The organism is Paenibacillus sp. FSL H8-0283 (genome assembly GCF_045040675.1).
Lineage (GTDB): Bacteria > Bacillota > Bacilli > Paenibacillales > Paenibacillaceae > Paenibacillus > Paenibacillus amylolyticus.
The window spans coordinates 2,995,527-3,053,197 of sequence record NZ_CP150295.1 but is presented as its reverse complement, the minus strand read 5'-3'; the positions used below and the strand labels follow the sequence as shown (position 1 = coordinate 3,053,197).

The 57,671-nt window shown below is 45.8% G+C and carries 36 protein-coding genes and 1 riboswitch (2 of these 37 cut by a window edge); of the genes, 7 read left to right on the top strand and 29 right to left on the bottom strand.

The window, feature by feature from the left end; genetic code table 11:
* The 4 genes from MHI52_RS13830 to MHI52_RS13815 all read right to left on the bottom strand — a co-directional run.
* A protein-coding gene (locus MHI52_RS13830; RefSeq protein ID WP_405159218.1) for a beta-glucoside-specific PTS transporter subunit IIABC crosses the window boundary here: on the bottom strand, positions 1 to 287 show its start. It extends 1,603 nt beyond the left edge of the window; only the first 287 of its 1,890 coding nucleotides appear in the window; it begins with the start codon at positions 285 to 287; its stop codon lies off the left edge, out of view.
* A gap of 211 nt (positions 288 to 498) precedes the next feature.
* Positions 499 to 1,329, bottom strand: coding sequence for a BglG family transcription antiterminator LicT (licT, locus tag MHI52_RS13825; RefSeq protein ID WP_076249483.1), 831 nt, complete (start codon positions 1,327 to 1,329; stop codon positions 499 to 501).
* Positions 1,330 to 1,753: 424 nt separating this feature from the next.
* Positions 1,754 to 3,196: a 6-phospho-beta-glucosidase gene (locus MHI52_RS13820; RefSeq protein WP_036670717.1), complete on the bottom strand. Its 1,443-nt coding sequence runs from the start codon at positions 3,194 to 3,196 to the stop codon at positions 1,754 to 1,756.
* Positions 3,197 to 3,436: 240 nt separating this feature from the next.
* Entirely contained in the window at positions 3,437 to 4,267 is an 831-nt protein-coding gene (locus tag MHI52_RS13815) for an amidohydrolase family protein (RefSeq protein WP_405159217.1), read from the bottom strand.
* Positions 4,268 to 4,589: 322 nt separating this feature from the next.
* Here MHI52_RS13815 and MHI52_RS13810 point away from each other — a divergent pair, with 322 nt between their 5' ends.
* Both MHI52_RS13810 and MHI52_RS13805 read left to right on the top strand, forming a co-directional pair.
* A complete protein-coding gene (locus MHI52_RS13810; RefSeq protein WP_405159216.1) occupies positions 4,590 to 6,317 on the top strand; it encodes a cellulase family glycosylhydrolase in 1,728 nt (575 codons plus the stop codon).
* A gap of 131 nt (positions 6,318 to 6,448) precedes the next feature.
* Positions 6,449 to 7,348, top strand: a complete 900-nt coding sequence (locus MHI52_RS13805) for a manganese catalase family protein (RefSeq protein ID WP_339187735.1) — start codon at positions 6,449 to 6,451, stop codon at positions 7,346 to 7,348.
* Positions 7,349 to 7,533: 185 nt separating this feature from the next.
* Here MHI52_RS13805 and MHI52_RS13800 read toward each other — a convergent pair whose 3' ends face one another.
* The 20 genes from MHI52_RS13800 to MHI52_RS13705 form a co-directional block, all read right to left on the bottom strand.
* Positions 7,534 to 9,516, bottom strand: a complete 1,983-nt coding sequence (locus tag MHI52_RS13800; protein WP_405159215.1) for a sucrose-specific PTS transporter subunit IIBC — start codon at positions 9,514 to 9,516, stop codon at positions 7,534 to 7,536.
* A gap of 26 nt (positions 9,517 to 9,542) precedes the next feature.
* The gene (locus MHI52_RS13795; RefSeq protein WP_405159214.1) at positions 9,543 to 11,018 is read right to left on the bottom strand and encodes a glycoside hydrolase family 32 protein; all 1,476 of its coding nucleotides are present in this window, start codon (positions 11,016 to 11,018) and stop codon (positions 9,543 to 9,545) included.
* 147 nt (positions 11,019 to 11,165) lie between these two features.
* Positions 11,166 to 12,149 (bottom strand): LacI family DNA-binding transcriptional regulator, encoded by a 984-nt coding sequence (locus MHI52_RS13790; RefSeq protein WP_339286661.1) that lies wholly within the window; start codon positions 12,147 to 12,149, stop codon positions 11,166 to 11,168.
* Between the two features lie 244 nt (positions 12,150 to 12,393).
* Positions 12,394 to 14,067 carry a ribonuclease J gene (locus tag MHI52_RS13785; protein WP_405159213.1) on the bottom strand — a complete coding sequence of 558 codons (1,674 nt, stop codon included), beginning with the start codon at positions 14,065 to 14,067 and terminating at the stop codon, positions 12,394 to 12,396.
* Between the two features lie 157 nt (positions 14,068 to 14,224).
* The gene (rhaA, locus tag MHI52_RS13780; protein ID WP_405159212.1) at positions 14,225 to 15,496 is read right to left on the bottom strand and encodes an L-rhamnose isomerase; all 1,272 of its coding nucleotides are present in this window, start codon (positions 15,494 to 15,496) and stop codon (positions 14,225 to 14,227) included.
* Positions 15,497 to 15,514: 18 nt separating this feature from the next.
* Entirely contained in the window at positions 15,515 to 17,584 is a 2,070-nt protein-coding gene (locus tag MHI52_RS13775) for a bifunctional aldolase/short-chain dehydrogenase (protein WP_127545697.1), read from the bottom strand.
* 179 nt (positions 17,585 to 17,763) lie between these two features.
* The gene (locus MHI52_RS13770; RefSeq protein ID WP_405159386.1) at positions 17,764 to 18,696 is read right to left on the bottom strand and encodes a glycoside hydrolase family 5 protein; all 933 of its coding nucleotides are present in this window, start codon (positions 18,694 to 18,696) and stop codon (positions 17,764 to 17,766) included.
* 417 nt (positions 18,697 to 19,113) lie between these two features.
* A complete protein-coding gene (locus tag MHI52_RS13765; RefSeq protein WP_127545691.1) occupies positions 19,114 to 21,453 on the bottom strand; it encodes a beta-galactosidase in 2,340 nt (779 codons plus the stop codon).
* A 51-nt stretch (positions 21,454 to 21,504) separates the two neighbouring features.
* Positions 21,505 to 24,843: a DUF5107 domain-containing protein gene (locus tag MHI52_RS13760; RefSeq protein WP_127545687.1), complete on the bottom strand. Its 3,339-nt coding sequence runs from the start codon at positions 24,841 to 24,843 to the stop codon at positions 21,505 to 21,507.
* Positions 24,844 to 25,016: 173 nt separating this feature from the next.
* Positions 25,017 to 25,727 (bottom strand): trehalose operon repressor, encoded by a 711-nt coding sequence (gene treR / locus MHI52_RS13755; RefSeq protein WP_076249494.1) that lies wholly within the window; start codon positions 25,725 to 25,727, stop codon positions 25,017 to 25,019.
* Positions 25,728 to 25,854: 127 nt separating this feature from the next.
* Positions 25,855 to 33,357, bottom strand: a complete 7,503-nt coding sequence (locus MHI52_RS13750) for a fibronectin type III domain-containing protein (protein ID WP_405159211.1) — start codon at positions 33,355 to 33,357, stop codon at positions 25,855 to 25,857.
* A 155-nt stretch (positions 33,358 to 33,512) separates the two neighbouring features.
* A complete protein-coding gene (locus tag MHI52_RS13745; RefSeq protein WP_076249496.1) occupies positions 33,513 to 34,535 on the bottom strand; it encodes an SDR family oxidoreductase in 1,023 nt (340 codons plus the stop codon).
* A gap of 96 nt (positions 34,536 to 34,631) precedes the next feature.
* Positions 34,632 to 35,057: a cupredoxin domain-containing protein gene (locus MHI52_RS13740; protein WP_017688751.1), complete on the bottom strand. Its 426-nt coding sequence runs from the start codon at positions 35,055 to 35,057 to the stop codon at positions 34,632 to 34,634.
* 205 nt (positions 35,058 to 35,262) lie between these two features.
* Positions 35,263 to 36,216, bottom strand: coding sequence for a DMT family transporter (locus MHI52_RS13735; RefSeq protein WP_017688752.1), 954 nt, complete (start codon positions 36,214 to 36,216; stop codon positions 35,263 to 35,265).
* Between the two features lie 106 nt (positions 36,217 to 36,322).
* Positions 36,323 to 36,433: riboswitch (purine riboswitch) on the bottom strand.
* Positions 36,434 to 36,580: 147 nt separating this feature from the next.
* Complete coding sequence (locus tag MHI52_RS13730; RefSeq protein ID WP_405159210.1) at positions 36,581 to 38,800, bottom strand: DEAD/DEAH box helicase; 2,220 nt, start codon at positions 38,798 to 38,800, stop codon at positions 36,581 to 36,583.
* Positions 38,797 to 40,140, bottom strand: coding sequence for an ATP-binding protein (locus MHI52_RS13725; RefSeq protein WP_405159209.1), 1,344 nt, complete (start codon positions 40,138 to 40,140; stop codon positions 38,797 to 38,799). The genes MHI52_RS13730 and MHI52_RS13725 overlap by 4 nt, the downstream gene beginning before the upstream one ends.
* A 6-nt stretch (positions 40,141 to 40,146) precedes the next feature.
* On the bottom strand, positions 40,147 to 41,724 hold the full coding sequence (locus tag MHI52_RS13720) for a TerB N-terminal domain-containing protein (protein WP_405159208.1): 1,578 nt from the start codon (positions 41,722 to 41,724) through the stop codon (positions 40,147 to 40,149).
* Positions 41,725 to 41,962: 238 nt separating this feature from the next.
* Positions 41,963 to 42,553, bottom strand: coding sequence for a biliverdin-producing heme oxygenase (locus tag MHI52_RS13715; RefSeq protein WP_405159207.1), 591 nt, complete (start codon positions 42,551 to 42,553; stop codon positions 41,963 to 41,965).
* A 306-nt stretch (positions 42,554 to 42,859) separates the two neighbouring features.
* Positions 42,860 to 45,982: an MMPL family transporter gene (locus tag MHI52_RS13710; protein WP_405159206.1), complete on the bottom strand. Its 3,123-nt coding sequence runs from the start codon at positions 45,980 to 45,982 to the stop codon at positions 42,860 to 42,862.
* 78 nt (positions 45,983 to 46,060) lie between these two features.
* Positions 46,061 to 46,633, bottom strand: coding sequence for a TetR/AcrR family transcriptional regulator (locus MHI52_RS13705; protein WP_017688759.1), 573 nt, complete (start codon positions 46,631 to 46,633; stop codon positions 46,061 to 46,063).
* A gap of 159 nt (positions 46,634 to 46,792) precedes the next feature.
* Between MHI52_RS13705 and MHI52_RS13700 the strand changes: the two genes are divergently transcribed.
* The 4 genes from MHI52_RS13700 (at position 46,793) to MHI52_RS13685 (ending at position 49,783) form a co-directional block, all read left to right on the top strand.
* The gene (locus MHI52_RS13700) at positions 46,793 to 47,590 is read left to right on the top strand and encodes a Nif3-like dinuclear metal center hexameric protein (RefSeq protein WP_405159205.1); all 798 of its coding nucleotides are present in this window, start codon (positions 46,793 to 46,795) and stop codon (positions 47,588 to 47,590) included.
* 521 nt (positions 47,591 to 48,111) lie between these two features.
* Positions 48,112 to 48,537 (top strand): DMT family transporter, encoded by a 426-nt coding sequence (locus tag MHI52_RS13695; protein WP_105409482.1) that lies wholly within the window; start codon positions 48,112 to 48,114, stop codon positions 48,535 to 48,537.
* Between the two features lie 44 nt (positions 48,538 to 48,581).
* Positions 48,582 to 49,280, top strand: a complete 699-nt coding sequence (locus MHI52_RS13690; protein ID WP_405159204.1) for a Crp/Fnr family transcriptional regulator — start codon at positions 48,582 to 48,584, stop codon at positions 49,278 to 49,280.
* Between the two features lie 14 nt (positions 49,281 to 49,294).
* A complete protein-coding gene (locus tag MHI52_RS13685) occupies positions 49,295 to 49,783 on the top strand; it encodes a DMT family transporter (RefSeq protein WP_282321615.1) in 489 nt (162 codons plus the stop codon).
* An 86-nt stretch (positions 49,784 to 49,869) separates the two neighbouring features.
* Here the strand turns inward: MHI52_RS13685 and MHI52_RS13680 are convergent, their stop codons facing one another.
* The 4 genes from MHI52_RS13680 to MHI52_RS13665 all read right to left on the bottom strand — a co-directional run bounded on the left by MHI52_RS13680 (position 49,870) and on the right by MHI52_RS13665 (position 55,083).
* A complete protein-coding gene (locus tag MHI52_RS13680; protein ID WP_100528999.1) occupies positions 49,870 to 50,586 on the bottom strand; it encodes a YebC/PmpR family DNA-binding transcriptional regulator in 717 nt (238 codons plus the stop codon).
* 278 nt (positions 50,587 to 50,864) lie between these two features.
* The gene (cysI, locus tag MHI52_RS13675) at positions 50,865 to 52,586 is read right to left on the bottom strand and encodes an assimilatory sulfite reductase (NADPH) hemoprotein subunit (RefSeq protein WP_100528917.1); all 1,722 of its coding nucleotides are present in this window, start codon (positions 52,584 to 52,586) and stop codon (positions 50,865 to 50,867) included.
* Between the two features lie 53 nt (positions 52,587 to 52,639).
* Positions 52,640 to 54,475 (bottom strand): assimilatory sulfite reductase (NADPH) flavoprotein subunit, encoded by a 1,836-nt coding sequence (locus MHI52_RS13670; protein ID WP_405159203.1) that lies wholly within the window; start codon positions 54,473 to 54,475, stop codon positions 52,640 to 52,642.
* Positions 54,476 to 54,693: 218 nt separating this feature from the next.
* Positions 54,694 to 55,083, bottom strand: coding sequence for a helix-turn-helix domain-containing protein (locus tag MHI52_RS13665; protein ID WP_280523071.1), 390 nt, complete (start codon positions 55,081 to 55,083; stop codon positions 54,694 to 54,696).
* 177 nt (positions 55,084 to 55,260) lie between these two features.
* Between MHI52_RS13665 and MHI52_RS13660 the strand changes: the two genes are divergently transcribed.
* Positions 55,261 to 55,821, top strand: coding sequence for an NAD(P)H oxidoreductase (locus MHI52_RS13660; RefSeq protein WP_036608534.1), 561 nt, complete (start codon positions 55,261 to 55,263; stop codon positions 55,819 to 55,821).
* Between the two features lie 169 nt (positions 55,822 to 55,990).
* Here MHI52_RS13660 and MHI52_RS13655 read toward each other — a convergent pair whose 3' ends face one another.
* Positions 55,991 to 57,671, bottom strand: the 3' end of a protein-coding gene (locus MHI52_RS13655; RefSeq protein WP_405159202.1) for an S-layer homology domain-containing protein. 3,521 nt of this gene lie beyond the right edge of the window; the window shows 1,681 of its 5,202 coding nt (coding positions 3,522-5,202); its start codon lies beyond the right edge, outside the window; its stop codon occupies positions 55,991 to 55,993.

The following is a 57,671-nucleotide window of genomic DNA, read 5'->3' as shown; positions in this document are numbered from 1 at the left end:
GCTGCTTTGCGAGGTTTTTCTTTATCAGTCGAATCGTCCAGAATGTTACTGATCTGTCCAATGGCACTATAGACTTCAGGCACCTTGTTACCAACAACCACCTGGAACTGTCCTCCGTTTTCTTTGACTGCGATGATGCCTTCTGTTTTCTCAAGTTTGGCTTTGTCTGCCTTGGCATCGTCCTTCAATACAAACCGTAATCGTGTTGCACAATGAACCAGCGATTCCACATTTTTCTCACCGCCAACCAGTTCTACAATCTCTTTGGCCAGTTTCTCTTGACTCATGATCTGCACCCCCACTTTTTCTCAAACAGGCCCTTTACCGATTTTTTTGCACGCAAAAAACCTAAGCCTTGAGCAAGGGGACACAATGGTCCTGACCTTCTCATGACTTAGGTTTTGCCTGCATAACCAGTAACAATCCCAGTTAAATCGTATTCAATTCCTGTTAATCACATATTATTATAATAAAACCATTTTTGTCAACATTTAAATATTATCGATTAACCACTCGTTCGATATGAACCGTCAGATACAATTTTTCTTCATTGGTCAACTCATGGTTGTATTCCTTTTTGACAAACAACTCAATTTTCTCCGTACACGCTGCGGCATCTGGATGTTTCTCCTTAATCATGTCATAGAAATGATCATAGTTGTTGTCGTAATGCGTACCACTGAGCACACGCTGGGAGAAGAACTTCAGATGTGTGATAAAGCGAAAATAACTGAGAGAGTCCTCATCAAATTCCATTTTGAAATGATATTTCGCTATATTAATAATCTGCTGGATAAACTTCGTAATGTTCATCGTTGTAATAACTTCTTCGTTCATCTCTGCGTTAACAATATGAAGAGCAATAAAAGCGGCTTCATCGGGTGGAAGCTCAATATTCATTCGGGTGTTGATCTGTTCCAGCGTCCTCAGGCCGAGTTCGAATTCGGACTTGTACAACTGTTTGATCTCCCACATTAATGCGTTCTTGATCTCCACGCCTTCCCGATAACGTTCGATGGCGAAGTTAATATGATCTGTAAGAGATACATAGATGTTCTCATTCAGCTTTCGGCCCAGATTCTCACATGCATACGTGATAATCTCTTCCACAATTTCAATCAGTTCCATCGGAACTTCCCGCAGCAGCATTTTGAAATTATCGGAAGTTTGTTTGTTTTTCAATGCAAATACTTTCTGGATGCGGGTCTCGTCTACTTTATCCCCCGGCTTTTTCTTAAAGGCAATCCCACGTCCCATCACCACAAGCTCTGCTCCATCCGCCTGATAGATGCTAATGACGTTATTGTTGATAACCTTTGCTATTTTCACTTCAATCCCCCCGTCACGTTCCACTCTCTTGGCAGTTATACATCGTCTTTTGGGCATACAAAAAAAACCTGAAGCATCACAAAATAAACAAGACATGGTGGTCTGCTTTTTTTGGTGCTTAGGTTTTGCCTACTTCGAGTAGTAACAATCCCAGAAACGATATAATTGCGTCAAGTATAGCGCGAACCTGACTATATGTCAACGCTTTCAATGTGGGGACAAACGGAAGTCCCATGGTTATATAAATTGAACTAGATAATATTTACACTAGCTACTCCGATGACAGAACAACCTTCCGATCGCTGTTATCCCCAGCTTTTTTCTGTCCTCTCCGTTTTGTGTAAATGTTTAGTTCAATTTATATAGATGAAACTTCCGATGTTTTATTGCCGTAAAAGACCATTTTAATTCAGAAAAATATAAATTACGCGTCACCCAGGTTTGTTCCGTTGGATTCGATCACATTTTTGTACCACTCAAAACTCTTCTTCTTCAGTCGTGTCAGCTCACCTTGACCTTCATTATTACGATCCACGTAAATGTAGCCATAACGTTTTCTCATCTCACCTGAGGAGGCACTTACAATATCAATAGGTCCCCAGCTGGTGTAACCGATGATGTTCACTCCATCCTGAATGGCCTCACCCATTTCAGCTACATGTCGTTTCAAGTAGTCAATCCGGTACGCATCATCCACTTCACCTTCCGGTGTAACCTCGTCATTGGCACCAAATCCATTCTCAACAACAAACAGCGGCTTCTGATAACGATCATGTAGTTGATTGGCGGTTATACGGAATCCTTTGGGATCAATCGTCCAGCCCCACTCGGACTTCGCCAGATATGGATTGGCTACCGAGCCAAATACATTACCACTGGTCATATTTTTGATAACTTCCGGATCGGTACTGGTTGTACGACTTGAATAATAACTGAATCCGATATAATCTACGGTATGATTCTTCAAGATTTCCGCATCACCCGGCTGCATAACAATGTTCAACTCGTGATCTTTGAAGAAACGTTTGGCATAACCCGGATATTCACCACGTGACTGCACATCGATGAAGAAATAGGACTCTCTATCTTTTTCCATGCCCTGGAACACATCCTCCGGATTACAAGTATACGGATAGAAGCTTCCTGCGGCGAGCATACACCCAATCATGGCACCAGGAATAATCTCATGACATGCCTTGACTGCCAGTGCACTTGCAACCAGTTGGTGGTGAGCAGCCTGATATTGAATTTCCTTGATGTTATCCCCTTCATTAAACGCCAGCCCCGCCCCAAGGAACGGAAGATGTAACAGCATGTTGATCTCATTAAATGTCATCCAGTATTTCACCTTGTCTTTGTACCGAGTGAATACCGTTGTAGCGTAAGTCTCGAAAAGAGTTACCAGTTCACGACTTCTCCAGCTGCCATACTTCTCGATCAGATGCACAGGCACATCAAAGTGAGCTAATGTAACTACAGGTTCAATGCCGTTTTTCAACAATTCATCAAACAGGTTATCGTAAAATTGTAATCCGGCTTCATTTGGCTGTGCATCTTCTCCTGTCGGGAAAATCCGTGCCCAGGCAATGGAGACACGCAGTGCTTTGAATCCCATTTCTGCAAATAGAGCAATGTCTTCAGGGTAACGGTGATAAAAATCGATCGCTTCATGTGAAGGATAGAACTCGGTAGCAAGCGGCGTAAAAGCTGGAACATTGCCTTTCATAATACTTCTGCGGTTCTCTCCTGTTGGCAGCAAGTCAACGATACTCAGCCCTTTGCCATCTTCCAGATACGCGCCCTCCGCCTGATTGGCAGCAATGGCTCCACCCCACAGAAAGTCTTTGGGAAATTTAAAATTCGTCATCATCATTCTCCTTCCAAATATGTAATTCAGCTACCCGCTCAAATCCTGAAAAATATTAAAAAGACAAAATAGAAAAAACCCGAACCAGCCTGGGTACACGATTACGTGTAAACAAGCCAGCTCAGGTTATGCCCATATCGGTAACATTCCCAGATCATGATTATGCGGATTGGATAAAACTTTAGCAAGAATCAGAACAGTTGTCAACTTCTTGAAACCGGTTTAGCTTCGGATTGCCCACTACGATATTTGATAGAACGCAGCACATGTGCCGCCAAGAATCATCTGTTGATCTAGTATAGGTAAGGCATTAATGTGAGAATTAATGAGACCGTATACTTCAGAATACGTAGCTGAAACGTTGCTCACAGGCCAGTCGGACCCGAACATTAACCGTTCCGCACCAAAGGCTTCAATGGCGATATTCAGATAGGCTGTAAAATCCTTTGGAGTCCAATTTGCCCAGTCTGCTTCCGTCACCATTCCTGAAAGTTTACAGTACGCATTAGGTTGTGCGGCCAATGACTCAAGTGCTTCTTTCCACGGTGAGATTATACCTGATTTTATGTCGGGTTTGGCTAGATGATCAAGTACAAATCGCTGTTCAGGAAACGCCTTAACCAGTTCCACAGCATAAGGCAGTTGCTCCTTGGATACCAACAGATCATAGGCCAAATTATACTCTTTAAGCAATGAAATTCCGCGCTGAAAGTCTTCTCTCAATACATACTTCAGATCAGGTTCATCCTGTATGACATGACGTACGCCCTTCAGATATGGATTGGACGTGAACAATTCAAGCTGATTCCGAACTTCATCCGAACAAAGGTCCACCCATCCGACAACACCTTTGATACATTCATGCCGATCTGCCAACTGCAGAAGCCACTTGGTTTCTGTCAGTGATTGTCTGGCTTGTACCGCAATACATCCATCCAGTCCTGATTGGACCAATAAAGGTTCAAGATTTTCCGGAAGAAAAGATTGACGAATGGTTTTCATCTCTTCGCCAATCCATCCGTACTCGGCGACATTGTATTCCCAGAAATGTTGATGTGCATCCAGCTTCATATTAGATCCCTCCCAGGGTATTTAAATCTAATTATCATTCAAAAGCAACCATATGATTTTCATTTCCAATGAAATAAACGCTTACTACACAATCTATTCATATGACAAAATCACTGATTTTCACATGGTTTTTATTCCAATTGTGCAGGTATTGTCCAATATTAAATCATGATATAGTAAATTACGAAAACGCTTTCAGTACATAAATCGGTGGTGATTCTAGTATTAAAGAAGTGAATTTTTGTTTGCGTTGAGCTCTATTTCCACCCTGCTTAACCGCTATTCACGTTTAACCATTCTCTATTCGAAGGAGACTATATTAATGAAAAAAAACCGCAAATCAGTCCTTTCTCTTACGCTTGTGACTGCCATGATTCTATCTCTATTCTCCTCGGCTATGGCTTCAGCTGCAACTGACAACAGCGAACAGGCCAATGCATCACCCGCTCCAAGCAAAATGCAGACCTATGTAAACGCCATGGAGCCTGGCTGGAATCTGGGTAACTCTCTGGACGCCGTTGGTGAAGATGAAACTGCCTGGGGCAACCCACGCATTACGAAGGAACTAATTCAGTCGATCGCAGATGAGGGCTACAACAGTATCCGTATTCCTGTAACCTGGGAAGCCCATATCGGTGACGCACCCGACTACACAATTGATTCCGCTTACATGAATCGGGTTCAAGAAGTAGTAAACTGGGCCCTTGATGCGGATCTCTACGTCATGATCAATCTTCACCATGATTCCTGGCGCTGGATCAGTTACATGGAGAAAGACCATGACAACGTGCTTGCACGTTATAACGCTGCTTGGACTCAGATTGCGGACAAATTCAAAGATGCATCCGATAAACTCATGTTCGAAAGTGTTAACGAACCACGTTTCTCCGAAGGCGGCACAACAGATGCAGCGATTGGATATCGCATGCTGGACGAATTGAATACTTCTTTTCACAAGATCGTAAGAACTTCGGGTGGAAACAACGAGACACGTCCTCTTGTACTTCCAACGATGCATACCTCTTCCGCTCAACCTGATCTGGATGAACTGAATAAGACCATTCAAAAATTGAATGACAGCAATATTATTGCAACCGTTCACTACTACGGGTTCTGGCCATTCAGTGTGAACATCGCAGGTTACACCAAGTATAACGAGGAAGTACAGAAGGACGTTACCGACACTTTTGATCGGGTATACAATGCTTTTACAGCGAAAGGCATTCCGGTTATCGTTGGTGAGTATGGCTTGCTTGGTTTTGATCAACACACAGGTGTCATTGAGCAAGGCGAAAAACTGAAATTCTTCGAATTTGTTGGACAATATCTGCGTCAAAAACAGATGACAACGATGTTGTGGGATAACGGACAACACTTCGGTCGCACAAGTTTTACTTGGTCTGATCAGGAATTGTTTGATACCATGAAAGCCAGCTGGACAGGTCGCTCATCCACAGCCGAAACGGATCTCGTATATCTTAAACAAAATGAAGCCATTCAAGATAAGAAGGTAAAACTCAATCTGAATGGGAACAAATTCAATTCGTTGAAAAATGGCACTACCCCTCTTGTAAGAGGTAAAGACTATACGATCAAAAAAGATGTGCTTACGTTAAAATCCAATCTGTTAACCAAATTGACAACCTCTGGTGATTTGGGCGTAAATGCCACACTCACGGCTGGATTCAATGAAGGTGCTGACTGGAACTTCAATATCATTAAATATGACACACCTAAGTTGAACGATGCAACTGGTACAACCAGTGCATTTGCCATTCCGACTACGTTTAACGGGAACCAACTGGCAACGATGGAAGCAACATATGCAAACGGAGAAAACGCCGGTCCACAGAACTGGACTTCGTTCAAAGAATTCTCCTACACATTTAGCCCAGATTACGAACGTAATGTGATTGAGCTGAAACCTAACTTCTTCAATGAAACCAATGATGGCGAAGTTACGCTTAAGTTCCATTTCTGGAACGGAGATGTGCTGACGTACAAAATCACGAAAAATGGAACCAGCGTTGTTGGTGTAACTTCCAAATAAGAACTCATCTAACGTTCTGTACAGAGCTTTAAGCTCTGGCAGAACGTTTTGTTTTTGTTTCACAATTGATTGAATAACGTACAAGTGGCCCTTCATACCTTTACACTAACTAGGATTGAGGGGGAAATGTCATGTTTAAACGTGTAGACCGTCTTGCCATCGAACTACCCATATCCAATAATCCGGACCCTAATGGAGCTAGTGCAGTTCAGGAGTTGCTTGGTGGAAAGTTCGGGGAAATGTCAACATTAAATAACTATATGTTTCAGTCATTTAATTTCAGAGGTAGATCCAAGCTGCGTCCATTTTATGACATTGTTGCAAGTATTACTGCGGAGGAATTCGGCCATGTCGAACTTGTCGCCAATACGATTAACCTCATGCTTGAAGGTTCAACATCACCAGGTGACCCAGACTCCACACCACTGCGTGTTGGTAAAGACGCACGGATGACTTCACACTTTATCGAATCGGCCCAGACAGCGCTCCCGTATGACTCCATGGGAAGACCCTGGAATGGTTCATATGTTGTGAGCAGTGGCAATCTGATCTTTGATCTGCTGCATAATTTCTTTCTTGAATGCGGAGCCAGGACTCACAAAATGAGAGTCTACGAAATGACGGACAACAAAACAGCCCGAGAAATGACAGGTTATCTGCTTGTTCGCGGCGGTGTGCACGTTCTGGCGTATGCCAAGGCACTGGAAATTGCAACGGGCGTTGATGTAACAAAGATGTTCCCTATTCCGCGACTGGATAATAAAGCTTTTGAAACGACACGTAAGTGGGAAGCGAAGGGTGAGCACCGCAGGTTGTACACGTTCAGCGACAAGGATTATCAGGGCATTGCCCAGATCTGGAAAGGGACACACCCAACCGATGGTGGTAAACTGGAGGCTTTTGCAGGCTTGCCGGGGTATGGAGGGCCAGTGCCTGAGCTACCTGATCTGCCGGAAGAATTTGCGCCAGGGATATCCGCGGAAGATCTAATGCAGATTGCCGAGCGACTGAAACGTCACGCTGGTCTGTAGGATCACGATCAACGTTTGTTTTTCATGGGCGTCGATTGGATAACCGTAAACTGGTGCTACCTTGTGTGCTGGAACTCTTTGTTTAATTAGATTATTGATGATCTGTTTCTTTGATTTCTTATGGCGCACACAAAAAAGGGAAACGGGGGAGATACATCTCTCCCCGCTTCCCACTTTACACGCCTCTATTGTGGCTCAGTAAATTTCACTACCAGCACCGTTTCCCCATTGGCTTGCACACGACCGGTTGAGGCTGCTGTAACAGTTGCTATCGCTTCGTTTCCACTTGGGATCAACACAGGTGTAATCAAAGGTAGACCCGCAGCCTGAATGACATCCATGTCAAATTCGATCAACAATTGACCTGCAGTTACACGATCTCCGCTATTCACATGTGCGGTAAAACCGTTTCCTTTCAGTCCAACCGTATTAATTCCGATATGAACCAACATCTGTACACCTGTCTCATGCTCCAGAATCACCGCATGTTTACTCTTGTTCATGACATGTGCGATGACACCATCAAACGGTGCATATACTTTGCCTTCTGATGGCTCGATGCCAACGCCCTCACCCATGTGTTTTTCCGAGAACGCCGGGTCAGGAACCTGCTCCAGAGAAACGACGGTACCGTTCATTGGCGAAGCGATTTCGAGAAAATCTACCTTAGGACGATTGCTTGTAACGGCTTCGGTAACTGAATTAATACGCGGATTAGATTCCTCTGCTTTAACTTCAGTTGATGTTACTCCACTGTTCTCATGGCTCACCGATTCTTCTGCGACCGGTTGATCCTTATATCCGAAGAACCAGGTAAGTGCAAATGCAATCGCCATGGCAACCACGTTGGACAAGATATACAACGGCAGTTGGCTGTTCAGATAGAGCAGTGTACCGGGAATAACCGTTACAGCCATGCCTGTACCCTGCAGATGGAACAAGGAAGCGATGAAACCACCTACACCACCACCAACAAGTCCCATAATAAATGGTTTCATATAACGCAAGTTAACTCCGAAGATCGCTGGCTCCGTAATGCCCAGAAATGCGGACAAGGAAGAAGGTAATGCGAGTGCTTTGAGTTTCATATTTTTGGTCTTCAGACCGACTGCGAGACAAGCCGCTCCTTGTGCTGCCATGGCACAGGTAATGATGGCGTTGAACGGATTGAATCCCGTTTTCTCCAGTAGCTGAATCTCCAGGAAATTAAAGATGTGATGTACACCGGTAACAACAATAATCTGATGGAAGAATCCAATGATAATACCTGCGATGCCAAACGGAAGATCCAATACGGCAGTTGTTCCATGCAGCACCCACTCTTCCAGGGAATGGAACACGGGACCAATCGCGAATAGTCCAAGCGTAATCATGACTGTCAACGTAATAAAAGGAGTCAGAATTAAGTCCAATGCCTCAGGCACCCGTCTTCTTAGTACCTTCTCAAACTTGGCTCCAATCAAACCTACAAAGAACGCGGGCAGAACCGAACCTTGATAACCCACGACAGGTATAAAACCGAACATATGTAGCGGCTGTGCTGATCCATCTGCCACCGCGTAAGCATTGGGTAATGCAGGATTGACCAGCATTAGCCCCAGTACGATACCAAGTACTGGACTTCCGCCAAATACGCGGAATGCGGACCACGCTACAAGTGCAGGTAGAAATGCAAATGCCGTATCCGTCAGGATTTGAGTGAACAACAGGAAATTGGCCGAGATATCATCCGGTGTTGCACCGAATAACGCCAGAATTTCATTCTGGGTAAGTAATCCGCGCAATCCCATGAACAGTCCTGTAGCTACCAGTACGGGAATGATGGGTACAAATACGTCACCAAACGTGCGGATAGCCCGTTGAAAAGCATTTCCTTCTTTTTTCCCCTGACTCTTCACCTCTTCCTTGGACGTTCCTTCGATGCCCAGCTTCTCAACCTCTTCAAAGATTCGATTCACTGTTCCCGTACCAAAGATAATCTGATATTGACCTGAGTTGAAAAAGGCGCCTTTCACCTTCTCGATATTCTCGACCGTTTTCTGATCAATCTTTTCTTTATCTTTCACCATGATGCGAAGACGTGTTGCACAATGTGCAAATGATGCGATATTCTCTTTGCCCCCGATGGCATGAATGACTTCTTGGGCAATCCGTTGATTCTCCGACATGTTATCTCATTCCTCTCACGTAATACTTAATAATTCCATTGAGTTGCTTCAAAATCAGCTTTGCCTCCGCGTGCAAAGAAACGAATGTCCACGCTGTCCCGGCTTGGGAAAATGCGGCTGGTAAAGACCTCTTCCCCATCGTTCACAAAGATCTCGACCGAGGACGAATCTACGAACAGATGGAACTTAATCACTTCCGCAGTAAGTGTGCACTGCCGTACAACGCCATTCTGCTCTGCCAGCTCAGTACCAGACATCGTCCGATCCAAAACAACTTTCTGCTGAATCCGATCATACAGAAGAACCGTTTTTTCAGTTCCATTTGCCCGGAATTCGATGCCTACAACCTCTGCTTCTATATGGCCTATCTCACATATCAGTTCATAGGCAATCCCATTAAAACCAGTGAAAGATCGACTCTCATTATCAATTGTTGCGCGAACATGTGTACCTTTATCCTGCTGACGTAATTGGACCATCTCTTCAACCGGTTGTTGAATTAACTTGCCGTCACGGAATGACAATTGCCGAGGAACGGTCAGGCAATGAGCCCAGCCACTATCGTCTGTTGGATATTCCAGATCGGGAAGTCCCATCCATCCAACCAGAATACGTCTTCCGTCCGGGCCCTGCATCGTCTGCGGCGCATAGAAGTCGAATCCACGATCCAACTCCTGAAATTCATCATGATTGAACTCTCTCGTCTGAAGATTGAGCGGCTCACCGATCAGATAACCGGATTGAAAAATATTCTGATAATGATCTCCCGCTGCATCTAAGCCTTGCGGGGAAAAGACAAGTACACCTTTCCCGTCCATCTCCATATAATCCGGGCACTCCCACATGTAACCAAAGGAGGTTAATTGCGTACGAATTTCACCAAGGAACTCCCAGTTGTTCACATCAATGGAGCGATACAGCACTGTACATCCCGTCTCGTCTGATCTCTGCGCACCAATTACACAATAATACGTGTCTCCTTGTTTCCACACCTTGGGATCTCTGAAGTGTTCCGTGTATCCGGCTGGCACAGACGAGATCACGGGATCATTCAGTTTGGTTACTGAACCGCTTTCATCCATAACTGCCAAGCATTGATACGGATGTCTGACCCAATCCTCATCTCTGGTATTGCCCGTGTACAGCAAGTGCAGCTTGCCGTCTTTTTCAATTGCGCTACCGGAATAAGCTCCGTGTGAGTCATACCTGCCACCCGGTTCGATTCCAATCCCGACATTTTCCCAGTTCACCAGATTCTTCGAGCGGGTATGATACCAGTATTTCATGCCATGTTCTGTCCCAAGTGGAAACCACTGATAGAACAGATGATAATAGCCTTGATAATATGCAAAGCCGTTAGGATCATTAAGTAGACCTGTTATCGGCTGAATGTGATAACTTTGTCTCCAAGGACATACGGATATCTGTGCTTCAAGCTTCGCAATCTCTCCAGGCTCTGCTTGCTCAATTCGTCTGTAGCGTTGCTCTCTAGTCATTTTCATAGCTGTTCTCCATTCAAAATATAGGAACCGGTTCCATTAGGCGCAAAAAAATAATTCCATATGGCACTAATGCCTGCCCGTATTCGCATATCCGTATTGGATATTCACAATGGAACCGGTTCGATGGAATTATCATAAAGGATGTTTTTATAATTTGTCAACGCTTTCTCGAGGAATTAGTTCTACGTCCAGTGTTGTTCGTTCCTCCACCGACTCGCCTTTGACCAGTCGAATAATGTGATTCGCCGCTACTTTCCCTGCCTGTAAATAATGATATTTCACAGTCGTCAGCGTGGGGTGAATCATCTCCGTAATATCATATCCGCCAAATCCGGTAACAGACAAATCCTGCGGTATGCGGATTTTATTGGAGAACGCAATCTTCATCACACCCAGTGCGATATTATCCGTGGCCCCTACGATGATCGTTGGTGTGATTTCTTTCAGAATGGCTTCAGCAGTAACGATGGCTTCCGACATCTTGAAGCTTGTCTCATAATACTTCACTTCACATCCACCACACTCGGCGATTGCTCGCTGGAACCCTTGTTTACGATAGATTCCTACCGCCCGATCCCTCTCGCTAACCCCCATATACACGATCTTGCGGTGACCCTGTTCGACGACATATCTGCCCATCTCATAACCTGCCTGATCATCATTGTGAACCAGACTGTGCAGTTGCTCATGCTGCTGTCCCACCAATAACACCGGAATCCGTATATCCTCAACGGCCTTCAGATGTGCTTCAGTCACTTCAGCAGCCAGCAGAATAATACCCGAAACCTTCTGTCGTGCAAAATCATAGATGGCATCAATCTCGCGCTGCATGTCCTGACTTGTATTTGCGATCAGCATCTGATACTGATTACTCCGCAGTTCTTCATCAATTCCAATCAATGTCTGGGATGTTGCAAAAGAATCAAGACGTGGCACAACCGTACCGATGATACTGGTCTTCTTAGCCTTCAGACTCTGTGCAAATGTATTGGGAACATAGTTGTATTGTTTGATAATACGCTCAATCTTCTGGCGTGTATCCTCACTAACCGATCCGCCATTCAGGAAGCGAGAGACCGTGCTTTTTGCCACACCTGCCATCTGAGCGATATCAGAAATCGTTTTATTCATAAAGACTCCTCTTGTTTCTTTAACTAGTTTACCTTTTATTATACTTCGAATCGCAAACCTATGGCGAATTTGATTCAACTCCATTTATCGCACGTCTATGGTACATTCCTGATGTAATAGCAAAAGCCCGATATCAATGTGACGTTCATACAGAAGTATGATCCGACATTCATCAGGCTGTTAAGCTTCCATATACATGTTTGCACAGACCAGTAGGGCAAGGATCATCCCTATCCCTGCTGACTCAGACCTCAATAATGATCGGCAAGATCATTGGTCTTCTCTTTGTTTGAGCGTAAATATAGTGACCGATCTCGTCTTTCAGCTTTCTTTTGATCACATTCCACTGATTCACCCCAGCCCCGGTCAACTCACCCATCCGGTTTAGAACCAGCTCATGAATCTCATGCATGAATTCTTCCGAATCCTTAACGAACACAAACCCTCTGGAGATAATCTCGGGTGACGTGACCATTTGTTTCTCCGTTTTGCTCAGTGTAGTCACTATCACGAGCATGCCATCGGAGGATAGTTGCCTGCGGTCACGCAGTACAATATTGCCGACATCACCCATGATCAGACCGTCTACGAGACTATTTCCTGATGCAATTTTGGGACCCAGCGAAGCAATGCCGTCTTTGTACTGGACCATATCCCCATTATTCACGATGAACACATGATCACGCTCTATACCTACGGATTCAGCAAGCAGTCTGTGTTGATACAACATGCGAAACTCACCGTGGATCGGAATCAGATAATCCGGTTTCATCAGGGTTAACATCAATTTGAGTTCTTCCTGACTGCCGTGTCCGGATACATGCATCCCAGCAGCACCACTTGAACCATATATCACACGTGCTCCGAGAACATACAGGTTATCAATTACATGTGCAAGATTTCGTTCATTGCCCGGAATGGCTCCGGCAGCAATAATGACCGTGTCCCCGGCGTTAATTCTTACGTGAGGATGTTTACCGGATGCCAAACGTGACAATGCTGCCATCGCTTCTCCCTGGCTACCGGTGCATAATACAACAACTTGTTCTGGTGGAAACTGATCCGAATCGATAGCTTCAATCAACAATCCGTCAGGAACTTGCAAATACCCCAATTCACTGGCCACCGATACCACATTCACCATACTTCTGCCCAACAGTGCCAGTTTGCGACCCGTCTCGAATGCTGCATTCACAATCTGCTGTACCCTGCTGACATTCGACGCAAAGGTGGAGATAAATACTTTTTGTTTTGCACGGATAAAGGCATCCAGAATGTGGTCTCCCACAACACGCTCAGAAGGTGTAAATCCGGGTCTTTCTGCATTGGTACTCTCGGAGAGCAAAATATGGACACCCTGTTTGCCAATCTCGGCCATACGGTGCAAATCTGGGAAAGGTCCATGTACAGGCGACATATCAAATTTGAAATCTCCGGTATGCACAACATTGCCTGCTGGGGTCTGAAAAAAGATACCAAGACAATCCGGTATACTATGACTGGTTGCAAAAAAGGAAACCTCGATCCCTCCCAGCGTAATGCTGGAATGCGCATCGATCGTATGCAGGTCCGCCTTGCGCAGCAGCCCATGCTCTTTCAGTTTAAGTTCGATCAGCCCACGCGTGAGCCTGGATGCATACACCGGGATGTTCATTTGTTTTAACAAATAGGGAATGCCACCGATGTGATCTTCATGTCCATGGGTAACTACAAGACCCCTTACTTTATCCAGATTCTCCAGCAGATACGTTACATCCGGAATGATCAGATCAATACCAGGCAATGTCTCATCAGGAAACTTCGAACCACAGTCAATCACGATGATGTCCTGATGGTACTGGATGAAATACATATTCTTTCCTATTTCATTCACGCCGCCAAGTGCAGCGATATACAGTTTGTTGTAGGCTAGATTCAACTCTATTATTCCTCCTCTGCGTGGCAATCGTATACGATACGGATCTATATTCCTAGTATGGAAGCAATCGCCTCAGTTATGCATTTCAGCGTGATTATGCCAAAAAACCACCATGGAATTTTCATTCCATAGTGGTTTATACGAAACGTAAATACAGTTACACCAATGATTTATCACGCTGTAGTAATACGTCTTGTTCATAGGATTTGATATCGGTGATCCACTTCTCACGAACTGGAACGCCTTGCTGAGCACAATAGTAGTCCCAGATCGCGCCAAACGGATAGGATTTGAACTCTTCCGTTAAGGCAAGACGCAACGTGTAATCCCCTTCCAATTCGGCTTGTTTCAAGGCATCCACTGGTTCGAGCATCGCTCGGAGAAGGGCTTTGATCGTGTTGCGAGTCCCCACAACCCATGCAGCTACACGGTTAATGCTTGCATCAAAGAAATCCAATCCAATATGTGTGGTCGCAAGCAGATCATGTCGAACCAGTTCACGAGCAATTTCCAGCAACTCATCGTCCATAATTACCACATGGTCACTATCCCAACGCATCGGGCGGCTTACGTGAAGCAGAATTCCACTTGTAAACAAAGACAAGGACGACAGTTTATTAGAAATAACCTCTGTTGGATGGAAATGACCCGCATCTAGGCAGATTAACGTATCATTTTGCAAACCGTAACCCATATAGAATTCATGAGAACCCACCACATATGCTTCCGAACCGAGACCAAACAGCTTACTCTCTACCGCGTCCAGGTTGTGCTCCGGGTTAAGTGGTTCGCCGAATACTTCATCCAGCGATTCTTTGAGACGTTTGCGTGGTGTCAACCGATCAACCGGATTATCCTTGAATCCGTCCGGTACCCATACATTGGTTACACAAGTCTGACCAAGCTGTTCCCCGAAATAAGCACCAATCCGGCGGGACGCCTTGCAGTGCTCAATCCAGAACTTGCGAATTTCAGGGTCTGGATGACTGAGCGTGAACCCGTCACTTGATTTTTCATGGGAAAAACATGTTGGGTTGAAGTCCAGACCGAGTCCTTGTTCTTTAGCCCATTTTACCCAGTTCTCATAATGCTTTGGCTCAATCTGATCCAGTTCAACCTGCTCGTCTGTATCCGTGTAGATCGCGTGTAGATTGACCTTATGTTTGCCGGGAATCAGAGCAAAAGCTTGCTCCAGATCGTTACGAAGCTCTACAGGTGTGGTCGCAGCCCCCGGATATTGACCTGTAACGGAAATACCACCTGTTAACTCCCCATCTTTATTCAGAAATCCTTTGACATCGTCGCCTTGCCAGCAGTGTACGGAAACTTTGATCTCCGCGAGTTTGTTCAGTACCTCGTCCGTATCAATTCCGTGCTGGGCATACAATGCCTTGGCTGCTTCATACGCTTGCTTGACTTGGTTATCCATCCGCAAGAACCCCCTATTTTAACGTGTAAATGCTGCCGGTACTCCGCCATCAATGGTCATCATACAACCGGTTGTTTTTTCGGATTTCGAAGAAGCAAAGAATGCGATTCCTTCCGCAATATCTCTTGGATAGATATTCACGAGCAATGTCGTCCGTTTGCGATAATACTCTTCCAATTGATCCGGTTCAATTCCATATGCCGCTGCACGTTCGTTTCTCCAGGAACCGTTCCAGATCGCTGAACCCTGTAGAATGGCATCTGGAAGAATCGTGTTGACACGAATGCCATACTCTCCACCTTCTGCTGCAATACAACGTGCCAGATGCGCTTCCAGCGCTTTCGCTGAACTGTAAGCAGAAGCACTCTTACCTGCATACACCGAGTTCTTGGACCCGATAAATACCATGCTTCCCCCAATACCCTGCTGTTTCATCAGCTTGAACGCTTCACGAGCCACGAGGAAATACCCTGTACCCAGAACATTCATATTCAGGTTCCATTCTTTCAGGGACGTTTCGTCAAATGGGCTGGATGTCGCCAATCCGGCATTGTTCACGATGATATCCACTCCGCCATATTGCACAGCAACATCTGCATAAGCAGATTGAACGGCTTCCTCATCGGTTACGTCCATTTTCAGCGCATAAGCACGATTCGCACCGTACTGATCATTAATTTCCTGTGCTACTTTCTGTGCGCCCTCCAGGTTGAGATCAGCAAGCACCACATGTGCGCCTTCAGATACCAATCTGCGTGCTGTTTCACTTCCGATACCACCTGCGCCGCCTGTAATAAACGCCACTTTACGGGAGAATTCGGTTTCTGCTGGAGCCAGGGACAATTTGTACAATTCCAGCGGCCAGTACTCCACATTGTAAGACTCGTTTGCACTAAGTGATACGAATTGGCCCAAGCTAGTAGCCCCACGCATAACGGCAATCGCTCTGTGATACAACGCTCCGCTTACTTGGGAAAACGCCCAGCTCTTGCCTGTGTTGATCATGCCCACACCTGGAATGAGGATAACGCGTGGTGCCGCTTCGAACATGACATCACCTTCGTTTTTGTTGCTCTCAAAATACTGTTGATACTGCTCTTTGTAGGCAGCCACACCTTCTACCAACTTGGCTTTTAAACCTTCAATATCTTCCGCATTCGGTGTCCAATCGATGAACAGAGGTACCACTTTGGTATGTACCAGATGATCCGGGCAAGCTGCACCCACCTGTGACAATTCTGGTGAATCTGCTCCGCCCACAAAAGCAAGTACGTCCTCTTGATCGTCAAAGGACAAAATCATTTTTTTGCTATCCGACACCGCTCCACGAATTGTTGGCATCACACGTGATACGATCTGACGACGAACATCAGCGGCGAGTGCAGGGTGTTTCACACCACCAAACAAACTTTCTTCGTTCACTTGTGCTTCGATGAAAGCTTCTGCTTCATTGATGATCTTGATCGTTTGAGCGTAACATTCCTCGGATGTTTCTCCCCACGTCACAAGTCCGTGTTTTTCCATCAGTACGAGTTCGGCATTGGGATTCGAGAATACGCTTTCAGCAATCATCTTAGATAACGTAAACCCTGGACGTACATAAGGTACCCATACAAAACGATCACCGTAGATCTCTCTCGCCAATTCCTTGCCGTTATGTGCACAGCACAAGCTGATAATGGCATCCGGGTGCGTATGATCAACATGTTTATATGGAAGGAATGCATGCAGCAGAGTCTCGATAGATGCACGTGGGTGCTTGGCATCAATCATGCAATGTCCCAGATATTCAACCATCTCTTCATCCGACATGGATTCACGTTCAATTAATGGTCGAATGTCTTCGAGCCCAAGTCCGGTAAAATGTTTCGCTTCCATGGAACCCAGATCAGAGCCGCTTCCCTTCACATACATTACTTCTACATCACGACCACGAAAATCCTTCACTGTCGTTTTGGTAGATGTATTGCCACCGTAGATGTTACATACACTGCGATCAGTTCCAATCAGATTGGATCGGTAAACCAACTGCTCAAGTCCTGTTGTTTTCTCAGATGCCTGCGATGCATTCCATAAACTCTGTACCATTTGTTTCCCTCCGATAATGTTTGTTTTATTCCTAATCCGAGTTTAACATCTTTGTTTTATTTTGAAAACAAAATATTTTAAAACCAAACGGAAATATTCAAAAGTCATTATAGATTGAACTATTTTATTAAAAAAACACCCTGACGTAACCGTCAGAGTGTTCCTGTTTCAACGGCGGATTAGAAAATCCCCGCTTTTTGAGAAGTTTTTTTAATTCCATAGGTATCATTCACTACGGTGTTGCCGAAGCTCGTCAAACTTCCGTTCGGACCTGTAGCCATGTCCAGGTAGTTCAGACCAGAACTGTTTCCATACCAGGACCAGGCCAGCCAGCCCACCCCTTTTTCCTGACTATATCTCATGATGGCATACTCGTCCACATCACCGTTTGTGTGGTATCCCCCGAACTCACCAATGATCAGAGCCAATCCTTTGTTCAGCACATTTTCCATATTGGCTTTGACGGTTGCAGCATCTTTGCCAGCATACTCATACATATGAATGGAGAAGACCGTATTTTTCTGAGAATCGGTTGCAAATACACTTTGTCCATAATCCACGATGGATTGAGGGAACTGTCCCCATCCGGCTGCATCCACAATTAGCGTATTTTTAATTCCCGCATTTCGGAGTTTCGGAATGGCTTTTTTGTAACCATCAGCCCACGCACTTCCATTCCACGTTCCATACCATTCATTGGCGATATTGACGATGACCCGATCTTCTTTGCCAATCAAAGCTTCCTTAATGCTAATCCAGTAGTTCACTGCCGCATCCAACGAATTATAGTCATCTTTCCCTGTGGCGTCATGCACCTCGAGTACAGCTATCATTTTATTTTGGTTAACCACATTAATAATATTTTTAACAGCGTTCAGATCATCTTTGGTGTACAGGCTACCATTCGAAAGAACAATGCGTACCGTATTGGCACCTGTTTTGGCGATTGCAGGGATAGCGGTATTCAAATCATTTTTGAACCAGGAATGTCCGTGATTAACACCTCTCATGACAAAAGCCTTGCCTGTGGAATCGTATAACTTGTTACCGCTTACATAAAATCCTGTAGCAGCAGATGCTTTGGGTGCTGCACTCCCTAATACCATGAACATGAGTGTAGCAATAACCGTGAAGATTGTACACTTTTTCAGATTAACCATTCGTTTGGAACCTCCTGTATTTGTTTTTTTTATTTCAATTAACCCTGCTCTAGGCAAGAAGTTAACTAAAATCGTTGGTAATAGAAGTTTTTTTATTATTAAATAAATAATAATTAACTTTATCTAAGTTACGTTATTTAGTTTAAATAAACTTTATCGTTAAGGTTATGAAGTTATAATAAATTGAAAACGCTTACCAGTCAAGATCTTTTTTCCATGATTAGGAATCATTTTGTTTTTAAATAACACAGCAAAAAAGGCTCTTTCCCCTCACAATCGTTCGGAGAAAGAACCCTCTGTATTATTAACTAAAGTTAACTCTTGTTTAAATCTTGTTTATCTGTTATTTTGTTTAACTCCTGATTTAGACTAAGCGTCTTCTCTAACTCCCGCCAATACCAAACCAACCCGATACTGTGGTCTCACCCGAATTTCATTAAACTTTCCAATCTCCACGCCCTCAAACCGCTCCACATAAGCCTGATTCACATAACTCTCAGTCGTCCCTTTTCGAATTGGGGTTATAGACAGACGAAGCGCGTGATCAGCCAACAAATGACGGGATTGCTTCAAACCAAGCATCCAGCTGTGTCCATAGTGAATATGATCCGTTAACATCTGATGATGAATATGTGCTGTTGCAACGTCTCCTTCATAATCAATCTCAATCCACACGTCATCTACTTGTTCCGGCCACGCTGTGTCCAATCTCAGTGTTGCTGCATACTCTTTCGGATAATCAACCTCTACAGCAGGCTCGTAAGGAGAAACTTGGAATGTATACGTACCGAATATTCCCTGCTTCGACTGGGATGACACAGCATATTTCGAAGCTGAAACATGCTCTGGAGCCGGATAAAAGGATACCTCCATCTCTGGTTGCTCCACAGATGTACATAGGAGCATCTCATTCTGTACATACAGATGACTGCTGCTAATTACAAGCCTTTCTTCTCCGCCCACACGGAAACGGTAGGCATGTAATGCCTCTTCACGGGTTAATGTAATGATACGTATGGCTATACCGTCCGATGTTGTAATCCCCAGATGATGGTCCTTGCCGGCAATCGGATGTATCACAACTTCATTCCCCTGCTCTGATATTGTACCTTCGGGCATCTCCACATTTGTAACAGATGATGCATCAACAACATACTCAGGCGCCATGCCTTCATGGGCATAAAAGACAGCCGTAAGCTCCTGATTTACCATAAATCGGGTCAGTGGCTGAACGGTAGCACTAATGATCTTCATTCCACTCAGATTCATATGGAAAGGCAGAATGGCTGCCATGCCGGATTTCAGTTGCATCGTTCCTTCTCTTGGATATAAAACAGTCCCTTTGCTGGTATGCAGCTCCAATTGTATATCACGATCAGGCATCGCCACATGATCCTGATAATTATTCATGAACAGGAATCCCGAGCCATCTTGTTGGCGAACAGACCAACGCATATCCATCGTGTTCTCCGGTGTTATCGCATGTTGACCATCCGGTACAACACAGCCCATTGGTGCAAGTAACTCACCGTATCCTTCCAGGAACATGGACAAGGTACGAATGCGGTCATACGATTCACCAACACGCCCAAATTCCCCGAGTGGCGATTGGTAATCATACGTCATTTTCGGCAATGCCTGCTCGTTCATATATGAATTTTTGCCTATCGGATTGGTCCCCCCGTGATACATATAATATCCGACTAGATTACTGCCATTCGCCAGCTTCACAATGGTCATCGCCTCGACACTGTCCGCATCAACAACCGGCCGAGCGTGATAACTGACCTGCATGCCTCCACCAAGCTCGCAATACGCAGCAGGGTACTCCAGACTGTCATAATCCACTTCTTCCACAGGATTCATATGCAGATCCCGGAATAAATACTCCCGGCTTGGAGGCTGATTGGGAATCCATGGTGTGTACGCATACCCCGCTAGCATAGGCAATGTTCCTTCTTCCGGCACCGCAGCATTGCCCCAGGCCGTGGCAGTATAGAACATCGGCTTCATACCGACTTCTTCGGCAATATGGCGAAGCATCTTCAGATGTTCTCGCCCGTCCCGGCCGGAGGAAATGTATTTTTCGCGGGTATATCCCCAGGCATCCATGGGTGCGCCAGCGTGCATATACTCATTTTCCAACTGTACCCCGATAACAGGGCCACCCTCCTGATAAAAGCAGCCGTTGAGCTGACGGGCAATCTCCCGATATAATCGCTTAGCGTAATACAGATATCCTTCATCGTTCGACCTGACTTCAAATGGATAACTGAATAACCAATCCGGCATTCCACCATTACGCACTTCCCCATGACAGAATGGACCAATTCGTACGATCAGAGGCAACTCATGTTTGCCACACAGATCCACAAAGTGCCGCAAATTCAGATTTCCTGACCAATTAAATTCGCCTTCCTGCTCCTCGTGAAAATTCCAGAAAACATAGGAAGCGATAATGCTCACCCCGCCTGCCTTCATCTTCAGTAATTCTTCTTCCCACTGCAAGTAAGCGAATCTGGAGTAATGAAACTCACCTACCACAGGAATATGGGGTTTAGCATTACGAGTCATATAATAGTTTGTAAAATCATACGATTCCCCTCGTGGGCTTTTGCCGCCACTGCCAGTCATGCGACCCGCACGAATCTCTTTATCTTCCGCATCCAATATGAAACGAATCTGGCTACCTGCTATAGTATCATTCATGGATTATATAACTCCTTCGATATAAATGGGATGTGTTGAAACGATTATCAATTATCGATGGATGATTGCCCCTTGATGATTCGGGTTTTTCTCCAATATCCGCTCCAACTCAAGTTTGGCTTCACTTGTCCGCCCCAGCCCCAGAAGACCCAATGCCCGCATATACCTGCAATGTTCTTCATTTCGCTGATTGAGATCGTCGTCAAACACTAGAAAATCGGGCAGAGATACCGCAAAATAATCCATTCGGATGTGATCATGCATATGTCTTTCCGCATAGTCTATGAGTTTGTTAAAGCGTCGGTTTGCTTCCTTCACATTGCCAAGTTTCTGCCAGGCCAGACCCTGATAATATATGGATTCCGGCGGTTGATCATTATAAAACATCGCGCTTGCCGGTTCATTCAAACCGATGGATGCTTTGTGGAAACTTTCCTCTGCCGCCTGATTACTCTTCAGTTGCTGGTAGGCACAGCCAAGATAAAAGTAAACTGGGTTGTCTCTGGCTCCCTCCAATTTACCTTCACCTAAGTTCTCCGGGTAAACCAAAGCCTTCTTCAACAATTCCATTGCTAGTTCAGGTTGTTGTTTCTCCAGTTTTCGCTTCGCCAGTTCTGTCAGTGCCGTAACATATTGTCCTGTTACCTTGCCTTCTCCACCCTCCCATGGATGAAACCGCCGGGTCTGAAGGGCATTCCATGCTTCTTGATGACTACCTTGCATATTCAGTAAAGTCACCCACTCGATATACAGATCATCACGGTGGTGAACCAACTCCATATGTTGTTCCAGCAATTTGACTCGATTCTCGCAGGAATACCCTATCTTCTTGTGCAATTGATCCAACTCGTAGAAGATTCGGGCATCCTGTGAATCCAACCGGAAAGCTTCCTCTAATGATGCCAGTGCAAGATCGGGGCGATTCAGCTTGTTATAATAAGCCAGTCCCAGATTCCGATGTACAGTCGAATATGCAGCATCCACCTCGCGTGAAGTTTCCCAATGGGTAATTGCTTCCTCGTAGCGTTTATGATCATATAACCAATTTCCCAGGTAATAGTGAGCACGCGCATCATTCGAATCCACTGCCAATGCATCCTGAAGCACCATGAATTCAAATAACGTATTAGGAAAACAATAATCCGTTGGAGCAGCTTTTCCCTGCTTTTTACATTCTCGGGCCTGCTCCACATCCCCCAGCTGACGATACAAGTAAGCCTGAACATAACCAACCATAGGATACGGCTGTGCAATTTCGGATTCAACATAAGAGAGTACCGTCAGTGCTTCTTCCCACAATCCACAATCCGCGTAGTCTGCGGCTAGATTCAGATAATTATAAACGTCTCCTCGCATCAGACGATGGAAATGCTCACGTGTTCGCCCCGCTTGTTCTCTCTCTGAAGGTGCAGTTGCTCCGCTGTAGATCAGGACTAATTCATGTGCAGCTCCAAATTCAACCGGGTCCAGTTCCAATGTCTCACGCGCATATTGAATGGCCTGTTTATTTTGACCCAATCTACGTAACAGAGCCACCTTCAGATGGCGAGCCTTATAATTTCTGGTGTTACGAATCAGCGAACGTTCGATGTGATCCAAAGCTTCGATGTACCGATGTTGCCCCGTATCGATCTGAGCAAGCATGTAATAACCTGTATCCTGATACTGTGCAGACCATACGGCTTTATACAGTGCTGCGTAGGCTTCTTCCTGTTTCCCCTGTAATTTCAAACTTAGACCGAGTTGGTAAAAAGCTTCACTATCATATGGATTCGTGTTTTTCCATGTCAGCGATTGTACTGCCTGTCTGAAATGCTTCTCTGCATCATGAAACAGCCCTCTACGCAGCAGCAATGTGCCATACGCTATGTTTAGACGAATATCCGTTGCATCACGCTTCAAACCTTCCACATAATAAGGTTCCGGTTCATACGTGGCATGCCGATATTGCTCCAAATGAAGACCAGCCAGATATAGTTGTTCATTCGTACGAATCTCGGATGGTAGCGGAAGTGGTGTGGCCGGATCGGGCACTTCCTGAATCTCAGAACGTTCAGGTTGATAGGCTACAAGTACTTTTCCTTCCGCAGTTCGAACACTTAACTTCAACTGATGCCATTCATCTTGTCCGCTCCACGGGAATGAAGATTTATATAGTTCCGTAGGTGAGATATTACATCTCTCATGGAGATATACCGTGGTTGGACCTATCGCTTCAACGGTCACTTGTTCAAAAACCGACGTCGCATATACCATTACGGTTACCATTCCGGTCGTTTCGTCCATTTCCAGATTAACCGCTGCATCAATCGTTGCATTTTTGACCATACCAATTCCTTTATACGGCATAAAATACTGCGAGAATGATTTCGCTTCATAGGGCTGTAACCACGTAAAATCAGGTTGATTATCGGTATAGATCCCGGTCATTAATTCAATATAAGGTCCATCCTCGTCCGTTAACTGACGATCCCAGGCTTGCCCGAATTCCCCGTTCCCCCAGGTCCATTGCTTCTTGCCCGGAGAAATATGATGATTGGCTACATGCAACAAACCTGCCTGAATCCCATGGTCATAACCCCCTACAAAATTATAATCCGACTTATACGCCATATAGGATGTTGGAACCGGTATGTTTTTGTATCGCGAGATATCCACACCTTCGGAATAGTCCATCTTGTAATAGGTGCCGGTTGCGATGGGAAAGCGGGATACGTCCCGTTTTCCATGGTCCAGCACAGCCGTTACATCAGGTGGAAACACGGATTGCGTATGATCGTTGACAGCTACAGCCGGGTTGGCCCACCATAGAAAAGTTTGAGGTGCGCTGGTGCGATTGTATACCTCGGCATGGATTTCAAGATAGGCTTTGCCGGGATGTAATGTGAAGCCAGCGGTCATTTTGGTACCATACATGCGGTCAATCTCACCCACCCACACGGTAGCGCTCCCATCTTGATTACTGCCAAATGTATAATCGACTGGACCAAACGTGTTGGGCCGATGATGCTGTGGCCAGTTGAATTCAATTCCTCCGGAAATCCATGGCCCTGCCAGACCCACGAGCGCAGGTTTAATCACCCGGTTATAATATACAAAATCGTAGTTGTTGGTCCGATCCAGCGCACGATAGATCCGTCCACCCAGTTCGGGCATCATCTCGATACGTACATATTCATTTTCGAGAATAACTAATCGATACGACTTCATTTTGGCCTCATCTTCAATGCTGTCGATCACGGGATGCGGGTACACCTTACCCGAACTCCCCTGGTAGATTCTCTTTTCAAGAAACATCGGATTTTTGTCCGGTTTACCTGTACCATAGGTTGGAATATCTCTGGTTTCTTCCCATATGCGAACATTTGATTTCGCTGTCACGTGATTCAATTCCCTCACTCCTCGGCCTCGTATATATTGTGATCATACGCTCCGACATGCAGGAAGAACATTGACATTAAGCGGTTCTTGATGGACGATCTTCGGATTCCCCCATAACCAAAGAGAGCACCTATCCACTCAATAAAGCAGTGAAAGGTACTCTCTAATCGATCTTGATTAACTTATCTGCGACGTGCAAAATCCACAAATCTGAACTTGTCCGGTCTGTGCCTCGACTCCGTATACTGAAATTGACTGGCATCCTCCAGGTACACCTGGCTCCTCACCACAACTACATTGTGGAAACCTTCAAGGTCAAGTAGTTCCCTGTCCTCTGCGGTGGGTTCTTCCACCAAAATCTCTTTTTTGGCAAACGAAATCGAAAGCCCCAGCTCTTGCTCAATGTACTGATAGATGGAATCATTACAGATCTCTTTGCTGAGCCCAGGAACAAGCCGCTGGCTAATATAATCTTTGTCCAGTATGACATGCTCTCCATCCACTTTGCGCACACGTCTGATCTCCCAGACCTGTTCATTCAGGCCAAAGTTAATTTTTTTGTGCAACGCCTGATCCACCTGTTGCTCCTCGAAAACCTTCACATACGTTTGAGCACGATGTCCCATTTTTTTGGCCAATTCCTTGAAGCTAACCAGACCTGAGATGGGAAAATCGATCTTGCGTATATCTAGTACAATCGAGCCCTTGCCTTGAATCTTCTGAATATAACCTTCTTCATACAACATTTTCAATGCTTTGCGAATAGTCTCTCGAGACGTTTGATAACTTTCCGATAGATCCAGTTCCGATTGAAGTAACGTCCCTGCCTCAATCTCTCCGGTCCGAATACGATCTGCAATATCTTCATATATCCGGATAAATTTATTATTCATTATTCATCACCATTGTTCATTACCCTTTTTTTATCATATTGGCAACCATTATAGCATTAAAAACCAATCAAGCGGTAATGTCGTTACTGCCGATGATTGCAGTATCACATGTAAGAATCAATTCAATCTAGATATGACGATCAAACGCTGACGCTTTCTCCACTTGATCTGTACGGTTCGCATCCATAACTTGAATCAGCTTATTTAAACGGAAGATCAGCGCGGCAGCTTCGGATCTGCTTAAGTGCTGCATGGGACGGAAGCTGCCGTCTTCATATCCGGTAATCATGTACAAACCTGCAAGTTCCTGCACTTCTTCTTTGGCCCAATCAGATACATCAGTCTGGTCGGTAAACGCTCTTGGGGAAGTCAGCGGTTCCGGTCTGATTTTACGAACAACATTTGCTATAATCTTGGATGCCTGTTCCCGTGTCACCAGCGCATGTGGAGCGAATTTGCCGTTCCCCATGCCTTGAACCATCTCATGATGAACGGCTGCCTTAATCTCAGGAGCAAACCAATCCTCATCGTTCACATCCTGAAATCCATGTTGTTCATTAACTGTTGTGTCCACACCCATCAGACGCAGGATTAATGCAGTGAACTCCGCACGGGTGATCGGACGGCGTGGCTCGAAACGAGTTTCACTTACACCTTGAATGATATTTTGTTCCGCCAGCCAGGTGATCTGATCTTTATTGAATGTTTGGCTGATATCAATAAATTTGATAATTTTTTTCACAGGTACATCAGGCTGCTCAGACGGTTCTGGTTGTGAACTCACCTCATCGGCTTGTTCCGATGTACCGTTTGGACTCGGGGTTGCACCGCCACCGCTCCAGGAGGATGGTGGATACGGAAAAGTCATGGCTGCTGCCCGTTTTCTTTCACTTTTTTCACCTGCTGAATTCTCCGTCCATACTTCCACCTCATAATGCTGCTCGGCATTCAGTCCTGTCCATACATGACTGCGCTGCGTGCCACGGTAGATCTCACGATCTTTATGGGTGATCACAATCACTTCATTCATTGAATCCAGTTCCCAAGTTAGCTGAATCGCACTTGTGCCTTGCGCTACGGCTGCAACTGTCAGATCCTCGGAAGGCAACGTCTCGAATTCCGGAACCTGGAGCGCCTCACCCTCACCTGCCTCATTAAATGGAACGATTGCAATGTCAGTATAACGCTCGGCACTGTTTAATTCAGACACATGTATGGATGTCTCCGTTGTTGTTCCCACAAGCTCTTCGTTTCGATAAACTCGATAACCCCCAGCACCAGGAATCAGTTCCCATACAATGTCTGCACCATACATGGAACGCCCCTCTACTACAGGAGATGAAGCAGCACTACCGGGCAAAGTCATTGCATGAAGGTAATAACCACCATCACTACTGCCGGAGGCATTCATGGCCTTCACTGTATAGATATAGTTCACGCCCGGTTCGAGTTCCTTGTCGTCATAGAACAGTTCGTCTGCAGGAACACGAGCAATCTCTACACCATCACGCTCAATGATAAACTGCTCGGCACCTTCGACCCGGCTCTGTTCCAATAGAAGACGAATGTGATCTTTCGCTGAGTTAAACTCTACTTTGACAGGAGCTACTGGTTTGGTCAGAACGGAATACGCCAGCTTCTCCGATGCATCTCCCTGATCATTCTCTGTGTAGATTTCAATCGAGTACTGTTTGCCTGCATCCAGTTGATCAACAATAAACTCTTTTGTTTTGCCTCGGTATACTTCTGTACCATCCAGTAACATAACGAAAGTTTCGTTCCCATAAGGGAAGTCCCATTCCAGTTTGGCGTGATCTGTCTCCGGATATATCTTCATTTCCAGTGAATCAACATGAGGCAAGGTGTAAAAAGGAGCCACGGTCATTGGGCTTCCTGAACCAGCCGTATTATAAGGAATAATCTGTACCTGATCATATCGGGTTGCACTCTCCAGATGAGTTAATTTCACCTCTGTGATATCACCTTCTTCAATCGTGGTGAACATCTGATCTCCGATACGTATGGTATATCCCTCCGCACCTTGTACCTTTGGCCAAGAGGTCAATCCCTCTTTTTCCCCAATCTTGCTTGCATGTAAAGGTTCATGAATGGTCGCAGGCAACGTTCGCAAGTGAACTTCGAAACCGGAATCACTCTCTCCCGTTGCATTGGATGTTTTGATGGTATACGTGTAATGCTCGCCTGGTGTCAGTCCATCATCTTCAAATGAAGCTTGATCTGCTGGAACCTTAGCGACTTCAACACCATCCCGCATAATGATGAATTGCTCTGCTCCCCGTGTTGAGCTTCCAGTCAGGTCCAATACCGCAGTCTGATCTGTGATGTGTGTTATGCCTGCCGTCTGAGGTGCTATGGGTTTCGTTAAAACCTGAATCTGAATAGGCTCTGACCGATGACCATCTTCATTAATCGCAACAAGTTCGAATTCATATGCTGTGCCATCCAGCATGCTATTGAGATGTACAGACGGTTCAGACACGCTTTGTACATCTCCCGTTACCTGATTACGAATTTCATATGCAGCCGCTCCCTTAACAACATCCCAAGCCAGATCCACCATATGTGTTCCAGCTTTCACTGTGATACTTTCTGCAACCAATGGCAACGTTTGAGTCATTATACCCAAAGTAAGCGGTGCACTCGTTCCACTCGCATTGACTGCCCGAATCACATAAGTGTATTTCGTTCCTGGCAACAGATCCTTGTCTACAAATTGGGTTTCACTTGAATCCATCTGAGTGATCTCTCTTCCATCCCGTTCAATGACATAATGATCGGCCCCTTGGACACCTGTGTTACTGAAATCCAGACCAAGGCTGTTTTTTGCCACATCATATACCGCAATCTTAACGGGTTTCTCAGGCAAAGTCAGCAGAGATACATCCGTCGCTTCAGAACGAGTTCCCTGTCTGTTGACCGCCCATAGTTGATAGCGATGCCACGTTCCATCCTTGAGTCCTGTAATCGTTGCTTCATTCTCCATTCCTCTATAGATCTCCTTACCATTCTGCTCAATCACGTATTCAGCGGCACCTTCCACGACAGTCCAGGAAACTTTTGCATGATGTACTCCTGAATCAACAAGTACTTCGGCAGGCGACACAGGTTTGGACAATCGGATGAGCTGAGCTGTTTCACCTGATCCAGAAGCATTCACAGCCTGAACTTCCAAAGCGTACTCTGTACCTGGCAACAATCCCTCAAGCATGTAGGCCAGTTCTGATGTTCTGCCCATTTCTGTTCCATTGATTTTCACAATATAGAGATTCGCCGTATCTACAGCTTGCCATGCAAGTCCCATACTTGTCTCACCAGTCGATGTGACATTAAGTCCTTCCGGCCTGCTAGGTAGCGTAAGAATTGTACTACTGGTAGATACACCGTACCCGGCAGCATTGCCCGCCTGTACTTCATAGGTATACTCATGACTGCTTGACAGGTGGTGAACTGCGAGTTGTGTATCTGACATCTCATGGTTCTGTCCATCGATGACCACCCGATATTTCGTTGCCCCAGCTACAGGCTCCCAGCTCAAGATTGCTCCCTGTTCAGTTACTTGAACAACGTAAAGTCCCGACGGGCTTTCTGGTAACGTTGTTCCTGATACCGAACTGCGCATCCCCTGACCACTTCCGTTCACTGCTTGTACATCCAGTTGATAAGATGTTCCTGAACTCAGTCCCGCATAGACCCATTCTTGGGTTCCGGCAGAAACCGTTCCCGACATCTCTCCATTCAACCATAACTCATAACGATCGGCTCCTCGTACTGCTTCCCAATTCAGACGAAGGCTCGCTGTGGAAGCATCGGATACCTGTAAGCCGGACACTTGCCCAGGTAAAGTCTTGAGCAAAGGTAATCCTGCCAACGGTCCTGTTCCTGTCTCATTTCCGGCAATTAACGTATAGCTGTACTCCGTTCCGTTATCCAGACCCGAGTCCAGATACTCCGTCTGCTCTCCTTCATATATGGCTGCTCCATCACGTGAAAGACCATAATACGTTGCAGAAGTCACTGTCTGCCATTCTAATGAAATATCATGCTCCTGAATTTGAACGGCCATAAATTCTCCGGGCATTGCCGGCAGTGTGAGGAATCCGGTTCTACTGCTACCACCTGCTCCACTTTCATTCATTGCCGTTACCGAAATGTTATGAATGGTACCTGGAACGAGGTTGCTGACATAGGGAAGGCTACTCGGATCAGATACCGTCTGGTCAAACACGGTGACACCGTCCGCAGTTGCAGCAATGATGCGGTAAGCATCTGCTCCTCGTACTGAATCAAAATGAATTTCGGCCAAATTGGGCTGTGAATCTACTTTTCGAACGTGCAACGTCCCGGGGGCTGCCGGGGTAGTTAATACTTGAACGCTTACTGCATCACTTACTCCGGTATGGTTTCTCACTCTAACTTCATATTCATAGACCTGACCACCACTTAGGGAGTGATCGATTATACTGTGGTTAGGATAATCGAGTGTCCATGACTGCCCTGTAGTTTTGTTCGTTATCTCATACTGATATCCATCGGTATACCTTTCCCCAGTTGGCAAATCCACTGTAAGTTCAGCTGAAGTCTCAGCGATCTGTGTCGTTTTCACATGAGTCGGTTGCTGGGGCTTGCGTTGAATAAGGTAAGGTGATGATGTTGTCTCATATGTATTCCCTGCTCTGTCCATGGTTTTCGCATGGATGTACCATATACCTTCCGATTCGATGGATATTTTATGCTGGTCAGAGCGGGCTTCAAGCCAATGCTCCGGTGATTCTGCACTGTTCGTAACTTGATAGAATTGTTCCAGTTCTTGAATGCCTGAGTGGGCGTCGGCATACTGAATGGTAGTGGATATATCCATGTCCGTCCAGCTATCTCCGTTCGGTGCAAATGTAATCGTTGGAGCCATCTGATCCACATAGGCGATTCGACTCACTTCCTTGCTTACATTGCCAACAGTATCCCTTGCTCTAGCCCGAATGGTGGTAGCGCCGTTTGTGCTTACTGTACCCGTATTGCCTGCAATATAAGGAGCATCGTTCATGCTGTATTCATAGGAAATCGCTTGTTCATCCACACTTCCAGCTATGGTGAATTGCACATGCTCTTTACTCCATCCAGAAGGACTTAAACTAATCACCGGCTCGGTTGGAGCTGTCTTGTCAATTCGAACTGTAGCCTGAGCGGACGTGCTTATATTCCCTACACGGTCAAGTGAACGTGCATATACGATCGTTTCTCCCTCATCGGTAACCGTCACTTCGCCCGTGTAATCGATCCAGGGACCTTCTTTGTTAAGTCGATATTGGCTCTTGGCAAGCCCACTGCCCGCATCATCACCACTGTTTATTGCAAAAGTTACATCCTGATTCGTCCAATTCTCTTCATTTAACGTAATCGTTGGTTGCTCAGGCCCAGTCTTGTCGATTCTGGCTGTTGCCGAAGTGGAAGCACTGACATTGGCGGCCCGATCAACACTTCGTGCGTAAATCTCACTTATCCCTTCTTCACTTAGTGTAAGAGGAGCCTTAAAGTCGATCCATTCTCCCTCACTTCCCAGCTTATATTGTGTCAGACCAATGCCACTTGCTTCGTCCGTACCCTCCGTTAATGTCACGATTACCGCCGCTTTTGTCCAATCGGGCGGATTCAGCGAGATGACAGGTGGCGTTGGTGCCGTCCGATCTACTCTGGCTGTCACAGCCGTTTCCTGTCCTGTATTACCAAACGCATCAATACTGCGTGCCATAACAGTTGTGTTGCCTTCACTGTTTACGGTAAACGGATCGCTATATTCACGCCATTCTCCTGCCGGACCGACTTTAACTTCAGTCTTCTGAGTTCCGCTCAAAGCATCCTTTCCTTCTTCAACCGTGACGAGAACATCTTCCTTGGTCCATGAGGATGGAGTAACTGTAACAGCAGGTGCAGTTGGACCCGTTGTATCTTTAATCATCTCTCCAGCGGATATAAATGGGGTCTGTATCCCTTCTCCATTCAGTGCCGCCACAAATACTTCATATTTTCCATCCGCGAGTCCGGTCAGGGCGAATTCTGTACGTGTGGACGTTGTTGTTCCCGTTGCGAGGACTTGCCCACCTGGACTGCGTATTTCCGTTTTGTAATGAGTGCCCGCAGGATTGCTATTATTATTCCAACTCGCTGTAACAGAGTTGCCTGATTGTGTCACAGCCGCAGCAGCGGGTGGATTCGCCAATGTATATTTGGTGGATGGACTGGAGTACCCCGTGAAGGAACCACTTGAATTTTTGGCACGTACAGCAAAAGAATAACTGGTATTCGGAGTGAGCCCTGTCACCTGCCGACTGTTTGACGCACCTGTATCCACGATCTGATTCGTGGTCATATTCTTCAGCTCATATGTAACAGAGGCGTCATTGGCCTTCTTATCCCAGTTGACCGTCAAGTTATTAGAATTAACCAATGTGTATGTCGGTGTTCCGGGCACAACAAAACTTCTTACTGTAAAGTTAACGGTTCCTGCCGAGGATACTCCACCTTTGTCATCCATGACCCATACTTGCAATGTGTGTGTACCATCTGGCAGGGTGTCAGGCAATGTGTAGTTAGTGTTGAAAGACTGATTTGAACCCGTCGCGGTCATCTGGGTCAAAATGTTCTCAGACCCACCATCAATGGACCATTTCACGGTCAACAGGTCTCCTACATCCGTATCTCGCGTTGTACCAGAGATCTGAAGTTGCTCGCCTTTGTAATACGTTTGCCCCGAAGAAGGAGCCGTTAGTGTAAATGAAGGCGGAACGTTCTGAGGGCCGATTCCCACGATCGTTGAAAATTTGCGTGAAGCCTGATTCGCTGTTGCTTTGGCATTCCACCAGAATTGCGCAGCTGTATCACTCGCCGTAACGGTCTGCCCTGTAGTGAATGACGAAGGTGAAGAACCCCCTGTTAGCTGCGCATTGTCCGGACCGCTGTACTGTCCCATGTATATGCGATCTGCATTCACAACATTGTACGTATTCGCATAAAAAGCCGTGACCTGAACGCCGCCGCTGTAATTGCGCCATCCATTCTCGATGACTTCAAACGGAGATGCATCATTGCCATTCACCATCGTATCCCAATAAAATGTTCCACCCAAATTCAGTGCCGATCCACTGCGGTTGATGGCTTCCAGTTCAACCTTCATGTATCCACCTTGTGAGGTAGCATTAACGATAGATACACGCAAAATATATTCGACATTGTCCTTTTGCCGGGACATTTCAATCACATTATTGTTAATTCGGTAATAATTAAGCGGCAATGTTTTGAAGTTCACGGGTGATCCATTATGGTCGATAATGGTGGATACATTCCCTGTATAACCACCGTAAAATACATTTGTGTTTGGTAGTAATACAATTCTGTATTTACCATCACTGTTCATCTCCACTTTCACCTTGGAGGACTGTACAGCCTTCATGCTGGACGTATCGGATACAATCCCGATGGTTTCAACCGTTTCAGCCATTACCGTCGTTGCGCCCCATTCAAGCAACAGGGCTTGAGGTGATAATAACGCAAATGCCAGTACCACTTTGGTTAATTGTTCCGCTTGTTTCTTCACACGTTTTCCTGATTTCTTCAACGTCTACTCTCCTTTTTGGCACACAAAAAAAGGAGGCACCCCAACAAAGGAACGATGTCCTAAGTTGGGGTGCCTCCCCTAACAAGTGTCATTTTTTCTTGATTATAACGATTAAGCGCATGAATGTAAACACTTGATCATGAACGCCTTACTTCTCATTTCTCATCTCTGATCTTTAATAACGCTTCGTCTAGTGCGCCAACGACCTTGTCACACCATACATCAAATTCCGGATCTTCGGTCTGTAATTCAGGATGCGCCAGAATGTGCTCAATCGTACGTCGAATGCCCTGATCAGCTCTTGTCGTTGCTACAAATTCCGGAACAAGCCGCTTCAGCTTGCTGTTATCAAAGACAACGGTATTGGCTTTGTCACCCAGCAATCCGCCGCGAAGATCCTGATCACTGCATGCGGCCAAGAACTCAGAGGGTACATGTACCGCATGAAGCTTAACGCCCAACACGCCAGCTATAATCTCATGAATCTGATTCCAGGTGACGGATTCATCCGAGGTGATATGTACCGATTCACCAATGGCATGGATATTTCCCATAAGCCCGATAAACCCTTTGGCAAAATCAGTATTGTGCGTAATGGTCCACAGTGAGGTGCCATCTCCGTGGATGATAACGGGTTTTCCTTCACGGATACGCTTGAGAACCTGCCAGCTGCCTTGAGCACCATGAACACCGAGAGGTACCGATTTGTCGCCATACGTATGGCTCGGACGCACGATGGTCACAGGAAACCCATGCTCGCGGTATTGTTTCATCAGATAGTCTTCACAGGCAATCTTGTTGCGAGAATACTCCCAGTATGGATTCGATAAGGGCGTGCCTTCCGTGATCCGGTAATCGGCCAGAGGAGTCTGATACGCTGATGCTGAACTTATAAATATAAACTGCTTGGTTTTATCCTTGAACAAACGGTAATCTCGCTCCAATTGAGACGGTACAAAAGCGATAAAATCCGCCACAACATCAAATTCCAGATCAGCTATCAGTTCCGCTACACGTGCCTCGTCATTAATATCGGCTTGAAGTACGTTGACCTCACTAGGTAAGTCATCGTTATGATTGCCACGATTAATTAAATACAGTTCACAGCCTTGCTGTGCAAGCATCTCCGTAATCGCCGTACTGATGGTGCCTGTCCCTCCAATAAATAGCGCTTTCATTTCGCCACCTCCTGATCGATTTTACCCACATTCCCATGATATCACGCACCAAAAAAAGGAGCAAAGCTCGGTGACCCGAAACCTTGCGCCTTCTGCTTATACGACCTTAATCGTTGCATATATCATGTACATGCCGCAATGGATCTCATATTCTCCCTTGGGCAGATCTTTGTCGACCGTATAATAATTGGGTCCCTTTTGCATGTATAGATCCATGCCAAGCTTTTGTGATCCCACTGATTTCACATGTGTCACCGACCGGGTCAGAATAAAGTTGATTTTGGTCGGTACACCAGCTTTCACCTCGATAACGTCTGGTCCAAAACCATCGTTGCTCACGTCCACATCAATGACTTCATATCCCTTCAAATCCTCCGGAGTCTCAGCTTGTGCTGTTACCGCACTTCCCGATCCGGGGGATACGTCTTTGCCCATAAAATAAACCAAAAATGATCCAAGCAGTACAACAACGGTCAGACCCAGCGTTAACCAAGGCCATGTTTTTCCAAACCAGCTTTTCATATAAACACTCCTCATTCGATGTCCCATCAATATTCAATCAACAGACGGATGTATTCATTAAGCATACCTGATTCGCATGACAATGAAAATGACCCCTCTGGGCTATTGCGATTGAGCAAAAATATTTCAATAGAAAAAGCCTGATTTCTCAGGCTTATCTACGGGTATTCCCGTTCATGCTTCGCAATATCCCTTTTTGTATAACTCAGGAATAGATCGGTGTATTCCGACTTCGTCTCATGCGTAATTTATACAACTCTGGCAGGGCTACACCAATGAGCACAATAATAACTCCGAACCATTGCAATCCGCTGACATGCTCATGGAGCACGATTGAGGATAACAAAACTGCAATTGGAAGCTCCACTGCACCCAGGATTCCGGCCATGTCACCACCAATATGAGGAACGCCGATGGCGAACAGTACTGGTGGAATGAATGCCCCGAAGAATCCAAGCAGCAATCCAAATACAAGCAACTGGCTCCAGATCAATCCGTTAAAGAGGAATGTCGGTGGGAACAAAATGCACAGCAGGATCAATCCGCCTGTAACCATCCACGCACTGCGGAAGGCTGGATGTGCTGAAGGAACCGCTTTGCCGCTGAACAATACAAACAGGGAATAACTTACGGCTGCCATTAATCCAAGTGCAATACCCAGACCGTTGAACTCACCCAGTCCCTGTTCCAGGAAACCGGCTGCCAGCAAAGTTCCGCCAAACAGAATGATCAACGTCAGGAATGTGACTTTGTCTGGACGTTGACGTTTGCTTATCGCCTGAATCAATACACTAATCCAAGTGAACTGGAACAACAGGATAATGGCAAGTGAAGCCGGAATGTAACGCAAAGACTGATAATACACGAGACCTGTTATTACCGTTGGTGTTCCAGCAGCCATCAATATCAGACGTTGTTTCCACGTCAACCGCTTGAATACCTGTGCCACGGCTCCTGATGCTTTGCCATTTGCCTGTGACTTACGTTTTGTTCTAAATTTTGTGTATAGCGCGAGCATCCAGGATAGAAGAAAACCCGTGATCAGCTGTGCTCCCACAACCTCTCCAAGTTTATATCCTTCGCCGTACGCCAGAACCACAATCGTGGATAATATGCCATAGCTCATCGCTCCCGCGAGAACGGACAGATAATATTTCATTGTGAATAAACCTCCTGATGATAAGAAAAATACGCCCGCATGTTGGTTCATGCCAAGGTCACAGACACCATCTAAATGCAAAAAATCCTAACTACGAGCAAGGAATACATTGATTCCTTGGCATCGTAGTTAGGAAGTATAGGCTTCCCGTAGAGACCCTCGCCCTGTGTACACTTTCGGCCTGCGAGGTTATACGAAATGATATATGCAATTTGATGTAATTCGTGTGTGACGACTTTTCATATATTACATGGGAGGTGAGATGGTGTCAACCCTATTCCGTATAAAAAGTTGAACTAAATTATTACACCGAGTCGCTTCGATCGCTGTACTATACTTCGAGTATTCTGATTACGTAAAAACATCATGTCCGATTGGAGCTTGAGGAGTCCCACTCCAATGTTTGTTGTAAACCTGCCTTCAATCCATCCAGATCCAGCCCATCTACGGCAAAAGCCTCACGGATCAAAGGCGGCGCGACAAATTCATCATACTTGCCCAGATAAGGTGCTTCATCTTCAGCCAGTAACGCAGATGCGTCTTCAGCCGCCCGACACTCACTCATAATCTCGGCTAACAATGTTCGTTCATCGACCTTGCCCGACACTACAAAATAATATGGCTCCATGGGTACAACTGAACGCAAGGCAAGTTTCTTGGACAGATTATGCTTCATCAGGCGCTCCAATGTACGGAATGATTTACTTCCAACCCAAGGAAGAACATACATCGAATCTCCCCCTGCCGGAATCACGACTTGCTTCAACAGTCCACTTTCACGAGCTAGGCGGCGTGCCCGTTCAAGTCGATTGACGGCTTGCGGTGACAAGTAGGGATAGATGGTCGAGTCGGACAACACTTCACGCATTTTCTGTACTACCGACGTATGAATATCTCCTCCCGCTCCAAGCCATAACGTATCTACCTTACCTTTTGCAGACTTCACATACACAGCCTTGTGCTTGTGATCGACCTCTTCCACTTTCCACAGTTTGCCTGCGAGCGAGAAGCAATAGCCAGGTGGGGGCACGGTTGTAATCGAACCAATCTCTTCCGAGCCGTTTAGTACTTTATGTTCCTCATCGTCTTTAAACACGGCGTAGAAGCGATAATTATTCACAATTTTCTCACCTGTCAGACCGATGATCAATGTTCGATCCTCTGTCCATTGCAGATGATCCGTCTCAATGAGGTAATTCAGGAATACCTGATATTGATCAGGTCTAATCAACGCAAATGGAGCCAGCGAAAGGATGGCTTCCGCAAGATCTCTCGGCTCCGCCTCCCCCATACTTTTCAACATGCTCATCGTCTGATGATAGAGCACACCTATGGGCATTTTGCGGGCTTCAAGCGGCTCGACCCATTTGGTTTTTACATACAGTTCGATAACAGCAATCGCACGCATCAACGTCCACGGCATACGTGCTGGCAATTGCGCTTCCTCATCCTCTTCCTCCGGACATACAAAAAGCATCTCCGATGCCATGTCCTCTCGTCTCCCTGAACGTCCCAGACGCTGTACAAAGCTGGACGCACTATACGGTGCACCGAGCTGAACCACACGTTCCAGTTCGCCCAGATCGATGCCCAGTTCAAGCGTGACCGTTGCCGCAGCAACCGCAGGCCCCGATCCAGTGCGTAGGGCAGCTTCCGTCTCTTCCCTCAGCATAGCCGAGATACTTCCATGATGCACATGGAACACATCACGCTCTTGCCTGCGAGCCGCGACCCGCCGCATCTCAAGAATGGTGACTTCAGCATCCGTTCGGCTGTTGGTGAAGATCAACGCTTTTTTACGATGTGTGCTCTCATAGATGAAGTCGTAGTACGCTTTACGTGCGTTATGAAGCTGCTCCGCCTGTTCCTCATCCTGTGCATCTGGAAAAGAGAAATGTTCCACCCGCAGTCGCAGCTTGCGACCGCCCGGGGAAGAGACCACATCCACCCCCTGCTGCGTTCCCGCAGCAAGCCAAGAAGTAGCCGCATCATAGTCACTAAGTGTAGCGGACAAGCCCACTCTTCGCGGTGCACAGCCAGCCATACGCTCGATTCTGGCAAGTTCGCTGAGTACTTGAATACCTCGATCTGCTCCCATAAAGGCATGCACCTCATCGATGATGACATATCGCAAGTCATGAAACAGCGCCGGGATTGCATTCGGTCGATTCATGAGCAGACCTTCCAGCGATTCTGGCGTTATCTGGAGCACACCGGACGGATTTTTCATCAGTTTTGTTTTCTCCGCCTGAGGTACGTCCCCGTGCCAATGCCAAACCGGAATATTTCCTTCGGATAACAGATCCTTAAGACGTTCGAATTGATCATTAATCAGGGCTTTCAGAGGTCCAATGTACAAAATACCAACCGACTTGGAAGGCCGTTCATACAGCTCGGTCAATGCAGGAAAAAAAGCCGCCTCCGTTTTGCCGGAGGCCGTTCCCGCCGCAATCAGCATATGATGCGGGGTATGAAAACAGATATTGCAGGCCTCAATCTGAGCAGGACGAAGAGATTCCCATCTTTTTTTATATATAAATTCCTGAACAAACGGAGCCAGCCGATAGAACGGATTATCACTCATAATTCAAACTCCGCCAGAAAGTCGTCCAGATCATCTGTATTCGCGGAAGCATCTGTCCCTTTACCCGTTTCCTGAGGTTTGGCAACCCGCTCGCCAAGTAATTGAGTATAAGTCACTTCAGGATTCTGGTGTAACGTATGCAGCACATCCATAAAGTCGCGTACCACTTCACGCGTGGTCAGCAATTCATCCGCACCCAGCCGGTTCACCGCCGTTTGCATAAAATCAACCAATTGTTCATCCGTCAGACTTGCGCTGTATCCAAAATGTAGGGCATGAATCTGCCGCAGCTTCTGAAGTAAAATCAGAATCTCTTCATGCGATAACATCGCCAGCTTCAGGATCGGACCTGTGTAATTCGCATACGCTTTGGCTGCATAACGACCATCAATAAGCCTGGAGCGAAGCGCTTCATAGCTGTATAATCCGCGCCGTTCATCCTCCACAAATTGCGGCGTACCACCTACAAATATGCCCAGGTGCTCCGCCTTGCCCTGCATCGTATCATTGAACATGGTCAGCAATTTCTCATAGTTGCTTTGACGGGAGATACTGTTTGTAATTTTGTACAGATTCACCGCTTCATCAATGAACAACAACAATCCTTTGTAACCAATGCGCGCTGTGAATTCAGACCACAATTTGAAGTAGTCATACCAGTTATCATCGTCAATAATGACCCCAACAGCGAGTTCTTTTTTCGCTTCCGTTTTGGTTGCAAATTCTCCTCGAAGCCAGCGAAGCGCCGCCTGTTTGCGATCATCATCAGCCAGCTTGTACCCGTTCCAGTACGACGCCAGTACTTTGGCAAAATCAAAGCCGTGAACCAGATTCTGCATCTCCCCCGTCACCGCATAGATCTGCTTCTCTACTTCCAGCGGCAGAGCGGGATCATCCGGGCGCAAGTTCTGACTCTGCATCGTGGACTGTTGCAACCCTGCGATCCATTTTTGCAAAATCGGCTCCAACGCTCCCCCATCCGGGCGTGTGCGTGTAGACAGACGAGTCATCAGTTCGCGATATGTCGCAAGTCCCTGCCCTTTGGTTCCCACCAATCGACGCTCAGGTGACAGATCCGCATCCGCAACAACGAAGTCACGATCCATCGCATAGTTACGAATCATTTGCAAAAGAAAGCTTTTACCGCTGCCGTAACGACCCGTAATGAGTTTAAACGCAGCGCCTCCCTCGGCGATATTATCCATATCCCGCAAGATGGCTTCCACTTCCGGTTTCCGACCAACAGCAATCTGCTCCAGTCCAATTCGTGGGACAACACCAGCTGTCAATGAATTTACAAGCGCGGTGGTCAGCCGCTTTGGTATTTTAAGTTCTGTCACTGCGTATCACCTCTTCACATGTTCGAACACATCTATATAATCAGGAACAATCCGATCACCATCAATCAGAAGATCACCGATCGTTTCCATAGCCACATCATTAATTTCATCCAGCAGAAGCGTAGGCATCGTTCCATATTGCTCAGCCAGACTCATCAGCTCCGTATCTGGACTTGCGCCAAGTAGAACATGAATCGTTTGCACCTGTTGAGGGGAGAGTTCCTTGGCAAAGAGCAGCCATTCTTCATCAAGATCAGCCTCAGCAGACTCGTCCCACTGCAACCTAATCGATTCTACTTGAGCTCCTGTTGCAATCTCTACTGCGCATGGCTCCGACTCCATAGAACCTTCAGTTGGAGTGATCTCATTCCTTGCTTCCAGTACATCGAATGGATTACTTGTAACATTTGCGCTATTAACCTCTTCATCCTTCACTTCAGAAGGGTGATCATCCTCAATTGTAAGCGCCAATCGCACGTACTCACTTTCCTGCTGTAACGATGCCAATTTCTCTGTATCAATCCGAATCATCGGTTGTTCCACGGACTTCGCCTGTTCGATCGCGTATGTTTTGTCCAGGTATCGCTCAATCAGATTTGCAAGTTCGGGTTCAAGAGTCTGTCCTCGCAATCTGCCTCTGAATCCGAGCAGTTCACGAAGTTTATTTTCAGTACATCGATAGATCCGCGTAACCATCTGCACAAATTCAGCCTGTTCACCTATGGGCATATATCTGAACGATACCGATCTTCCATAGATCGAATCATCATAGACTGCTTTGCGAAACAGAATGCGCTCCATCGTGCGTTCATCGTTAGGATCACACTCAGGCAACAGTCCAACTTGTCGCGTACGTTCCAGGTACGAATCAACCAAGGCCACGACCCGCGGGATGTACTGCTCCATCACTTCTTTGCCGCCATCTCTGTAGAATTTACTGAGCGTAATATCGTAATCATAGTATCTTTGGAGCATATTCAGCGATATATCCGATACATTATCCTGTAAAATACGTTGCAGCTCCCTATCCAGCATCTCTGCTGGCAGGTATCCGCCCGAAAGGCCCATGACCTCGGATAAGGACATCTCCATCTGATGGACCAGCACATAATCGACCATCCACTCTTGCATATATATATTTAATTGGGGCAGCCGTTCACGGTAGTTCACCCATAGCTGCTTTAATTGATCATAACCATCCTGAGGATTCTGCCAGCCAATGCCGTTAATTAACTCGTATATATGAACAAATAGATAGGACAGATCGGTATCCGGGTATCTCCCCTGACGTACTTCCTTCCTCCAAAACATATACCACTTGCGCTGGGCTTCATTCATCACGCCATACGTTGGCCAGTAACTCATAAAGGGAACCCACGGGGATACATCCCCCTCCACCTCTGCCCACTGCTTTGCTTCCTCTACAAAACGTTTCTCTGAGGACAATATCCCTCCACGATGCTGCATCGTATCATGTGCAGACTGCACAATGGTTGAACGATCGGGAACCGGAACCGCTGCTGTTTCAGGTTCTTCACTCAGATCTATCTCCATAAATTCCAATTGTCTTGAGTTGTCTTTCATAGAACGTTATCTCACCCTCCTCCAAGACAGAATACGAACAAGTGTATCCATAGGGATCATTATATCACTTGTCCTGTGTCTGCGGTGACGAAATTTAGACATTCCTGGACACAAAAAAGAAGGCATTTCTGCCCTCTTTTCATCATGTCTATTTAACTTTTCTCCGTCCTCTCCGTTAGGTGTAAATGTATTGTTTCAACTTATATAGGTTCCTTTTAATATATGAAAAAAGTCCGCCCTACGTATTAATCCATTGATCTAATAGTCGGAAAGTCTCTGATGCACTATGCACCATGTTGTCATGATCTTCTGGAGCACTGATGGACTGCTGCAGCACCCCCGTAAACTCGCTCCATCTTGTTCTTGTCTCTGAGCCGTAAGCATTGAAATATTCCAATCCACGATCAGCCTCAATGGGCAGGAACTGCGACAAACGCTTGGTCATGATTTGTCCACCGTTCGTGGACCCCTCAATTACATACAGGTATCCAAACAAACGGGCAGGTGTTGAAATATCCGGCAGTTCTTCACAGAGCGGAAGTTGGCTGATCTCTTCTTCACTGGCACCCAGATTTCGTAAATCTTTTTCCAACAGTCCAGCCTTGCCTCTAATCTCAATATCCAGTCCCGTACTTTCCCAGAAAGGCTGTTGTACAGCCTGATCCTCCAGCGGTTTCAGGAATCCATAAAATTTCTCTAAATATGTTCTATATTCTTCTATAGTCACAGTTTGATTCATAATGGCTTTTGCATAAGGGTTCTGTTCTACTTGTCTGTGATAATGAGCTGTCTCGCTCTTCAGACGTTCCATAATAGTTGTTGCTGTCATCCCTAGTTATCCCCTTTCACAATCTGTTTTATTGTTGCAAATGAATGCTTATCCTCAATTAATTCTCATTGTGCCTTAAAATAGAACTACTTGCGCTGCACTCAGCTCCATTTAATACAAACAAGGCTCTATGTAAGTATACTTATTCTTGTTTGAGAAAACTATATGAATCCGTCATTGTTTCACGTTAGATTATTTCCCGCATTGTTATGATAACTAGTTATAATTCATAGGATAAAAAAATAAAAAACGACCCCTGACGTCATGTTTGTCAGGAATCGTTTGATATAAAGATGATTTATTTGTTTATTTGTTTATGGGATCGGACCCCGAACCCCAGTTTTTTAACTTGTGTAATAGACTGATTAGAGCCGGAAGCAAGATTGGAAGCATGACAAAACTTAGCAAAACCAATCCGATGATGACAGAAATAGCTACTTCAATCAGTGTAACAACACCGGAAGGAATTAGTGCGGCGAAGGTACCTCCCAATATTACTGCCGCGGAGATCACGACCCCTCCTATATTACGGGAAGCTTCCGTAATTTTATGAATTGGATCTCCTTCAATCTCACGATATTTCATCATGAGGAAGATACTGTAGTCCACACCAAGTGTAACAATCATGATCAGACTGAAGAAAGGAACGTTCCAGCTCAGATAGTCAACGCCAAGCGGGCCAACCATCAGCAATTCATTCAGACCAAGGGCCACATAATACGTCAGGAATAACGCACCTATAATGATTACAGTCTGCCAAAACGAACGAATAATGAACAAAAGTATCAATCCAATTCCAATCAGCATGATCATGGATGTCCGAATCAGATCACCTCCGGATAATTCTTTCATATCCAGGTTCTGTGACGGTATGCCGCCCAATGCCACTTTCGCCTCACTCAAATCCGTGCCAACCAAAGCCGTTTCCAACTGCTTGTTAAGATTTTGAACAACATCCATCGCTTCTTTCGAATATGGATTATCGGTCAAAATGATGGAGATTTCCGCTGTCTTCCGATCCGAAGACATATACATGTCGAGCGAACTTAGAAACTCTTCTCCTTTTAATACCTCTTCTGGAATGTAGAAGCTTTTCGCAGCATCAGACTGGCCAAGATGACCCAAATAATCTTCGGCATCACCAAGACCCTTCGACACATCTGAGAGTCCTTTTGTACTTTCGGTCAATCCGGATTTCAACTCACCCATTTTGTCCTGCAAATCGTTCAGACCGCTTAACAACTGACTCTGTCCTTCATTAATCTGACCCAGCCCATCTTTCACTTCCAATGTTTTACCCGCTATCTGCTTGGTTCCATTGGCTCCAGTCGCCAAACCTTTGGATAGCTCGCCAGCACCGTCTTCAAGCTGATCGACACCTACAGCAACCTGAGTCAGACCGCCACTAATTTGAGCCATTGACTCGTTGGCTTCCTTGAAAGAAACCATAGCCCCATTGTACTGCTGCATCAACGGGTCCAACTGTGTGTATAACGCGTTCAGTTCGGTTTGAGCCGCTTGAGAAATACTAATCACTTGTACAGCATCTTCTTCTTGTTGTAACTCAGGATGATTCGCAATTAGACGGGTCATGCTGCCTTCGATCTGAGCATAGGCATCAAGCGCTCCCTTAATGGCTGTCTTGATGCTTGTGAAAGTACCACTAAAGGAACCAAATCCCTGTTCAAGTTGCGTATACCCTTTTTGCAGATCACTGGCACCTTTAGACAGGACTCCAACCTTTTCTTTAAGGGTAGTAAGTCCGTTTTTCAACGTCTCTGCCCCTTCTTTCCCATTATTCAGCCCATCAGATACCTGATTCATGGCGTCTCCCAATGCATTTACTCCAACTTGCAACCGGCTTGTCCCGTCAATCAACAGCTGTACGTTACTTAAATCATTTGATGATTGAAGCTGTCCAGCTGCAGAGGACAAACCTTCCTTAATTTCGCCCACACCATCGTTTGCTTTACCAATACCCTGATTAAGCTCCTCTGCTTGATCGTTAATATACAACTCTTTAATTTGGACTCCAGTTGGTCGAGTGACACTGTAAACCTCAGAGACACCTTCCACCTTGGACATCTTATCCGTCAGATCATCCAGTGCCTTCAGCAATGCCTGATTGTCCATTGCCTGCTCGGATTGCACAACCAATGTTGTTGGCGCTGAGAATCCTGGTGCATAATGCTCCATAATAAGATTAATCCCCTGTTTGGAATTGTAGTCATTATTGACTTCAAACAGGTCATTATAACTTAGTCGATTACTGTAACTGAATAATAAAGGAACACTAATCACCGCAACCAGAATGATTGCCAGGAAAGGTCTTCGTACCGATTGGCGGGATAAAAATCCCCACAGTCGGCTGTCCGCATGGCCTTCGAATTTTTTCGATGGCCAGAACATTTTTTTGCCCATGACAACCATGAAGAACGGGTTCAACGTATTGAGGACGATAATGAGAACCGCTACTGCGATCGCCACCGCTGAGGTTGCCTGATATAACTGAAACTTGGCAAGCATGAGTGCAAGAAACCCGATGAATACAGCGATGCCGCTATACAATACGGTTCTGCCTGCTGTTTTAAATGTCGTTTTGGTCGCAAGAATCACATCGCCATCTTGTCTACTTAGTTCCTCCTTGAATCTGGTATATAACAGGATATTATAATCCGTCCCAATACCAAAGAGGATAACGACCATAAATATCTGAGTAAAGTTCGAGAACGGAAAGTTAAACCAATCTACAAGATATCCCACAATAGCTAATGAAACAACGTAAGATATACCTACCGTGAGCAGTGAAATAACAGGTATGATCGGCGATCTAAAAATAATAATCAGGATAACGAGGATGAAAATGATCGCGATAATCTCTGTTTTCTGCACACCGTCTTCAATCGATTTACCAAAATCATCATCGATCAGGTCAGCTCCCGTCAGATATGTATCCACATCAGGGATGGCTGTAGATTCTTTTAATAGACTAATCACTTCCGAAAGAGGAATATTCTCATCTATAGTGACGGTGATTTGAGTCAGGATCGTGGTTTGGTCCTCGGATATAAGCCGATCGGCTTGCTCTTCACCATCCAGATGGCTTGTGATCGTCTCAATATTCAGTTGCTTTTTCTGATTTTTCAGGTTGGATAAAACGGATTCGATCTCCGTCTTTTGCTGGTTCGTTAATGCTTGTGTATCTTCTCCACTATTAAATACAGCAATGATGGAATAAGTATTCCCGCTATCCTTATCCATATCTTTCAACATAATCGCAGCAACCTGGCTTTGTGCCGTTTCAGGAATTGAAATCTGTCCTTTTTCTTTTACCAGTTGACCAAAATCAGGCATCGCCACTACAGAAACGAGAGTAATGAGTATCCAAAAAATCAGGGAAATCGTTCTGGGATTCCTAAGTTTATTCATGATTTATCTTCACACACCTTATGTCTAGTATAGGAATGAATATTCATTCCGTTTATGTTGTAAAAAAGGCCAATAGAATCAATGGACTCTAATGGCATTCCACAGGCACTCCTCAAGCTGGTTCATTAGCTCCGGCGTCGCTTCCAGGAGACCTTTGTTAAAGTGTTCAAACAAATGTATGAAAGCACCGTAAACTATATTCATTAAAGCTTCTGTAGGCAGTATAAGAATGGCTCCTTGCTGCTGCCCCTTATGTATGCATTCATTCAGAAACCCCATAAATTCATTGACACTTTCCTTGCTTTCATCGTGAAAATGCAATGCATTACCCGTAGAATTAATAAACTTTAGGCGATCCGGGTCGGACTCTGCGAACTTGAACAATCCACGAAAAATATGATGAAACTGGTCTCGTACAGGTATCGGCTCATTCGGAAATCCCTGTTTTAAGGCATCAAGAAACTCCCTGATACTTTTCTGAAAAAGTTCATTCAACAATACTTCCTTGTTTGTAAAATAACGGTAAATAGTGCCTGCCCCCACCTGAGCCGAATCAGCAATCATCGGCATGGTTGTTGCATCGAATCCCCGCTGGGCAAAAAGCGTTAAAGCAGCTGCAAAAATATCATCTTTTTTGCTGCTTTTAGCCATGTGGCTATCCCTCCTTTATATAGGAATGAACGTTCATTCCGTTATGTTTGATTAGTATAACTCCTTTTGTCACTTCAAGCAAGACCTTTCTATTCTACTGTTTATTCTTCAAAATGATACAATAACAATAAAATCTATTATTTTGGAGGACTTATGTTCATGAATATAACCATTCAAGACATTATACAGTATCTCACAGCCCATGTAGAGTTACCGGAGAACACGGTAGATCGGCTGATTACTGGCTCGTCCGACCAAACGGTCACAGGTGTGTTTGTTACTTTTATGCCCACTCAACATGTCATTGAACATGCCATACAACGTGGGGCCAATCTAATTATCGCTCATGAATCCCCCTTCTACAACCATCACAGTCATACCGATTGGTTAGCCAATGATCCAGTTTATGAAACTAAAAAAAGCTTGATCAACGAAGCAGGCATTTCCATCTATCGATGTCATGATATCATCCACCGCTTCCAACCAGATGGCATTACCGAAGGACTGATTCAGGCCTTGGGGTGGTCCTCATATGTGGAACAACGACTAGCGGAAGCAGACATTCTTTCTTTTCCGGAAGGACGCACCGCCCAAGCTATTGCTCACCATGTGAAAAGTTCCCTGGGCATCGATTATGTACGGGTTGCAGGCAATGCGGAAATAGTCTGTAGACGCGCAGCGGTACTGGTAGGTTTTCGTGGTAATGGACATGTGACGATTCCTTTGATTCAGAATGAGCAATTGGATCTCATCATTGCAGGAGAAGGATTCGAATGGGAGACACCGGAATATATCCGTGATGCTGTGCAACAAGGCAAGTCCAAGGCACTGATCATGATGGGACATGCCGAGAGCGAGGCTTCGGGAATGAAGCTATTAGCAGACAGGTTGGCAGAACGTTTTCCCAAATTGTCTGTTCGTTTTGTAAACGAGAAGCCTGTGTACACCGTGATCTAATAGGATCATTGGATTTGTATGGAGAGGATCTTCTAGCTGATTGCTTCTAATCTCATTGCCTTTCCTACCCCGGAGCTTTGGCTACTTTCTATGCTCCGGGGTACGCTGGGCAGACTCTCGTTTCATTTCTTGGACAGCTACCGAACCTGACACACTCTATTTAGCGAATATTTGCCGATTTTCAAAAGTAATGAATCGTTGACACCCTATGCCTCCATTCCCCCTGTTTTACCGCCCATTTCTACCCAACATAGCCCATTTAACGTCGCTGAGATTTGTTAGATTTCTCAATTCAATCGAATCAGTACAACAAGGTGTCACTAGTTCGTTAGATTATGATGAAAAATGAGTACTGAGCACATATGCCACGCATCTTTTCATGCCCCCCATCTGGATTTCCCGAGTTCTTTATTGTACTCTAAATGCTGTGACTTCAAAGCTCAGGACATTTGTCCTTGGCGTTCAGAGTCAATTTATCATTTAATAATAGAAGTCGAAGTGATTGAATAAGGAGCGTACATATGAGAGGAATTATTTTTGCATTACTGGGCGGCGCGTGTATCACGCTCCAAGGTGTTGCCAATACTCGGATTAGCACCGACATGGGCACATGGCAGGCCGCTACGATTACACAACTGACGGGATTCATCTTAGCGGCGCTGATCCTAATCTTTGTTAGAGACACCAACCTTCAAGGACTCAAACAAGTAAAACCTATGTACTTGGCTGGAGGTGCTTTTGGCGCCGTCATTATTTTCAGCGAAGTGACAGCAATTCAGCAAATTGGGGTTACATTCACGATCTCGGCCCTGTTGATTGCTCAGCTGTTCCTGACTTTTCTGGTAGATAGTAACGGATGGTTCGGCGTGGTGAAACAAAAGATGAAACTGCCGCAATTTCTGGGCATTGCCTTAATGGTGACTGGTGTCATTATTATGAAACTATAGTTTTTGGAGAAGGATTGAACATATCGTCGGGGGTGAATAACAGCGTGCAAGAGATCCATAACGAGCAACAATTAATGCAGTATCTGAAGCAATATCAACTCGAAACTGTATTTCACGAGTCCCTGCGTACACATATGACGTTATGCCACTTTGAGAAGTGTGAACTGATCTGTCGTGAAGGGGAAACTTCCGAATATTTGTACGTACTGGTCGAGGGTAAAATCAAGATTTTCACCACCTCCGCTCAGGACAAAACGCTGGTGCTTTGTTTCAAAACACCGCTTGAAGTTGTCGGTGACATAGAGTATGTCCGTGAAAGCGATATTGTTAATACGGTTCAGGCCGTGTCACCTGTGGTGATGCTTCGCATTCATTATCAATGGCTCGCTGAGCTTGCCAGCGATTATGCACCTTTACTTAAATTTTTGCTTAAAATCATCTCTCACAAATTTTACATTGACTCGAACTTTTCCAATTTCAACCTGATGTATCCCGTTGAGGTTCGTCTAGTCAGCTACCTGCTCTCCATCTCAACAGAAGAAGCGGGCAACGTCGTTCATGAAGAGCTGGACGCGTTCAATCTGACCGACATCGCGAATCTGATCGGCACCAGTTACCGACACCTGAACCGGGTCATCCAGAAGCTCTGTGCAGACGGGTTAATTGAACGACATCAGGGATTGATTATGATCAAGGATCGAGTGGGTCTAAGGGAAATAGCAGGTCACAACATTTATGAATAAGGAGTTTGACAACCATGTTAATCACAGGTATTTCGCTTGCACTACTGGCAGGTGCACTTGTCAGTCTGCAAACGATTTTTAATAGCAAAGTCAATGAACGCACCGGTTCATGGTCCACAACAACGATGGTGCTTTTCACCGGATTTATTGCATCTTTCCTAATCTCTCTGCTGGTAGAGGGCAAGAATACATTCAGCTTTCAGCATATGCAGCCCTGGTACTGGCTCAGCGGAGCCATCGGCGTTGGCGTGGTCTTCTGTCTCGTGCAAGGGATGAAGCTGCTTGGTCCCACATATGCCATCTCGATCGTGCTAACATCCCAACTGAGCTTTGCCCTATTGTTTGATTCCATGGGATGGCTCGGTCTGGAGCAAATTCCTTTTTCGTGGAATCAACTGCTAGGTGTAGTTGTCATTGTCGGCGGAATTGTGTTATTCAAGTTCGGTGGAAGTAAATCGGAAAAATCAGAGCAGTCCCCTGGAACACTTCAGTCTGACTCATAAACAAACAAAAAAAGAGTGTCCGTCCAATCCCGTAGATTGGTCAGACACTCTTTTTATACAATCAAACCACATATCGTTTCGTTATCTTAAACGAACTCTACGTTATGGTAGACTTGCTGAACATCTTCAAGGTCCTCAAGCGCATCGATCAGTTTCTCGAACTGAGCTTGTGCATCCTCTGGAAGTTCAATATGGTTTTGCGCAAGCATGGTCAGCTCGGCTACTGTGAACTCAGTAACACCCGCAGCTTTGAATGCTTCCTGTACAGCGTGGAATTGATCCGGTTCTGCATATACAATTACAGCTTCGTCTTCGTCCACAATATCACGTACATCCACATCTGCTTCAAGCAGAAGTTCCAGTACTTCCTCGGAGTTTTTGCCTTCTATACCGATAACCGCTGTTGGATCAAACATGTAAGCAACAGAACCACTGACACCCATGTTGCCAGCGTTTTTGTTAAACGCAGAGCGCACTTCAGGCGCTGTACGATTCACATTGTTAGTGAGTGCATCAACGATGACCATCGCACCATTCGGTCCGAAGCCTTCATAACGCAACTCTTCATAGTTCTCATCCCCGCTACCTTTTGCTTTTTCCATCGCACGATCAATGATGGCTTTGGGTACATTATACGTTTTGGCACGTTCCAGCACGACTTTCAGTGCACGGTTCGCTTCCGGGTCCGGTTCGCCCTTCTTGGCAGCTACATAGATCTCAACGCCGAATTTAGCGTAGACCCGGCTCGTGTTTGCATCTTTTGAAGCTTTCTTTTCCTTGATATTATTCCACTTACGACCCATATCGTTTCCGCTCACTTTCAACATTTAATCTGCTTTCTACTATGCCATTATATCTTGTTGAGCGTACTTCAACAAGTTAATACACACGAAATAATGGGAATAACTGCGGTGATTATCCATCTCCATTTGAAGATTAGCTTCAGTTTATCCTCTCATAAATCTCTCAGCAGCAACTAACGTTACCTCTATTCACTCCATATATAGCAGACAAGAAGCACCCCATAAAGGAATGCTTCCGCCCTAAATCAGTCCTAATTTCAGTTATCTTACTCGGTCAATTAAGCGTGAAATTGTCGACCATCCAACACTTCAGGAACATAACCCGCACGAATGACAAAGTCTCCGAAATGTTCCCCTTCATTGCGCTCCTTGGCATACTGATTCACCATTGGAGTTAACGTGTCCAGAATCTCAGTTTCACCAATGTTTTCTTTGTACAGCTTATTCAAGCGATGTCCAGTGAAGCTGCCACCGAGATACATATTGTATTTCCCTGGTGCTTTACCGATAAATGAAATCTCTGCCAGCATCGGTCTTGCGCATCCGTTCGGGCAACCGGTCATGCGAATGACAATCTCTTTGTCTCTCAGCCCGGCTTCGTCCAGTACAGGCTCCAGTTTGTCGATCAGGGACGGCAAGTAACGTTCGGACTCAGCCATTGCAAGGCCGCAGGTCGGAAACGCAACACAAGCCATCGAACTTCTGCGCAGCGCAGAGTAATGTGCCCCATCAGTCAAGTTATATTGCTGAATCAGTGCTTCAATCTTTTTCTTTTTCTGGCTACTAATATTACCGATGATTAGATTTTGGTTCGCAGTCAGACGGAAATCACCCGTATGCACTTTGGCAATTTCACGTAAACCCGTCATGAGCGGATAACCATCAACATCCTTTACACGACCATTCTGAATGAACAGCGTGTAGTGCCATCTGCCATTATTACCTTTTACCCAACCATATCGATCTCCGTTAGTCTCAAAATGATATGGACGTGCCGCATCCAGTTTCCATCCCAGACGGGTGGTCAGCTCTTCGACAAACCACTCCACACCACGATCATCCAGCGTATATTTGAAACGAGCATGTTTACGAACTGCACGATCTCCATAATCACGCTGAATCATAACTGTTTTCTCTGCAACATCAATCATTTGCTCCGGCGTACAGAAACCAATGACTTTGGACACCTGAGGATACGTTTTGGCGTCACCATGAGACATCCCCATGCCGCCTCCTACGGAAACGTTGAAGCCTTGCAACTTGCCGTTCTCCACAATAGCAATAAAGCCAAGATCCTGTGAATAGACGTCCACATCATTGGATGGTGGTACAGCAATACCGATTTTGAACTTCCGTGGCAAATACACTTTGCCATAGATTGGTTCAACTTCTTCGTCCGAGTCCTGGGAATCAACCACTTTCTCTCCGTCCAGCCACAGCTCATGATAAGCCCGGGTGCGAGGGTCCAAATGATTGCTCACCTGACATGCCCACTCATACACTTCAGCATGCACATCAGATTGATTCGGATTCGGGTTACACATCACGTTACGGTTTACGTCACCACATGCAGCCAGTGTGCTTAACAACGAATCGTTCACTTCGCGAATGGTGTTTTTAAGATCCCACTTCAGTACGCCATGCAGTTGGAAAGACTGACGTGTAGTCAGACGAATCGTCTCATTCGCATATTTATGCGCTACCCGATCCATCATCAACCACTGCTCCGGGGTTACAATCCCACCGGAAGCACGCACACGTAACATGAATTGGTATGCAGGCTCCAGCTTGGATTTGTGACGCTCGTTACGCAGGTCACGGTCATCCTGCATATAACTACCGTGGTGTTTCATCAGACGGTTGTCGTCCTCTGGAATAGCCCCCGTGATACGATCAGCCAACGTTTCGGTCAGACTTCCGCGCAAGTAATCACTTTTGATCTTTATATCTTCCACATCGCTATTCGTGCGCTGTGGGTTAAGTAAGTTATTATAAACCATGCTGCTTTCTCCTCTCGTCTCTGCGGGATGGTGCAATCCGGCTGGGCCGGTGATTAATAGACGTCCCGCTGATAACGTTTCTCCTGCTGTAACCGTGTCAGATATTCCGATGCCTGCTCAGGCGATAAACCGCCTTCTTGTTCAAGAATCGTGGTGAGCGCAGCATGCACATCATGTGCCATTTTTTTCTCGTCACCACAGATATATACGCTTGCACCTTCCTGAAGCCACTGGTACAGTTCTTTGCTGTGTTCCAGCATGCGATGTTGTACATACACTTTCTGTTCCGTATCACGTGAAAAGGCTACATCCATCTTCGTGAGCACACCATCTTTGAGCCAACGTTGCCATTCCGTCTGGTACAAGAAGTCCGTGGCGAAATGCTGATCTCCGTAGAACAGCCATGTCTTGCCCTCTGCTCCTGTCTCTTCACGCTCACCAAGGAAAGATCTGAACGGCGCCACACCTGTACCTGGGCCAACCATGATGATCGGTGTATCCGGGTTCTCAGGCATCTTAAAATTCGGGTTATGCTGTATATATACAGGCAAGGTGTCGCCAGCTTCGATTCGTTCAGCCAGATGTACCGAGCATACACCGTAACGTTCTCTGCCACGTGCTTCATAACGTACCGAACGAACAGTAAGATGAACTTCATCCGGGAAAGACTTCGAACTACTCGCTATGGAGTATAGACGTGCCGGAATTTTGCGAAGAGCAGCTACAAATTCTCCGGCAGGAATCCCTTTCAGACTATAATCATGAACCAGATCCAGCAGATCACAGCTATTCATGACCGTGCGGAATTCGGAATCATCTGCGAGTAACGCTGTCAGGCCACTCCCAGGATTCAGTTTCGCAAGTTGTTCCACGACCGGTTTCGTCACAGCTGTAATTTCAAAATAACGCAGCAACGCTTCTTGCACAGATGCCTGATCGCCATTTTTATTCACGGTCACGCGTTCATCGGCATTCCATCCCATGGCTGCAATCAATTCATCTACAAGGCGCGGATGATTCTCAGGGAATACCCCAAGGCTGTCACCTGGCTCGTAATCCAGGCTGGAACCTTCCAAAGACAACTCAATGTGGCGTGTTTCACGGTCCGATCCTCTGCCATTCAGATTGAGATTCTCCAACACTTCAGCCTTGAATGGATTCGTGCGATCATATTCGGATTCCCCGCCGCTCACCGCAGCTGTAACAGCCTCCGTGGTTACCGTACTCGCAGCAGCAGATGTACTGCTTAAGGATGCCAGTACTTCATTCATCCACTCTGCAGCTGCTTCATCAAAATCAACATCACAGTCCACACGCGGTACAAGGGCTGTACCACCCAATTCCTGCAATCGTTTATCGAAGTCCTTACCTGTCTGACAAAAGAACTCATAGGAGGTATCTCCCAGAGCCAACACCGAGTAACGAAGTCCTTCAAGCTTCGGAGCCCGTTTGCTGTTCAGGAATTCATGCAGCGGAATCGCATTATCCGGTGGTTCGCCTTCGCCATGCGTACTGACGATGATGAGGAGATTTTCAATTTTCTTGAGTCCGTTCGGTTTGAAATCTCCCATCGATGACAACGTTACCTGAAGACCTTGCTCTTCAAGTTTCTTGGCCAGCTTTTTCGATAGGCCACTGGAATTCCCGGTTTGTGAACCAAAAAGCACGGTAACTTCCCGGGATACTGGCGGAGCACTGACAGGTGCAATACCTGTAGTTGGTGCAGCCTGTACCAGGTTAGCTGGAGCTGTTATAGTCGCGCTTGTCTGAATTGCTGCAATATATCCGCTCAACCAAGTACGTTGTCCATCGGTCAATGTAGGAATAAGACGATTAAGCAGTTCAACTTGTTCTTGATTAAAAGGGCTGTTTGTCACTTGAAGTTCCACTGTTTGCCACCTCGCGCATTGCTTCGATTTTAATTCCGACTAAAATCATCACATTAATTTAATTTCTTCTCTCTAAAACCTAACACACCGGGTGTTGAGGGTCAATTTCAATGATTTTATAGCATTTATCAGTTTCGCTGATAAAGGACAAAAAACAACAAAAACCCTCCTTTTTAAATCAAGGAAGGTTTTGTTTTATTTTTAATTTGGCGGCCAGCTCAAGTTGAAGTTGAAAGTGGAATATAGTCACTAAAATGATCTCCTAGCACTCTGCTTTTATCTCCGTATACTCTGTCCAAGTGATTCTCTCCCCATAGACATATGCGGTCAATGATGTCCTGTAGAGTCAAGCCGTACTCTGTCAGCTCATACTCTACCTTGGGCGGAATCTGAGGATGAATGATCCGATGGATGATTTCATTCTTTTCCAGTTCACGCAGCTGCTGGGTTAAGACCTTCTGGGTAATGCCAGGAATGGCTCTGCGAAGTTCGCTTGTTCGTTTTTTACCTGATATCAGCTGATGTAGAATAAGAATCCTCCATTTTCCACCGACCAATTCCAGCATCGCCTGCACACCACTCTCATATTTTTTCATTTCTTGTTCCACTTGTACTCCCCCATAATTCACATATATGTATATCCGTTATTAAAAGTAACCGAAGAACCCCAAAGTATCTACAGCACTCTCAGGTGCGTACTTCTCAAGAAGATGTCATGAAACTTATAATAACATTGGTCAGAATGTTTAACCAAAATAAAAAGAAAAAAGGATGGTTACTCCTACATGAAAGTTAAACTGGTCGTTACTCACCCAAGACAGGATTCCCTAACATTTGCCGTGATGAATCGTTTTATAGAAGGTATGCAGGAGAATTCCCATGAAATCGATATCCTCGATCTATATCATGACGGATTCGATCCCCTATATCGTGTAGAAGATGAGCGAGACTGGCAAAATCCCGATAAACAGCATGCTCCTGTGATTCGCAAAGAGCTGGATCGTGTGCTTGCGGCTGATGCCATTGTATTTGTTTTCCCGATCTGGTGGTACAACGTTCCCTCCATGCTCAAAGCTTATCTGGACAAGGTATGGAACATGGGGCTGCTGAACAAGGCAAACTCCAAAAAGGCACTGTGGATTGCACTAGCTGGAGGAACGGAGGCTTCATTCCATAAATACGACTATTACAACATGATTTCCAATTATCTGAATAACGGGATCGCGGGTTATGCAAGAATGCAGGAATCCCGAGTCGAATTCCTCTATGAAACCATATCAGAATCCAAAGAACATATCGAAGGCTTGTTGGAACAAGCGTATCAAATCGGCAAACATTACAATTAACAATTCGAAGACATTACAGATAACAACTGCAGAACGATAGGAGGTTACTCGTTCGTTGAGTAAATGACTTTTCGCCTATGGCTGGCGTACAATCAAGAAGGCTTACTCCAACCTGGGTTTCAGTTCAGAGTAAGCCTTCTTTTTCACACGCTACGATTCTGGTGTATCATCATTTATTCCATACCAGTTTGCTCATCAACGCATATAACAACGTAGCCGATTCGGCTCGGGTCGCTTCGGCAAGTGGTTTCACCTCACCATTGTACCCGTGGGCGATGCCCAGATCCACAAGTAATGCCACACTGTCCCGGGCATAGGAGCGAATCTCGGAAGCATCGCGGAAACGAGTAAGGTTATCTGTTGCAGCCGTCTCGGAGTCAACCAGTCCAGCCACCGCAAGTGCCCTCACTGTCAACGTCATCATCTCTTGACGAGTGATCGTGGACTCTGGCAAGAAGCGCCCGTCACCGGTACCACTCGTGATACCTAGCGAACGCGAAGCTGCAACTGCTTCGTAGTACGGAGCATTTTCGTTTACATCAGAGAACGCATTCCCGGAAGAAGCATTCAAACCCAGCGCAGTCATCAACCATTGCATGTATTGGCCGCGGGTCATCTCCTGTTTTGGATGTAACTGGGTGGAATCACCGCTTGCCTCAGCATCAATTACACCTCGGACAGCCAAAGCCTCCATTGCTTTCTTGGCCCACTGCACTTCTGCAAGATCTGCGAATGTCTGCTCCACAGGCACAACAGCATAATTTCCTGTGAGTGATGTGACGGAAAATACAAGCTGCCCGCTTTTTTGATCGTAGTAACTTTGCGGCAATGGGGTTGCCACACCGTTCCCGCCAATGGCAAATGCTACAATCCGATCCTGCTGAGCATTTTGTGAGGATTGGAAAGGCAGACAAAGTATTAACTGGCTTTCCGATGGCCATGGTTGACCATCCAGTTGAAGTTCAAGCTGGACTCCATATTGCGTGCCAAGCTGATCTGAGACTGTTTTTGGCAGCTCCGTTCTGACCAATCGGATTGATGCAATCCCATCACCAACGATATCCTTTGTTAACAGTGTCGCAGGAAGCTCCAACGTTCCCAGCTCTGTAACAATGTTGAACACATGTGACTCACCCTGATCTATCAAGGCAGCGGCAGGCAGAGACAATTCATATGCCGTTGCTCCCGAAACCGGCTTCAGCCGAAGTTCGACCAAGCGCTGGCCCGCATCTGTTGAGGGGGCAACTTTAAAAGCATCTTTAATCGTTGAAACATCCACGTTGGACTGCACTACACCCTTCTGATCTGACTGTCCCTGCAACTCCAGAACAGAACGGTCCTTTTCCGGTTTAGGTTGTGGTACCGCATTCTTTGCACTTGGGTTACCACTTCCTGATTGTCCGCCATTGCTGGATGAACTAGAACCATCTCCTGGATTTCCACCGGAATTGCCGCCTGGACTACCGCCCGAACCAGGGTTGCTTCCGGGGGAAGGCACAGATGGCAACACCTTCACCGTCAACGGTGCAGTCAAGGCTTTACTGTCGTCAGAAGTTCGAGTAATTTCCAACTCCAGGGTTACTGTTGTTTCCTTAGATGGTGGGACAATCGTTCCATCAGTTTGAATGACCGACGGTACCGAACTGGAAGCGATCTTCACCGTGAAACCTTGCGGCACGGAAGGGAACTTCAGTTTTTTTGCACCTGCGGAAGGCTGTTCCAATGCTGCAATGCCTGAAGCTACATTGGCAGCGCTCTGCTGAACCGTGTGCACCTGATAAGCGGAAGATTCACCTCGCACCGATTGCCCCGTCGCATCCAAAGCTTCCACTTTGTAATAATATTCTGTG

Bases quoted from the DNA above. Each gene is read 5' to 3' on its own strand.
- MHI52_RS13820 (WP_036670717.1), bottom strand. From the start codon at position 3,196: ATGACGAATTTTAAATTTCCCAAAGACTTTCTGTGGGGTGGAGCCATT.
- MHI52_RS13815 (WP_405159217.1), bottom strand. From the start codon at position 4,267: ATGAAGCTGGATGCACATCAACATTTCTGGGAATACAATGTCGCCGAG.
- MHI52_RS13810 (WP_405159216.1), top strand. From the start codon at position 4,590: ATGAAAAAAAACCGCAAATCAGTCCTTTCTCTTACGCTTGTGACTGCC.
- MHI52_RS13805 (WP_339187735.1), top strand. From the start codon at position 6,449: ATGTTTAAACGTGTAGACCGTCTTGCCATCGAACTACCCATATCCAAT.
- MHI52_RS13800 (WP_405159215.1), bottom strand. From the start codon at position 9,516: ATGTCGGAGAATCAACGGATTGCCCAAGAAGTCATTCATGCCATCGGG.
- MHI52_RS13795 (WP_405159214.1), bottom strand. From the start codon at position 11,018: ATGAAAATGACTAGAGAGCAACGCTACAGACGAATTGAGCAAGCAGAG.
- MHI52_RS13790 (WP_339286661.1), bottom strand. From the start codon at position 12,149: ATGAATAAAACGATTTCTGATATCGCTCAGATGGCAGGTGTGGCAAAA.
- rhaA (WP_405159212.1), bottom strand. From the start codon at position 15,496: ATGGATAACCAAGTCAAGCAAGCGTATGAAGCAGCCAAGGCATTGTAT.
- MHI52_RS13775 (WP_127545697.1), bottom strand. From the start codon at position 17,584: ATGGTACAGAGTTTATGGAATGCATCGCAGGCATCTGAGAAAACAACA.
- MHI52_RS13770 (WP_405159386.1), bottom strand. From the start codon at position 18,696: ATGTTCATGGTATTAGGGAGTGCAGCACCCAAAGCATCTGCTGCTACA.
- MHI52_RS13765 (WP_127545691.1), bottom strand. From the start codon at position 21,453: ATGAATGATACTATAGCAGGTAGCCAGATTCGTTTCATATTGGATGCG.
- treR (WP_076249494.1), bottom strand. From the start codon at position 25,727: ATGAATAATAAATTTATCCGGATATATGAAGATATTGCAGATCGTATT.
- MHI52_RS13745 (WP_076249496.1), bottom strand. From the start codon at position 34,535: ATGAAAGCGCTATTTATTGGAGGGACAGGCACCATCAGTACGGCGATT.
- MHI52_RS13740 (WP_017688751.1), bottom strand. From the start codon at position 35,057: ATGAAAAGCTGGTTTGGAAAAACATGGCCTTGGTTAACGCTGGGTCTG.
- MHI52_RS13735 (WP_017688752.1), bottom strand. From the start codon at position 36,216: ATGAAATATTATCTGTCCGTTCTCGCGGGAGCGATGAGCTATGGCATA.
- MHI52_RS13730 (WP_405159210.1), bottom strand. From the start codon at position 38,800: ATGAGTGATAATCCGTTCTATCGGCTGGCTCCGTTTGTTCAGGAATTT.
- MHI52_RS13720 (WP_405159208.1), bottom strand. From the start codon at position 41,724: ATGAAAGACAACTCAAGACAATTGGAATTTATGGAGATAGATCTGAGT.
- MHI52_RS13715 (WP_405159207.1), bottom strand. From the start codon at position 42,553: ATGACAGCAACAACTATTATGGAACGTCTGAAGAGCGAGACAGCTCAT.
- MHI52_RS13710 (WP_405159206.1), bottom strand. From the start codon at position 45,982: ATGAATAAACTTAGGAATCCCAGAACGATTTCCCTGATTTTTTGGATA.
- MHI52_RS13705 (WP_017688759.1), bottom strand. From the start codon at position 46,633: ATGGCTAAAAGCAGCAAAAAAGATGATATTTTTGCAGCTGCTTTAACG.
- MHI52_RS13700 (WP_405159205.1), top strand. From the start codon at position 46,793: ATGAATATAACCATTCAAGACATTATACAGTATCTCACAGCCCATGTA.
- MHI52_RS13695 (WP_105409482.1), top strand. From the start codon at position 48,112: ATGAGAGGAATTATTTTTGCATTACTGGGCGGCGCGTGTATCACGCTC.
- MHI52_RS13685 (WP_282321615.1), top strand. From the start codon at position 49,295: ATGTTAATCACAGGTATTTCGCTTGCACTACTGGCAGGTGCACTTGTC.
- MHI52_RS13680 (WP_100528999.1), bottom strand. From the start codon at position 50,586: ATGGGTCGTAAGTGGAATAATATCAAGGAAAAGAAAGCTTCAAAAGAT.
- cysI (WP_100528917.1), bottom strand. From the start codon at position 52,586: ATGGTTTATAATAACTTACTTAACCCACAGCGCACGAATAGCGATGTG.
- MHI52_RS13660 (WP_036608534.1), top strand. From the start codon at position 55,261: ATGAAAGTTAAACTGGTCGTTACTCACCCAAGACAGGATTCCCTAACA.